The sequence below is a fragment of the Photobacterium damselae subsp. damselae genome, from assembly GCF_038086725.1.
Lineage (GTDB): Bacteria > Pseudomonadota > Gammaproteobacteria > Enterobacterales > Vibrionaceae > Photobacterium > Photobacterium damselae.
Map to the genome: position 1 here is coordinate 1,441,788 of NZ_CP146970.1, position 57,671 is coordinate 1,499,458.

Below are 57,671 nucleotides of genomic sequence, written 5' to 3' on the forward strand. Positions count from 1 at the left end.
CTTCACAAGCTTCATTAATTGTGACGGCAGCAGTAAACCAACGAGATGCAACCCAATCGGGTGGTGTGCAGGCTACGTCCCGTAATATTGGCCAAACCATTGGTATTGCGGTATTAGGCAGTGTATTGATGTTCTCTTTAACTAATATGGTTAAATCCGATGCTGCTAATAGCGATTTGATCAGTGTCCAAACCAAGCAGCAAGTAGAGCAAATTGCATCAATTCCATTTTTAAGTGATAAAGATTTTACTCAATTGGTTGAAACAAATATCACCGAAAAACAAGACTATCCTGTATTAATTGATATTAATCGTGAAGCTCGTAAATCTGCTGCGCAATTATCATGGTTAGTATTAGCTGCAATGTGTTTTATTAGTATCTTCACTTTAACAAAAAACATTCCTAATTATTCATTATCCAAAAAGTCATAACAGAGGGATTTACTATGTGTACTCAAATTTCAATTAAAACATTAAAAAATGATATTATTACTGGTCGTACTAATGAGTTTGGGCAATATTATCGTAACAATGTGAGTTTTTTCCCGCGTAACTATGATGTGCCAAACTTTGCTATTGGTAAAAGTACTAAATTAAGAAAAGCCAAATATGCCGTCATCGGATGTAACATTGGTGAGCTATTTGGTGAAGCGGCATCTGGCCTTGAATTTTTAAGTGATGGTTTTAATGAAGAGGGGTTATCGGTTGGTGTTTTATATTATCCAAATATGGCAACCTATGAGGTAGTAACAAAAGCATCTGAAGAAATGATTGATGTATTGGCAACGCCTTATTTAATTTTGTCTCACTGTAAAACGGTTGCTGAAGCCCGTGAATATGTTGAAGCGCACCAAGGTAAATTTGTTGTACTAGCAGGTGCAGATCAACCAGGACATTTCCTATTTATTGATAGAACGGGTGATGCTGCGGTATTTGAACCGGATCAAAAGGGCCGTATTGAAATTAAACCATCAAATGGCATCATGACCAACAGTCCTCAATATGAATGGCACTTAAAGAATCTTGGTGTTTACTCAAATATCCAACAATTTGATACAGCAGATTCTGTGCTTCGTAATCTTGATGGTAGTTCTGCTCATTCTCATGGTACATGTGGTGCATTTGGCTTACCAGGCGATACATCACCAACATCTCGTTTCGTGAAAGCGAACTATTTAGCGAATGCAAGTACAAAATCGAATGTTGTCACTGCAGAAGATGGGGTATTGCGTCTACTTCGAATCTTTAATAACTTCGATATCATTCCTGGCATGGCTCTAAAACGCATACCAACAACTGCTGATGGTGAAACAGCAGCGAGTGGTGAAGTGCCTACAACAATGGTTGATAATGCGGTTGAGACTGATTTTGAAAATACGGTAGCAGCTCATACAGACCACACTATTGTAAAAGATCTAACAAATCTTAAGTTCTACTATAAAGATTGGACGAATCAGTCTATCCGTTATGTTGCATTTGAAGATTATAATCTTGATGGCAGTGAAGTGGTGACAGTAAAAATGGTAGAAGATAACGCACTTAAAGCTCAGCGTATTGTAATGAAATAGAACACCAACAATAAAGCGGTATAATTCGAATTTATACCGCTTTAAATTCCATTACAGCATAAAAAAATGTAGTTTTCCGCTCAAAATCGACTCTATGTCGATTGTTGATATCATAGATTTCGAAATTCAATCATTCTGCTTAATAATAAGCAAAATACTCAAATTCATATTTCACTTGTTGCTTATCAGCGTTAAAATACCAGCCATTCATTGGATGTCTGTGACAAACTTTTGTCGCATTGTAGTGTGGTTGGATACTAAATTGGTTCGCTTTACTAAACTTTCTCTTGCTATTGAAGTTCTTCATCATGGTCTAGCATATATCGACGATAACTTGCGCCAAGGTGTTCTGGTTTATATCGAAAGTGAAAGAGTCAATTATGACATTCCTCGCGTTAATATGCTTACTTTAGAGGGATTATCCAGTGCTTATCCATTTGTTCGCATGACCTCTCGTGTCGCTATTGATTTTTTTGGAATGACAGAGCCTGAAAAAACGAATGTTGATCATCTTCTGCCAATAGAGATACAAGTATGTACGTCAAGTGCAGATTCTGTTACTGGTTATCAGTGGCAGACGGTAGCTCGTTTTCATGAAGCGCATATTTTTGAAGCAATGGATAAATTAATCGATTGTTTAGCATCGCCTCAATATTTTGTGCAATGTGAGGAATGTAAAAGGGTTTCTCCAGTCGGTTTTGCTGCTTGTTCGTGCCAGCAGCATCTTATTCACGCCGCCTAAACTGTAGGATACCCAACTGTTTTAAGGCTTGGGTATCATAACTAATTATTTTTATTATAGTTTCTTTGTGACATCCCAATAAACGATAGCCCAGTCACGGGATGGCTTTTTGATAACTTCTCCAAGCGCTTTCTTTTTAGCAAAGTACTCCTGCAATAAAGATTGTTCAGCATCAGTCAATGAACCTAACCCTAATTTAACTTGTTGTTCTAACTCTTCATAGGTTTCGACCGTTTTCTGACTGTTTGGGTTTGTTATATAGTTCAGTTTAGGATTAATACCTAATTCATGAAGAATATTAACGGCGTAGATATAATTAGGACCTGATTTCACTTCACGTTTCAAAGCTCGAATGATCTCTGGGTCAATAAAAGAATCGTTCACTGTATGAGTGGTATAAACACGAAGTTTGGCCTGATTGTTTAGCTTAATAAGAGCCGCTTCTAAGTCTTGAACCAATGTTGATCGTGAAGCAATGGCAATATCACATTGTGGTATCTCTTGCCAAGAATCTTCCCAAGCTTTATTGATTAAGTGGATATTATCAATATGTTGTTTATCAGCACGGCTTTGACAAATTTCTAGCATTTTCGAACTGTAGTCCACGGCATAAACATCATCAAACCAATCTGCGACAGAGAGCGCAATCGATCCTGTACCACATCCCATATCAAATAATGTCTTAGCATCTGAAAAATCCATAAAATCAATAAATTGTTCGACATAATGATCTTTGGAATTTACGGCTTTCTGAGGAAGTTGTTCGGCTTTTTTATCCCAGTGTTCTGGCGGTCTTGGGGTTGGGCGAACTTGTTTGATGTGATTTTTGTATAGCGTGGAAAAGCAAATGTTATTAATACCCATAATCAGACCTTAGATGTTTAACCGATTGATATTATATCTTTTTGGAATGCTTTGTTGGTGATGAAATATGCAATCAATATACTCAATAGTGTTATCTATCTCATTTGTACATTCTGTGACGGTAAAGGCATTTTTAGGAACTTATGGTATAAACTAAACAGATAACGGGTTCATGAACAAAGGAAAGATTATGAAGATAAGAACATCTATAGTGAAAGCATCGTACTGTTCAGCATTCATCGTGTTGTTATTGTCGGGTTGTGATTCAGCAGAAAAAGCAGAACAAGCCAATTCTGGATTACCGAGTTCAATCGAAGCCCAAGATGCATTTGTTGCCGATATTGTGGCTAAACATATTTATAAAGCTGGAGAAACGCTTCCTGAAAATCCCAATGGTTATCCACCATATATTTATGGCACTGCCGATCTTAATAACAATGGCGAAGATGAAATTTTAATATTAATGCAGAATCAAGATTATTGTGGGAGTGGTGGATGTACAGGATTTGTCTTTGATAATAAAAAACAGCAGGTTGCAAAATTTACTGTTATGGATCGCCCGATACTATTAGGTAATGAGACACATTTGGGATGGCACGATATTATTGCTTACAGTAATGGAGCAATGCATACCTTACGTTATTCTGAAGATGGGTATCCACTTAATACTTCAACTGCACCTATTTTTGATTATGAAACAAAGCAAAAAGAAGCAGTGGGTTTGGCGATGAATAGTGAATATTACAAGGATAATGGTACTAATTTAGTTCCCGCTTACCAGCAGAAGATTTTTGATTGTCAGAGTTGTTATCTCTTTAGTTATGATCATCAAGATGGCAGCGATAAAATTTCATATCTTGAAGTTAACGTTGACAGTAAAAAAGTCACGCCTATAGAGGCAATAAAATAATATTTCGCTTCTTTATTAAAGTGGCATGATTGACCATTTTACCACCACTATTCTGACCTTCATTCTAGTTTCAATTTACAGAGAGAGGATTGCTCAAACTTACCGTTATACCTGGCTAAACGCTGAGCCAAAATTTAGAGTAAGTCGTCTCTTATTTGAACAACTGATGCGGTAATAAATTGTTTTATTATAAATTATAGCCTCAGCAGACGTAGGTTTTCCTGAGGCTATATTATTGATTGTTATTTACGATTTGTCCATTTACGGCTTGGTTGATCACCAATGGTGGTTTTACCAGGACAAACACGTTTTACCGGGCATTTTTTACATCCCCATATTGCTGCATAGGGACACACCGCCAGTTTCTGGTTTTGATTCTTCATGGTTAGCTCTCACATTACTTAGCAACAAGCAGCATTGCTTTTTAAATCATAATCACCCCAGTAACTATAGGTCGAAAAAATAGACAGTTCGTTCTAATTTTATGAATGTTATTAAAGAGAGAAAATGAAAGAATTGCGTGATCTCTGTCGATTTTAGAAAGAGAGATCTAATTTTGCTTGCTACTCTCAAAGCAGAGTCACTTTTTATGAACTCATTTGGATAATAAATCTGGATTTTGTTTTGCTACAGGAATGTACCCATGCCGAGTGTTTCACTACTGGATTTTAGTTTTTTGTTTTTTGAGTCACAGCAAACACCAATGCATGTTATTGGTCTGGTTGTTCTTGATCCACCTAAAGAGCATAAACATCACTATGCGCAAGATCTCTATGCTGCTTTATTGCAAGAGACCGAAGTGAGCGCCCCTTTTAATTGGCGACTACAATGGTCTATAACAGGAAAACCAAGTTGGCAGCAATTAAAGTCGGTGAATTTAGATGATCATCTGCGTATTACCATGTTGCCATCGCCCGGAACAGAAGAACAATTACAAAAAGTGGTAGGGCGCATTCATGGTCAAACTTTAGATCGTAGCAAGCCGATGTGGGAAGTATGGATTATTGGCGGTTTGCAAGATGATAAAGTCGCTTTAGTTTTAAAGATCCATCACTCTATGGCTGATGGGATAAAAGCAAGTTCTATTTTTAACCGTAGTTGTGGTCTAACACCGGAAGAGTCGTTTAATAAACCGATGTGGCAGTTTGATTTAACAAAAACGGCGAAGGAAAGAGCACAAGAAAAACATTTAGCTGATCTAGTAACAAAAGCGGCGACTCAAGCCACAAGACAATTATCGCTCATTCCATCTATGTTTCGATTAGGCAGTAAATTGGCATTAAAAGCACTTAATATTGCCGATTGTGATCTAAAACTGCCATTTACTGCGCCTAAAACCATACTTAATCTTAGCCCTAAACGCAGTCGAGCAGTGAGTACTGGTAAGTTTTCATTTGCTCAGCTCAATCATATTCGCAGTATCACAGGGGCATCGGTAAATGATGTGCTGTTTGCAATTAGTGATCAGGCATTAAACCGCTACCTAAATGATAGAGCGGTTCCACTTCGTAAGCCGTTGGTGGCGATGATGCCTATTAACTTACGTAAAGAAGGGGACGGCAGCAAAAGTAATCGTATGTCGATTGGTCATGTTGAGCTAGGTAAACGTGATTTAACGGTATTAGAGCGGCTTGAAACGATTCAACGTGCAACCGTCGATTTGAAAAATGAAGCGTTGAATATCTCACCAGATGCTTATGTGAACTACTCATTTTTGGTTAATGGTGTCTCACTAATTAGCGGTAAATTTGGTTTAAACAGCTTTGTACCACCTGCAAGTAATTTATTGATTTCAAATGTGCCAGGGCAAAAAGAAACGGCTTATTTTATGGGAGCAAAAGTGGATGCTCAATATCCTGTTTCACTGTTAATGCCTGGGCAGACTCTTAATATAACGTTTTACAGCTACGCAGGGACATTACATTACTCTTTGGTTGCATGTAATCAATCATTACCTGGCTTTGAAGATATTGGTTCATACATGCAAGAAGCATTAGGCGATCTTGAAGCGGAAGTGATGGATGTCGCAATCGATGCTGTTGGTGAGCAGGTAAGTTTTCATGATGAAGAATCCCTTGCTTTAGAAATGGCTGTCGTGGCGGCAAGAGAGTCATTAAGGCCGACTGACAGTGCTTTTGATGTTATTTATCAGCAGAAGATGCAACGAGTTGAAGAGTTAGAGCGTCAATTAGTTCAACTGACAGCTGCTTTGGAAAATACCATTAAGCTCGATCCTAAATTGGTCGCGGTTAATGATGAAGAGGTGAAAGAGAAAGTGGCGAAACCTCGTAAGCAGACTAAGAAGAAGGTTGAGTTAAGCGCTTAAATTTGAATGAGTAAAATTGGTGGCAATAAAAAAGGCTCTTAATGACAAACTTAAGAGCCTTATACCTAAGTAACTAGCACCTTAAACCATTTGGATATATAAGGAAAAGTTGGGTATATAAGGGAAAGGTATTATGCGTAAACTTGGCTTAGTTGACTGACTTTATCAACATATTGGGTTTGGGCATCTTCTTGGCTCATTCCTTTTAGCTCTTCCCAAGCCGCATATTTTGCACCACCTTTAAGGTCAAAAAGACCTGGGCGTTTACCATGAACATCGCCTTCGGTTGCTTGTTTAAATAAGGCATACAGGTTAAGCAGTTCATCATTAGTAGGACGTTGAGTCAGTTGTTTAACATCTGCTTGTGCTTGTTCAAATTGGGCTTGTAAATTAGACATATTAAAGTTCCTTTTTATGCTTTTTGTTTCTTATGTTTTACTTTAACGCAATAATCTTTTTTGTCTGTAATTAATCTATAAAAATAATGCATGGATCACTTATTTTTCTATAGTTAAATTTATAAAAGTGAATATATTATCCTTATTTATCATTGGGTTGTTATAGAAGTTGTTGTAAATATTGAATTTTGTTGCTCATGGAGGGCGTATGTTCGATTATATTATTGTCGGGGCTGGATCTGCTGGGTGCGTTCTTGCTAATCGTCTATCAGCAAATTCTCATAACAAGGTGTGTTTAATTGAAGCCGGACCTCAAGATAAACACCCAATGATTCATGTCCCTCTAGGACTTATTGGTATGATGCACTCCAAGGTAATGAATTGGCGTTATTATACCGAGCCAGAACCTGCCCTTAATGAACGAAAACTATTTTGGCCACGAGGTAAAACGTTAGGTGGGAGCAGTTCATCAAACGCGATGTGTTATATTCGAGGCCACGCATCCGATTATGATCATTGGGCATCATTAGGTAACGCAGGTTGGAGTTACCAAGATGTTTTGCCTTATTTTCGTAAAGCTGAGCATCAAGAATTTGGTGAAGATATTTATCATGGCAGCAATGGTCCGTTGCATGTTTCAGAATTGCGTATTAAAAACCCACTTTCTCAAGCCTTTATCAAAGCCGCCAAACAAGCCGGTTTACGCTATAATGATGACTTTAATGGCCAGCAACAAGAAGGGATTGGTTTTTATCAAGTGACACAAAAAAATGGTCAACGCTGTAGCAGTGCTGTTGCCTATTTACGAGAAGCTGAGACCAGAGATAATTTAACCATAATAACAAATGCTATGGTGAATAAGGTCTTAATCGATAATGGTGTTGCTGTTGGTGTCGAGTATCAACAAGGTGGTGAAATAAAAGCGGTTCATGCTCGTAAAGAAGTCATTTTAAGTGGTGGGGCAATAAACAGTCCTCAACTTCTAATGTTGTCTGGTATTGGTGGGAAAGAACATCTTAATGCTCATGGCATCGAATGTGTGGCTGATCTTCCCGGAGTGGGACAAAATCTGCAAGATCATCTCGATATTTTAGTGGTTACCCGTGAAAGAACATTCCATTCTGTCGGCTTTTCTCCTATTGCCATGCTGCGTGCTATTAAAGGGGCGTTTGACTATTGGCTATTTAGGCAAGGTAATTTCACCACTAATGTTGCAGAAGCGGGAGGTTTTTTAAAAACTGATGACGAGCTCGATAAACCCGATGTTCAGTTTCATTTTTCACCTTGTTTTTTAGATAATCATGGTTTGGATTTATTACAAACTGTCAAACATGGTTATTCTCTTCATGCTTGTTGTTTACGTCCAAAAAGCCGTGGTGTGTTGATGCTCCGAGACAGCAATCCGCAGAGCCCACCGATTCTACAACCCAATTATTTAAGTCATCCTGATGATATTGAAGTCATGCTAAAAGGCCTTAAAGTATCGCGCCAAATATTGGCTCAGAAAGCGTTTGACCATTATCGAGGCAAAGAAGCTTTTCCAGGAAAAGAGGTGGCGACAGATGATGAATTAAGATCCTTTATTCGTCAAAAAGCAGAGTCAATTTACCACCCAGTTGGCACTTGTAAAATGGGAAATGATAAAGCAGCGGTAGTAGACAGTTGCTTACGTGTTCGGGGAGTCGAGCAGTTAAGAGTCGTTGATGCTTCTATTATGCCAACCTTAATCGGGGGTAATACAAATGCTCCGACTATTATGATTGCAGAAAAAGCATCGGATCTTATTTTACAAGATAATATTTTTGAGGCATCGGATGAAATCACCTCAGTCGCTGTTTAATCAATGGCGCACTCATTGGCAAAACCAGAGCCAAGAGTGGAAAGATAAAATTGATATGCTTTTACCATCGGTTAGTAACGATATTGTATTGGCTGCTTTTAATGGCATGATGGGGGATAAGTTAGCGGCTCGTAATAGTCCTTATGCCATCACAATGACACTAACCGATCAGATCCAAGTATTAAGCGATCAAACAAATGTGCTTAGCAAACAGTACCCGAATTTAAGTAATAAAGTTGTAATCTGTGTCCATGGTTGGTGCATGTCAGATAAACAGTGGCTTTATCAGCAGCATGATCATGGACAAGCATTGAAGGCCTACGGTTATTATCCGATTTATTTAAATTACAACACAGGTAAACATATCTCTTTAAACGGTGAAGAGTTTGCGTTTCGATTAGAGAAGTTATTACAAGCTTGGCCTGTCGCGATTGAAGAGTTGGTTATTATTGGTCACAGTATGGGTGGATTAGTGACCCGCAGTGCCTGTTATTATGCGAAAGAGCATCAATTAAACTGGCTTTCACAGCTAACCTCATTCATTACTCTTGGTACTCCGCATAATGGTGCGCCACTGGCTGAAATGGCAAATTGGATTGATGATAATGTTAAGCAAAAAGCGACTTTTAAGCTATTGAATCAATTAGCCGATATTCGTAGTGACGGTACTCGTGATCTGAGCTGCGGTTATACTATTCATCAAGATTGGACCCAAGATAGAGATCCCAAGCTAGATAAATATTTACCGCCCAATCCGCCCAAAAAGAGAGCAGAACTGCCTGAACATGTCCAGTGTTATGCGGTTGCCTCATGCGTCACAAGTCGCCGAGTTGATCAACAGTTGCATCTTATTGGGGATGGGTTAGTTCCTGTCACAAGTGCTTGGGGGATGAGTGAAAGTGGTTTGGTTAGTTTAGGATACGAGGAATCACATCGATTTCTGGCTGAAAAAGTGACGCATTTAGGACTTCTAAGTAGCCCTTTGGTATTAAATCAAATCGTTAATTGGTTAAACATAGCTCAGCAAAAGGATAAAAAATAAGATAGGATGTTAGTCCCAGCACAGGGGATAACTATTACAGTCCATTAGAGATTGATTGTGAAACGTATTTTATTTTTATGTACCGGTAATTCCGCACGCTCTCAGTTAGCTGAAGGCTTAATGCGACATATGTGTCGAGAGCAAAATATCACTTATCAAGTGGCCAGCGCAGGTGTAAAACCCGAGGGTGTAGATCATCGGGTCGCTATAGTATTGGCTGAAAACGGTATTGATAGTGATGATCTTATCAGTCAATCGGTTGATGAGTATCGAGGCCAACATTTTGATGTCGTGATTACACTCTGTGATAAAGCCAATAACGAGTGTGCTTTATTTGACAACTCAGAAGCGTTTATTCACTGGGATTTTAAAGACCCCAAATCTGAAGAAGGCATTGATGGTTTTCGACGAGTATTCAATGAGCTAAAAGGGCGTATCGCACTTTTCTTATTATTAAACGGTGAAGACTCAAGTGATGTTTTGGGGCCTGTTGAACTGTTTAAAGTCATGAGTGATCCACTTCGTTTACGAATTTTAATGTTACTGGTTGATGAGAAAGCGCTTTCCGTTTCTGATTTAACCTCGGTATTAGAAGTAAGTCAGCCTAAAGTTTCTCGTCATCTTGCTCTGTTAAGAGATAGCGGTATTTTGCAGATAGAACGCCAAGGTTTATGGATTTTCTATCAATTATCTAATCAGCTACCAATATGGATTAAACATACGTTAGACACAGTAAGAACGGGTAATCCAGATATTATCAATCACGAGAAAAAACTGCTGCGTCATTTAGGTATAAAGAAAAAAAACTAAAAATAGGTTCTTTAATGTTGCGAAAAGGCTTGTTAGTGCTATGTCATTAACAAGCCTTTTTTATTTATACGTTAATAAAAATGATGACAAATCAGCCTAAAAAAAGTATATATACGTTATTCCATATATATGGTTTGTCGAATATTTAGTGATTAAGTGACAAGTGGAGAACATAAGATGGCGATAAAAGTAGGTATTAATGGTTTTGGGCGTATTGGTCGTTTAGCAATGCGAGCTGTATTCGATTGGCCTGAGATCGAAGTTGTTCAAATTAACGATGTAGCCGGCGATACAGCAACCTTAGCTCATTTGTTAGAGTTTGATTCAGTTCAAGGTCGATGGAATAAGACCGTTACTGTTGATGGTCAGACAATACTGATTAACGGTAAAGCCATCACTTGTCACCAAGAAAAAGAGATTGCGGCTGTCGATTGGTCTGGTTGTGATGTCGTGTTAGAAGCAACTGGTGTTCATCGTGATAAAGCATTACTCGATCAATATATTGCGCAGGGTGTAAAGCGAGTTGTCGTCTCAGCTCCTGTTAAACATCCTGATGTGCAAAATATTGTGGTTGGTGTTAATGACAACTTATTTGAGCCGGAGAAACACACTATAGTGACTGCGGCATCATGCACAACCAACTGTATTGCTCCAATCGTGAAAGTGATCAATGAGCATTTTACCATTGAGCAATCTTCTTTTACGACGATTCATGATTTAACTAATACTCAAACTATTTTAGATGCACCGCATAAAGATCTTCGTCGTGCTCGCGCTTGTGGCATGAGCTTAATTCCAACTACAACGGGCTCTGCAAAAGCCATTATTGATATTTTTCCTGAACTTGATGGCAAAATTGATGGCCATGCTGTTCGTGTACCGCTTGCCAATGCTTCCATGACCGACATTATTTTTAATCTGGCTGAAAAGACGAGTGTTGATGAGATCAACTCATTGCTACAACAAGCTGCTAACAATGAGCTATCGGGTATTTTAGGTTTTGAAGCTCGTCCCTTAGTCTCGATTGATTATAAAGGGGAGCAGCGTTCTACCGTTGTTGATGCACTTTCAACCATGGTGGTGAATGGTCGTATGGTAAAAATCTATGCTTGGTACGATAATGAAATGGGATACGCAACGCGTACAGCTGAATTGGTTCGCAAAGTAGGGTTGGCAGACAAAGTACAATAATAAACAAGAGCATAAAAATAGTGTGCAACTCGATAAAATTAAGATCTTAGGAGAGAGATAATGGAACATCCTGTATGGTTTTTACCAGTAGATAATGCAAAAGGGCAATTGGTTCTTACTCCATGTCCAGGTACAAAAGGGGTATCCCTTGATGCGTCTTTACAACAATTAAAGCAGCAAGGTGTGAAAGCCATTGTGACAGCATTAAGTCAAGCTGAGTTAGAGAGCAAAGGGGTTGGCCTGTTGGGGGAGAAAGCCCAAGAACTCGGTATAAAATGGTTTTCTTTACCTATTGATGATGATGCAGTGCCAGATGAGCATTTTGCTACTCAATGGCAAGCTATATCCTCTCAATTGCACCAGATTATTGAGAATCAAGATAATGTTATGTTGCACTGTATGGGTGGTTCGGGTCGTACAGGTTTGCTGGCTGCTCACTTGTTATTGGAATATGGATGGAATATCGACACGATTATTGAACAAGTTCAAGCATTAAGGCCAAATGCATTTACCCATGCCGATCAACAACACTATGTTCAACAATTGGCAAATGTGAAGCAATAATCACGCGTAGAATCCAGCATTTGAAATATCATAATTAGGTTTTTTGACTATGTTCTCAACCATTCCTGCTAATGTTCGTCAATATATGTTGGTGACATTTAACTATTGGAATTTTACTGTTACCGATGGCGCTTTACGTATGCTGGTGGTGCTGTATTTTCACCAGCTAGGTTATTCGCCATTAGAAATTGCTTCGTTGTTCTTGTTTTATGAATTCTTTGGTGTGGTAACTAACTTGATAGGTGGTTGGTTGGGAGCCAAACTTGGCCTAAATCGCACTATGAATATCGGCTTGGCGCTACAAATAATTGCATTGAGTATGCTTGCAGTACCCACTGATATGTTAACGGTGATTTGGGTCATGTTAGCGCAAGCAATCTCAGGTATTGCTAAAGATCTCAATAAAATGAGTGCCAAAAGCGCCATTAAAACATTGGTACCGAGTGGCGAACAGGGCGCGCTCTATAAATGGATTGCCATTCTGACAGGCTCTAAAAATGCTTTGAAAGGCGCGGGTTTCTTTTTAGGTGGTTTCCTTTTGTCATGGCTGGGTTTTTCTGGTGCGGTTATAGCGATGGCAATCGTGTTACTTGCGGTATTTATCCTTAGTCTCTGCTATTTAAAAGGAGATTTAGGCAAAGCTAAGCAAAAAGTGAAATTCAGTCAGATTTTTTCAAAAAGCCCAAGTGTGAATATTTTATCTGCGGCTCGAATGTTTCTATTTGGCGCTCGTGACGTTTGGTTTGTTATTGCTCTACCTATTTATCTTGGTCAAGTATTTGGTTGGGATCATCTCTGGGTTGGTGGCTTTCTTGCTCTTTGGATCATTGGATATGGTATTGTTCAAACCCTTGCTCCTAAGGTTACTGGAAAAGCACAAGGTAAAACACCCGATGGTCGAGCTGCAATGGGCTGGGCTGGCTTACTAGCAACCGTAACTGCTCTGATTGCGCTTCTTGTCACCTTTAACCTTTCTCCTCAAATCACTATTGCATTGGGCCTTATGATTTTTGGTGCCATTTTCGCGGTTAACTCATCATTACATTCGTATTTGATTGTTAGCTATGCCAAAGAAGATGGCGTCAGCTTAGATGTGGGCTTCTATTATATGGCCAATGCAATGGGTCGTTTAATTGGTACCCTTTTATCTGGTTGGGTCTATCAAACTCAGGGATTTGTTGCTTGCTTATGGGTATCGGTAGCATTTTTGGTATTAACAACAATTATTTCTGTTTGGCTACCAAAACACAGTGTTTCTACATCTCACTCTTCTATCTCTTAGTAATCTATAGTGTGTCATGTTATAAAGATAAGAAAATTACTAAGTGGAATAATAGTGCATGCAAGCAATCTGTTTTGATTTTGATGGAACCTTAGTCGACTCCGAAGTTTTTCACGCGGCAAATTGGTCGCTTTATATGGCAAGCCATGATGTTGAGTTATCGGCAGATGTTTTCATGCATAAGTACGCAGGCGTAACATGGCCAAATATTGCTAAGATCCTGATTGAAAAATTTCAGCTTAACGTTGAGCCACAACAGATTGTGGATGATATGGAAGCGCTAACTGAAGAGCAAATTCGAGCGAAAGGTATCCCTGCGAAAGAGGGTGCTGAGACTTTGTTAAAGCAGCTAACTGGTAAAGTACCATTGGCTGTTGTTACAGGGGCTCCGCGCATCTATGTTGAAGGAATTCTAGCGCAAAAAGGTTGGTTAGAGTGGTTTGATGTTATCTTTACAGGGGACGATGTCGAACACAATAAGCCTGCTCCAGATATCTATCAGCTAGCATGTCAGCACTTTGAACTACCTACGGAATCTGTAATTGCGGTGGAAGATAGTACAACAGGGGCGACATCTGCATTAACTGCAGGGCTTAAGACAATTTTTGTAAATACGATTAATTTGCCAATAAGTGGGCAAGCTGCTCGACATTTTTCTGATTTAATTGAAGCTCAACCAACAATTTGTGCCATGCTAAGTCTTGATTGTGACAAAAATAACAAGCAACATGTAGCCTAATGAACGACTAACCTTTGGGTTATAACTCTCTTAGCGGTAAGAACAGGATAAAAATGGAAAACCAAGACGAAATCATGACAGGCGATATGCTGGTTGAAACAGTAGAAAACCAACTAGCAGATAGTAATCCTATTGTTGTGAAAGAGACTTTAATGCGTCTTATGATGACAGGTACATCTCGCGAAGACGCTATCGAAATGATGGCTTGTGCGCTATCAATTGAAGTGTTTGACGTAATGAAAAATGAAGGTAAATTTGACCTAAAACGTTACAGTGAAAATCTGTCAGCACTACCAGATATGCCATGGACAGATGACGAGTAATCATTAATCCTGATTAAAATTTATCGAGACAATACGATAGGTTTAAATAAGGCGAGTGAGTGGTTTAGTACTCTCTATGGGTATTAAATTACTCGCTCGCTTTTTGTTTTGTGGAAAATATCTTAAGTACATCCTCCTGTTATTTCTGTCATCTGCAATGTGTTTATCTGTATTTCAATATGTAACTAGATGCTAACTCTTATTTTGTGGGTTTACATGGCTTTATATCATGTGATCTTAATCAAGTTTGGTTTAATCAACTAGGTTCTAAACTATACTTAGATTGATTTGTTAATTATTGTTTAAATTATGGTTACACATTCTGCTTTAATTCCATTATCGTATTTTTAGCGGTTTGCTAATGCTGGTAGACGAGACTGCGAGGATAGAACAATGATTATCGGTGTACCTAAAGAGATTAAAGTTCATGAGTATCGAGTAGGGATGATCCCTGCATCGGTAGTTGAAGCGGTTGCACATGGCCATAAAGTATATGTAGAAACACTGGCTGGACAAGGTATTGGTTTTAGCGATCAAGATTATATTGATGCTGGGGCCCTTATTTTACCAAGCGCTGCTGCCGTATTCGCTGAAGCAGACATGATCGTAAAAGTAAAAGAGCCTCAAGCTATTGAACGGGCGATGTTGCGAGAAGGGCAGATTCTTTTCACCTATCTACATTTAGCTCCCGATCCTGAGCAAACTCATGACTTAATCAATAGTAAGGCGATTTGTATTGCTTATGAAACGGTAACCGATGATAAAGGTCGCCTTCCTTTGCTTGCACCTATGTCTGAGGTTGCAGGGCGGATGTCAATTCAAGCTGGCGCTTTAGCACTTGAAAAATCTCATGGAGGTAAAGGTCTATTACTGGCAGGTGTTCCTGGAGTAGAGCCGGCAAAGGTAGTTATTTTAGGCGGTGGTGTTGTTGGAGCTAATGCTGCACAAATGGCTATTGGTTTACGTGCCAATGTCGTAATTCTTGACCGAAATTTGGATGTATTACGCCAATTAGATCAACAGTTTTCGGGACAGGTACAATGTATTTATTCGACTAAAGAATCTGTCGAAAAGCATGTTTTAGATGCAGATCTTGTCGTTGGGTGTGTGCTAGTTGCTGGCGCTGCGGCACCAAAACTGGTTACCGCCGATATGATCAAAAAGATGCAACCGGGTTCGGCCATTGTGGACGTAGCGATTGATCAAGGTGGGTGTGTCGAAACGTCACATCCAACAACACATAATGATCCTACTTATCTGGTGGATGATGTGGTTCACTATTGTGTTGCGAATATGCCAGGGGCGGTGGCAAGAACATCAACCTTTGCCCTTAATAATGCAACCTTGCCATATATACTCAAGCTTGCGAATATGGGTTATAAGAAAGCGCTTCAACACGATAAACATCTGCTTAATGGGTTAAATGTTTATCGTGGAAAAGTAACCTGCGAAAGTGTATCTACGGCTCTAGATTTACCTTATTATCCTGCAGATAAAGCAATAAATTAACTAACGACTAAAAAAATAACGCCCAAATTACATGATAGATTTGGGCGTTATTGTCTCGGCCAAAGATGTTTAGTCTCGGGCTTATTAAAGCTCTTCTGCTAAATGAGGCGTAACTAATCGCTCTAACATTGCCAAAGAGGCTTGATGATCTTCATAGCTATGTGAAGCACACGCATCTGTGATCAGATGAACTTGATAGTCTCTATCGTGGGCATCACGTACCGCACTTTGAATTGCCCAACTGGTGCTAACACCACAAAAGTATAGCTGTTCGATTTTATTTGCCCGCAACATAGCATCAAGAGAAGTATTGTAGAATGGATTTACTCTTGGCTTAATCACAACAGAGTCATGAGGTTGAACATCAAGATCACAATGGAATTCAGTTCCCCATCCTGACAGATTTAAAGCGCCAAACTGATCCGCTTTGCCAAATATAGGAGAGTGCTTTGGTTGGGCAAAATAATTGTCTTGAAAACCAACTTTTACAAAAATGATTGGAATGTGTTGGTTTCTTGCCCATGAAATCGCAAGATTGGCTTTATCAATGACATGATGAGTTTTTACTTGTTCTGCACAACTTGGGATTCTTCCTTTTGCATCAACAATATCGTTAATAAAATCAATGGCAATTAATGCTTTATTCATTATAGGCTCTTTATCAAATTAAATGCTGTCTTGATTATAGATGGATTTTATTGATGGATTATAAGTTTGAAATGAAAAGTGATTTTGCAATAAAAAAGCCCTAATACTGAGTAAGTAATTAGGGCTTATTTTTAAAATAACAGATTAACCATAAGCAAAGATGACACTACCACCTTTAATGGTATCGATAATTTTCCTAGCTAATTGTGGAGGAAGAGCAGGGCATCCCCAACTGCGACCTAAATAACCATTATGTTTAATAAAAGCTTCAGTTGCGTATTTTGCACCATGAATCACAATATAGCGTTTTAAAGCATTGGTATTTTTCCCTCTTGTAAGACCTTGTAACTTAAGAGAATAACCATTGCTTCCATTATATGTGGTGGCTGTTAGATAAGTTCCTAATGAGGTTTTATGCGAATCTACCGTATTAGAAAAATTCTTAGCCATTAATAAACCACTATTAACACCATGGGCAACATAGGTTTTGTATAGTAGTTTGTTTCTTTTTAAATCAATAACATAAAATCGTTTTTCGTTAGACGGTTTACTGTAGTCAATAATTGTCAGTAACGATTTTTTCTTTCCTTTGATTTTGTTATATGCGTTAAAGCCTTTCTTAAATGCTTCGTAGTCTACAATGCCGTTGAGCTTTGCTTTTTCATAAACATACTCAACCACAATGTCTGAATTCTTTCGCTCAGTATATGAGTGGTGGTGTACTACATTACTTGCATAGGCTTGAAGAGGCATATAACTAAACATCAAAAGGAATAGAGCAAGTGCTTTTTTCATATCCTTTTAAATCTCTCTTCAATACAACCAAATTTGAAAATGAGTGCCGACTCTAGCATAAAAAATAATAAAATTAAGTCCTAGGTATGTAAAAATTAGTGCATTTTTTTGTGGACATATTTGCTATAAAATAATGAACAATGTTCTTCTATTTAAATAACATAGAGTTATTTTTTTGAACATAGTATTTAATGCTAATACTGATAGTTTTAATTGTCTTAAGTAAATGTGATGCAGGGCAGGCTTTATATTCTGTTTTATTGATAAGTGCTCTTGTTTATTGGTAGCTGAGAGTTGTTCTGAAAAGTACTGATGTTTATTGAATGTGGGGTTCTAGCTCAAATTCAGCAGTGTATACCCAAGTAACCTCGCACCTTGAAGTCACTTGAGTATATCTGTTGATAGAGTAAAAAAGCGCGAGACTTAATACTCGCGCTTAAAGTAAGTGTTGGTAGAGGGTAATAAATTAAATCTTACACACTTTTGACCAACTGCCATCGCTACCAGGAACTGAACTTGTCCACCAGTTAGCTTCATAGATGACGCCGTTATAAATTAGTTGATCACCTGTATTGGCATGGGATGGGTTGCCAGCCCAATCTGCTTGAGGCCAATCGGGATAAGTGTTGACACCTGCTGTATCGCAAGTACCACCATCACCGCCGCCTCCTTCGCCACCACCAGTGGTTAGATCACCAAGAGGTAAATCTGGTTGTTCAAACTTAAAGGCGTACTCTTTACCATTAACAATCACCGCATAGTTAGCTGGCCCAGTAATTGGTAAGTAGTAAACCATATCCAGCTCATAGCTTTCACCGGCAGGTAGAGACTTCCATTTTGGTAGTGTAAAGGCAACGCGATGCATGACACCTTCAAGACCGCCAATGTTATTCGCTTTTGTATGGCCAGAAGCAATGACTTTCAATCCACCACCAGACTGATCTTTTGCGTTATCAGGTGCTGAAGTTGGGATATCAAATTGGAACTCAGTACCACCAGGTAGATCAACGCCTGTATTATTAGTAAATGTGATCTTAGGATTAATTGGATAGTTCTGATCGCCTACTTTAAAGCCTCCAACGGATACTGCGATATCAGCTGCCTCAGTTGGAATAGCACCAGTTGCAACAGTATTGCCATAAGGAGAGGCAGACTTAAACTTCTCATAGATGGCTTTCGTCATGGTGTTACCCATGTGGTATTCACCGTTACCTGATGCACAAGCTTTTTCTGTTGCATCAATGGTTGCCGTACGCTTGCCATTGTCATCAAGTAGGTAACAGCTGTAGTCACCAGCCAGTTCCCAGAACATGATACCGCCAATCTCTTTATCGATAATGTAGTCTGCTTTTACACTGACAGAGGCTTTATCTTCGGTTGATAGGAATACGCTTTTCTCTGCGTTCCATAACCAAGGAGCAACGGCAACAGAGTCGTAGTTACGAGAGTATGTTCCAACCAATTTATCATCAGGATCATTTGTTGGATCCAACCCGTAGGCCGCAGCATATGATCCAAATACGCCATGCTCTAAGTTTTTAGCATGCCACATAGGGTTAGAGCCTGCACCCATCTCTTTTCCTTGAGGGTCGAGGTCATGCCACATGTTATCAATACCGATGGCACCATAACCGCAGTTATTTTTCTCGCCTTCGCCTGTACCTGGTGCACATTCCGACTGATTTGGTAGTGGTGCTTTACCCCAAAGACCATTTTCTCCGCCTGTAACACCTTGCCAACCACGAGTATAGTATGGAACACCAATATTAATTCGTCCTGCTGGCATTGAACCGCGGAAATAATGATAAGCCCAGTCAGTATTTAGGTAGCCAATACCGCCATATGCCGCCGTGCCATAAACATTCCATGCCGCCAGTTCTGAGTCTTTTCCGGTATCAAATAGAGCAGCATTGTGACCTACGTGATCATTCCATGCGCCGTGGAGATCGTAAGACATGATGTTAACGTAGTCGAGGTACTGAGTAACATCGAATGTTTCCATTCCGCGTAATAGATAACCAGAAGATGGTGCTGCGATAGTGAGCATGTAGTGGATGCCATCTTGAGCGGAAGCCGCATCTAGTTTCTCTCGCAGAACTTTCATTAATTCTTGGTACGAAGCCCATAGATATGGACGGCGCGGCTCCATGAACTCTTTATCGTATGGGTTACCAGCACCTGCCATTGAGGTCGGATATTCGTAGTCAATGTCGAGACCGTCGAATTTGTATTTACGCATCATTTCAACAGCTGATGCAGCAAACTTCTCGATACCCGCATGATTAATCGAGCCATCAGCATTGGTGGTCATTGTATAGAAGCCGCCATCAGCAACACGATCGCCGTTGGTATCAAAGTGTCCGCCAGTTTCTGCCCAACCACCGATAGAGATGAGCGTCTTAACATCATGTTTTACTTTAGCGGTAGCAAGTGCCCCAAAGTGACCTTTAAAGCCAAGAGCTGGGTCGATTTCAACACCGTCCCACTCCATGCCAACGGCCGCATTTTTGGGGTCGTTAACATCACCAATATTCACTTTCCCATCTGCGCCAATGCTGACGAAAGCGTAGTTAATATGGGTAAGCTGCTCCCATGGAATATCACTAACAAGATAGCTACTTTGTGGGTCATTACCGGCACGCCAACTTGTGAAATAACCGATAACACGTCGAGGGTGATCGGCTCCCATCATTTCTCGGCCATCTTCATCATAAATAGAACAGTAAGGAACGTTAACTCCCTCCGTTTGATAAAGTCCATCTGGGCGACAGCTCTTAACCATTGGTGCGCCAATAACTGTGAGTGTTTGTGCCGAAGAAACGGCTACCGCACCTTGGTTATCAATGGCTTTTGCGGTGATTGAAAGCTGGCCTGATGTATTGGCTGTGTAATCTAAAGTATAAGGTTCTGTGGCGGCAGTTCCGATTAATTTGTTGTTAGCATAAAAATCGACTTTTTCAACGGTACCATCACTGTCGATGGCAGTTGCTGTAAGTGTAACAACTTGTCCTTGATCTACTTCAGTTGCTGATAATGTGAAATCAATACTTGGTGGTACATTCGCCGTATCCTGAGCGCTAAAGGATACTTGTGATTCTGTAGTTGCACCTTGGTCATCGAAAACTTTTGCAACTAGAGTGTGTTGTCCTGCAGTTGCCGTCCATTGTGAAGTGTATGGAGCCGCTGCTGATGTTGCATGTAATTGCCCATTAATAAAGAATTCAACTTTAGTAACGGCGCCATCACTGTCGGTGGCGTTGGCTGATAAGGTAACAATATCACCCGTGGTAAATACTTGGTTAGAGGTTGGGGCAGTAATATCAATAGAAGGCAATACATTATCTGTAGGGGGGGTATCAGTATTGCAGCTATCGATTAGGTTCCATTCATCATGAGGACCGGTATTTTTATCTGGACTATTATTTTGTGTCCAATAATTTGCTTTATAAGCTTTACTATTTTGTTGGACTTGATCACCGCCAACGTAAACTTTACCCGCTTCCCATTCTGCAAGATTGGTACAATCTACAGCAGCTTGGGCATTAAATGCCAGTAAGCACGATGCTGTTAGAGTGCTGAGGGTGAAAATACGTTTGGTTATCGTTCCTTGCTTTTGGTGAACCATGTATTCATCCTTTTATTGAGGTTAATTGTTCTAATAACTTCTGCTTCTTCGAAAAAAAACTATAGGTGAATACCATAAATATGCATTAAGAAATCGTTCGTTTTTCACTCGATATCGCATATTCATGCTTATTTTGTGTAACAAGTATGTTCTTATTTTGTATCAATAACTAATATTTTATAGAGATGGTTCTCAGCTGATAAGAGCGATTTATTTATGCTAAATAATAAGAACGTTCACTTTAGATGTGGTTCGATACCTAGTGGAAAATAGCAAAGGAAGGGGGATAAATTGGTTTTTAATAGGCTCATAGGCCCGATTTGTCGAGCCCTGAGGTTAATATTACGTTGAGATTATTGAATTTTCTTTTTAAATGCTTCACGGGTGGTAGCGTCTGCTTGGCTCCACCAGTAATTTAGCATCTTCGCTGCGGTCTCTTGAGCTTTGCCTTTTTGAGTCGCTGGATAATCTGCTGGATTTATTGTCGCTGGAAGCACAACTACGCTTGGTAGGCTTGCTAGAGCCGCAGGTCCATTTGTTTGATTGTATTTTGCTATTTCAACTTCGTAGTTACGGCCAATTTGAAACCCTTTTTTCATTAGCTTATCCTGCTCAAAGCTAATGTTATTACCTTGAGCATTCTTTAATGAAATTTGTGGATTTTCATTGAAGTTATCCGCTTGTTGCTCATTGCGAATTTGCGGCATAGTCAGGGTATATGTTGCATTATCACCAGCAAATTTCATGATAACAACATCAGACTCAAATGCTTGGAAATCGCCACCTTGACGGAAATTGCCGTTATAGCGCAGAGCAATCTGGTTTTCGCCATTAGGAAGTGTAATTGGGTCATTTCCTTTTGCTGACGCGCCATTAACCAGTACCAGTTCAGCATTATTTGGCAAATTTACTGTTACATCTGCAAGCGTTGAACAGCTAAAACCTGCCGCAGCAAGTACTAGGAAAAGAGAGTGCAGTTTCATATTAAGTCCTTGAAAATTATTAGCTCAAACCAAATTGATTAATAGAATAGTTACAAAGTAAATTGGTTATAGCAGCAATAACAATATTGTGCTTATTCTGGCTGAATTTAAGCTGAATGTTTAAGGAGTATATGCTTGATGAGAATAGAAACCAAGTGATGAGTTTCATATTTTTACTCAATAACTTAGTAATCAGTTGTGACAGAATATTCTTCTATAAATAAAAAACCTATTAACTCGAAAGCCAATAGGTTTTAGAAACTTGTAATATCAAACTGGCAAATTACTTAACGTAACAAGCAAAGCCTTTTAGATAGAAACCTTCAGGGTAAGCGCTATCTAATGGGTGATCAGCTGCTTGAGCAAAGCGTTCAATAAACTGAACATCACGTTTAGCATCTAATGCTGCATCTGCAATAATTTTCTGGAATAGGTTACCATCCATCAAACCAGAGCAAGAGTAGGTAAGTAGCATACCGCCTGGCTTGGTAATTTGCATTGCAAGCATGTTGATATCTTTGTAACCGCGACACGCACCAACAAGCTGAGACTTAGACTCTGCAAATTTAGGTGGATCCATAATGACAACATCAAACTGCTCACCACGATCACGGTATTCACGAAGTAGCTTAAACACATCAGCATTTAAGAATTCAGCATTCTCAAGTGGATAGCCGTTCATTTCTGCGTTCATCTTCGCAGTATCAAGTGCAGGTTGAGAAACATCTACGTTTACAACTTGGCTTGCTCCGCCTTTAAGAGCGTACAGACCAAAGCCACCTGTGTAACAGAAGCAGTTAAGTACGCGCTTACCATTAACGTATTTAACGGCTGCTTCACGGCTATCACGTTGATCAAGGTAGAAGCCAGTTTTATGACCGCCTTTGATATCAACGTTAATTTTGACGCCATTTTCTTCAATAGTAACGAACTTAGGTGGCTCATTGCCTACTAAAACACCAGTACGCTGTGCTAAACCTTCTTTCTTACGAACCGCAACATCTGAGCGTTCGTATACATTACAAAGAGGGTAACAAATCTGAAGCGCTTCTACTAAGGCCTCTTTTTGGGCTTCTGCACCAGCACTTAATAGCTGACATACTAAGTAATCTTGATATTTATCGATGGTAATACCAGGAAGACCATCAGATTCAGCTGCAATTAGACGATAACCTGTTAGACCATCGCGAGCTGCAAGAACATCACGTAGTGCTTGAGCGGTTTGCAGACGGTTAACAAAAAATTCAACATCAATCTTTTCGTTTTTATTAAATGTCCAAACACGAACACGGATTTGTGATTGAGGTGAGTAAGCACCACGTGCAAGCCATTGGCCCTTGTTATCAAAAATTTCGACGGTATCACCTAGTTGTGGATCGCCTTCAACTCGCGCAATACCACGTGAAAATACCCAAGGGTGGCGACGAAGAAGAGATTTCTCGCGGCCTTTAACCAAATAAATAGAAGCTGTCATGACATACCCAGAATGGATTCGAATGGGGGCGTATTATACCGAAAAGTGTAAAAGATGCTACGGAGATCAAGTATCTGGATGATATTAAAAGCAAGGGAAGTAAACATAACAGACTGTGACGTGAGTATTGAGGGATATAAATACTTGGGTATAAACTAAAACCAGTGCATTTTAAATTTAAGGTGATGAGTATGTCTCAAATCTGCATGAAAGCGAATGTGAAAGGCGTAGTCCAAGGCGTGGGATTTCGTTTTCATACTGCTCACGAAGGATTGAAACTGGGGTTAACTGGATACGCCAAAAATCTCTTTGATGGCAGTGTTGAAGTAATCGCATGTGGTCATGAGGAGAACGTACTGAAACTGATTAAATGGTTAGAGACAGGACCAAGGTCGGGACGGGTTGATTATCTTAATGCAGATGAAGTTGAGTGGCGTCGTATGGATGGTTTTCAAATTCTATAGTGAAACCTATAAACAAAAGAGTACTACATTGTAATAAGGTCGATTGCAATGCAGTACTCATCAATTATTCTATTTGCTAAGTCGTATACCAATGATGATCAACGAATGTACGCCTTAGAGGACCAATAGTTAGATACACTTAACTGGTTTTGGTAGGCCTGCAAGTTTAGTTGCTTGCTTTGCTGGGCCTTTAGGAAAGAGTTTATAGAGATAGCGCGAGCTACCTTTTTCTTCTCCATACTTTTTCGCCATAGCCTTAACCAGCATACGAATAGCAGGAGATGTATTAAACTCAAGATAAAACTCACGGACAAAGTGAATAACTTCCCAATGAGCTTCCGTCAGTTCAATTCCTTCTTCTTCGGCTAGTAGTGGTACTAGCTCTTTTGACCAATCATCAACATTTTTAAGATACCCTTGAGCATCTGTTTCGATTTGGTTGCCTTCAAACTCAAGCATAATAAGCCTCGATATAATTAATGGACGAAAGGATAAAATGAGCGTGGCATCGCTGCAAGTACAAATTATTGTCCATAAATAAAAAACGCCCACTCCAAGAGCAGGCGCTTTAATTTTATACGGTAATACCGAATTAGTCGTTACTATTCACCACACCTAAGATTTGAAGCAAGCTTAGGAATAGGTTGTAGATAGAAACGTATAGCGTCACAGTTGCTGAAATGTAGTTTGTCTCACCACCACGAACGATTGATTGCGTTGTAAGCAAAATCGCAGCAGATGAAAATAGAACAAACATACCACTAATCACAAGTGATAGAACAGACATCTGTAGGAAGATGTTAGCAATCACAGCAACAATAATCGCGATGAAACCAGCAAGCATCACGCCATTTAAGAATGACAAATCACGCTTTGTAGTTAGGGCATAAGCAGAACACGCTAAGAATGTTAGCGCTGTACCACCTAGAGCAGGGATAATAGCGCTGCCTAGACCTGCACCTACGTACATATTTAGGATAGGACCTAGGGTGTAGCCCATAAAGCCTGTTAGTGCAAAGACGCACACCAAACCCACACTGCTATCGCGGTTACGCTCAGTTAAGAATAGAAGGCCGTAAAAACCAACAAGGGTAACAATCCAGTGAACAGGTGGAAGGTTCATAGCCATTGCCACACCTGCAACAACTGCTGACCACAGTAGCGTCATGGATAGTAGGAAATAGGTATTTCGTAAAACCTTGTTTGTTGAAAGTACGCCTTCGTAGGAATTACGACTGACAATACGTTCGTTCATATGATAGTCCCCTTGGGATGTAAGAAATATTCTCGTTAACACATATATGAGGGTTTCAACCAATAAATGCAAGCTTTATATGTGCTTCATGACTGATTTTTTTGCATTAGCCCACAAGCTAACCCCTTGAACAACAGTATATTTCCATTTGTGTTTTTTATGTGAGTAAAGTTGTAAATGGATGTTTCAACTGTCTAACATCTATCGTTATCGAATCGGCGGAGCATACTGAATACCGCCATCAATCCATAACGCATTGAGCCCTCGTTCCATCTTAAGTTTAGATGAATGACCTAAGGTGCGTTCATATATTTGGCCATAGTTCCCAACTTGCTTAATGACCTGGTAACGCCAATCAAGAGGAAGTTGAAGCCCTTCACTTAAGTTGTCTTTGGTTGAGAGAAAACGAGCTATATGGGGGGTAGATGAGTCTTTTAAATCATCAATATTTTCAGAGCTAATACGATTTTCTTCGGCATTAAGTAATGTAAACAGCGTCCATTTTACGATGTTAAACCACTGGCTATCGTTGTCACGTACAACTGGACTTAAAGGTTCTTTAGAAATAACGCTAACTAATATATGAGCTGATAGGGGATCTTTTAATGATTGTTTAATGGAATATAAGCCTGCCTTATCACTGCTGATAACATCACATCGATTATCTTCAAAGGCAGTCACTAGTTGTGGTTTCGCATCAAAGGGGATGGATTGAAACGGCTGTTTTATTTGAGCAAAATATTCAGAGAGATTAAGTTCTGTTGTCGTGCCCGTTTGAAAACAGATTCTTGGATTTGATAACTCCGTAATTTTATTAATGTTAGCTGAGGTTTTGACTAAGAAACCTTGCCCATCGTAATAACTAACGCCTGTGAATAATACATTTAATGAGGTGTCACGATGAAGCGTCCAACTGGTATTTCGTGCCAATAAATCAACATCGTTGTTCTGTAATGCAAAGAAGCGCTCTTTAGCTGTGAGAGGGATAAATTTTACCAGACCTTTATCTTTTAATACTGCCGCAGCAACAGCTCGACAAAATTCAACATCAAATCCGTGCCAAATCCCTTTTTGATTGGGCTCAGAAAATCCTAATAATCCAGTACTCACACCACATTTGATGTAACCTCTTTTTTTTACTGTCTCTAATGTTGAGCTTGCTACCGATGCATAACTGAACAGTAGAGCAACTAATACAAGCCCTAGCTGTTGTATTGATAATCGATGATTAACCATGGCTTTCATCCTTGCTAAGCATTATGCATTGAGTATAGAAAGCTCTTTGGAAAAAAGCGAAAATGAAATTGGCTAGGTCTATGTTTTTCAATACGAAAAAAGCCTAGATAGGAACATCTAGGCTTTTCGTGACAGATCTATTTTTTTACAATGTTTAAGCAGATGCTAGTTTTTTCTCAAGGGCTTCTGCATCAACTTTTTTCGTAATAAATGATAGTACAACAGCAACAGCAATCATGACAGAACATACTGTATAAGCTAATGTGTAAGTGCCTGTTGTATCAACTGCGAATGCGGCAACGACTGGACCAATAAAACCACTTACACCCCATGCTGTATATAGCACACCGTAGTTAGCACCGTAGTTTTTAAGACCATAGAAGTCGGCAATAATTGAAGGGAATACTGCCAGTAGAGTACCGTAACCCACGCCAGCAACTGCAGCGCCAATAATTAGAGTGAAATCTGTTTTAAAGCTTGCAAACATAACCATATTGATACCTTGCATAATAAAAGCAAGCATCAGTGTTTTTACGCCACCTATTTTATCAGACAGAATACCTGCAACAACACGACCACCTGAGTTGAAAATAGCCAAGATAACAACAAGGTATGCAGCATCTGTGATATTAGCTTGCGTTGCAGCAATCGACGTGATGTTACCGATGATCATTAAACCTGCCGCTGACGCAAAAGCGTACATTACCCATAGAGAGTAAAACTGAGGTGTTTTCAACATTCCACGCCAGTTAATATCAACGATCTTAGTTGACTTATTTGTTGCATCGTAACCTTTAGGAGCTTCTGGCACGTAGTCAGCTGGTGGATTATTGATAGTAAATGCTAATGGAACCGCAATAATAATAACGGCAATACCAAGAATTAAGAAGCTGGTGTTAATACCATAAGTTGAGATTAGCATTGATGTTAGTGGAGCAAGGTAAACCGCAGCTAAGCCAAAACCTGCAGCAATTAAGCCATTAACTAACCCTTTTTTCGATGGGTGGAACCACTTCATCGCTGACGGACTTAGGCAGGCATAGCCAAAACCAATACCACAACCAGTTAAAATACCAAAAGTAAGAACCAGCATCATAGGTGAATTAGCAAAACTCGATATAATCATGCCAAGACCAACCATCACAGTACCTAAAATAAGCACTTTGCGAGGGCCCATACGGTCTTGAAGAATACCAGCAACAAGAAGGGATAGAGAGAAGGTAATAATGGCAACTGTGTATGGTAGTGATGCGTCAGCGTTTGACCAGCCAAGATCAACGACTAGAGCTTTTTTGAAAACACTCCACGCATAAAGGATACCCATACAAAGGTTGATACAGAATCCTGCGAATAGGATCTGCATTGCTCTATCAAATTTCTTCATTGTTCTCTCAAAAAATAAAATGCTAACGACAACTAGCTGTGATAGGTATCACGCTAATCAGCAAAATGAGCGCGGATTCTATCAGTATTATTTTTTGAGAAAATAGGGGGAAAAGATTTGTTACAAATGAAAGGGGTTTGTCATATTTCAGCTTTTTTCTTCATAATCCTTATAGGGAATATGGTTCTGAAATATAACAAAAAGGGAAGGCATAAAACCTTCCCTTTCGAGTGATTTCGATACTAACTGTTAGTTTGGTGCGATAAACATCAAGTAACCTTGTAGCACAATTAGGTTGGCAATATCGATGAAGAATGCACCAACAATAGGAACAACCATAAAGGCTTGCGGCGATGGACCATAACGAGACACTAAAGAGCCCATGTTCATCACAGCTGTTGGGGTTGCACCCATACCAAAACCGCAGTGGCCACCGACAATAACCGCAGCATCGTAGTTACTACCCATAACACGGAATGTCACAAAGTAGGTAAATAGACCAAGAACGACCGTTTGAACTGCAAGAATAGCTAGCATTGGTAGTGCTAGATCCAGCAATTCCCATAGGTGCAAGCTCATTAAGGCCATAGCTAAGAATAGCGATAATGAAATGGTACCTAATGCATCCACTGTTTCATTGTTAATTTTGTATGCTTTAGTACTTTCACAAATATTAGTAATAAACACACCAATAAACAGAGAATAAACAAACTCTGGAATATTGAGCGAGCTAATACCAAAACCATCAATAAAGGTTTTTACATGTGAAGCACCAGCCACACAAACAAGAAGAATAAAGAGAACCTCAATAGTTGTTTTAGAGGTTATGCGATCTTCTTCATTTTCACTGTATGTCACCAATTCAGGGTGTTGGTCATGGTGGTTCTTACCTTCACCAAATGATGAAGTTAAGTTATGTTTCTTGATCAGTCTTTGTGCTATCGGACCACCAATAATACCACCCATTACTAGGCCAAACGTTGCCGCTGCCATCGAAAGTTCAAGTGTATTGGTTAAGCCGTATTGTTGGGCAAAAGTTTGAGACCAAGCGGCACCTGTACCGTGTCCACCAGATAAGGTAATCGAGCCAACAATTAAGCCAAGTAGTGGATCAAGTCCAAGTACTTTCGCTAAGCTAACACCAACAGCATCCTGAATAATAATAAATACTGTAGCTAAGCCTAAAAATAGTAATACACGTGAACCACCTTGTAGAAGTAGCTTATAACTCGCTGCTAGGCCTACCGTGGCAAAAAACATTTGCATTAATGTGTCTTTCATTGAGAGTTTGAAAACAACATCAATACCTTCTAAATGAAGTAATGTAATTAAGATAGCAACGATCAAACCACCAACAATAGGTTCTGGAATATTGTATTTTTGCAGAACCTTGATTTTAGAGTTAATAAATGAGCCAAGAAAAAGCACAATGATTGCGATAAGCAATGACTCAAGTTCATTAATATGAATTGTTGTGTTCATCATTAATCTTCTTCGTTCTTTCTTATGAGGGCTAATTTTAACCCCTAAAAAGCCTTCTGCATATATTGCATTAATTTATTATTTAGTGTAGGCGATGAGAAAAAACTTTGAGTGATATTTGTTGTTTATGTTAAAAATGACAAATCCAAAATATAATTGTTTCCTATATGTTTATTTATTGTTTTGTTTATTGTTGTTCATTCTAATCTTATGGTAGTTGCATTTTTATTTGTTAACCTTTCCATTTTTGGGATTATTATTGGAGTGTTAATTTTATTTTCTTTTATTTCATGTATTTATGTTTTATATGAGGGTGTGTGTTTAGCAAGTTTCCTTATGTTCATATCATATGGTGTGTAATCAATAAGTTAATATGAAATATGATTTGCCAAAACTGAAATAAAAAATAAATTTAATATTCTCATTTGATGAGATTGCGGGAAAAATAATCTAAATTTCATTGATTATTTTTCCTTCATATTTATAAAAACGCCATTCAATTGTTAAATTAAGACATTTTTCTGGTTAATGAAACGGCGTTCGAAAGATTGTTTCTGATAATAATAAAAAAAATCCTCTCATAGAGTGAGAAGAACCAGTAGAAAAGATCCCTTAATTCATTAGTTGTAATTCTCAATAGGCGAGATATAGCGAAATTTTTACTCTCTATAAGGTTGTTTATTCTATATATGAGAAGACGCATGGTTAATTTTGATAAATAGGAGAAAGTTAAAAAGAGGAAATTTTTATAGGTGGTGTAGTGATAAACTATGAATGAGGTAAAGTATGCAGAGTAAGGATAATAGAAATCGGACTTCTTGTAGGATAAAAAGAGGAAATTAACCCCAAACAGTAACGTTAAAAATAATCGATTACTGTTTGGTCTATCTAATTTATTTTAACGCTTCACCAATTTTAGCTCTTTACGTAATTGCTGAATGTATGCAATTCGATTTGGATCTGCAGGTCGAGTTGGTTTTTGTTGTTTTTGCTGAGAAACGGCCTCATTTTCTAATACGTACCGACCACTAATACGATAATGCTGCATTTTCGTTTCTTCTTCGGCCTTTCTTGAAGCAAGCTCCTGCTCTTTAGCCAGTGCTTCTCTTGCTTTACTTTGATCGGTTGGGTCTACCACAACATGAGTACGCTGAGGATAGGCTTGTGGTTTACCTTGTATTTGTGCGTTCTGTTTTTGTTTATTAAGATCATCAAGGTAATCACTGAAACTTTGATAATTGTTAAAATTCATTTTTTGCACCGTGAGCATCAACCATAGGTTTATTGTATACCTAAATGAACCGAATAATCGAGTAGGGATTATCAATACACAGGCTCTACACCCAAGTAATTCTCAAGTTTAGGCTTCAATAAGAAAGACTTGGTAAAGTGAGGGTTACACAACAGGGCCTGTATCAAATTTGCACCAGCACAAGGTATCTGAATTGGTTTTATCAAGTGGTTTGGGTATATGCTGATTAAGAATTATACTCTAGTAGACGCCATTTGGGAGTACGACCTATGATAACCATTGCACGTTTTCTTTTTCCTCACGAAGCACATATTGCGAAAGCCAGTCTAAATTCGGCAGGAATTCATGCTTTTCTTGCCGATGAACATACGGTGAATATGCAGTGGTTATATTCTAATGCGATGGGTGGCGTAAGACTTATGGTCGAGGAAGATCAAGCAGAAGTCGCGGCCGATTTACTTGCGAGCGATTTTTCTCATTGTTTAGCTGATTCTGAACATGGCGAATGATTCTCATTGTTTAGCTGATTCTGAACATGGCGAATGATTCTTACTGTTACACAAAAAATGTGTTTCAAAATCTTGAATTGGCATTGGTTTTCCAAAGTAAAACCCCTGTAACTCATCGACGTTAATTGAGTTCAAGAAAGCGGCTTGATGTTTATCTTCTACACCTTCGGCAACAACTTGAAGATTCAAGCTATGAGCCAGTTCAACAATGGCTTTGGATATTGTGATGCTGTCGGCACAGAAAGGTAAGTCTGTAACAAAAGAACGATCTACTTTCAGAATGTGGATTGGAAACTTATGAAGATAGGCTAGGGATGAATAGCCTGTACCAAAATCATCAATGGCAATCTTGACTCCAAGCGTCTGGAGACGAGTTAATGTATCCAGGGCCAGCTTAACATCCGTCATTAACATACTTTCTGTGAGCTCTACTTGCAGCAAACTAGGATCACATCCTGTAAGAATAATATTACGCTCAAATGTCTCGACGATATCTGAGTCTTGCAATTGTTTTGCCGATAGGTTCAATGCTAGATGTATCTGTAAACCTTTATCCTGCCATCTTTTTAAAGTCATACAGGCTTGGGTAATGAGTTGTTCACCAACGGGAATGATTAACCCTGACAATTCCAATATAGGGATAACATCAATAGGGGATGCTAATTTTCCATATGGATCTCGCCATCTTAGCAAAGCCTCTGCGCCAACTAATTTATGAGTACATGTATCTACTTTAGGCTGATAAAATAATTCGTATCTATCTGTACCAATTGATTCTCGCAATTGCATTTCAAGTTCTAACCGTTTAGTTGATCGCTCTGCCATTTCCATCTCAAAGTAACAATCTCTATTACGTCCACGATCTTTAGCTTCATATAGTGCAATATTCGCATATTTAATTAAACTGTCGGTTGTAATCGCATCTTGAGGGTATCGAGCGATACCAATACTGATGTTGATTGAAATATTTTTATGTCGAATTTGTATTGGTTGGCTTACATATTCATGAATTTGTTGACAAAAGCGTTGGAAATCTGGAATTAAAGATAGATTAGTTAAAAAGATAGTGAATTCATCACCGCTAACTCTTGCTATAACGCCTAATTGTGCAAAAATTTGTAGTCGTTGTGCAATAACAAGTAATATCTCATCTCCGCATTCCATGCCTAATGTTTCATTTACTGTTTTAAAATTATCTAAATCTATATCTAATAAAATAGCTGGATTTTCTGAAGATTGAATATAGTTGGCTATTTTATTTACAAGATGAATACGGTTCGGTAAATTAGTTCTTTCATCATAATGAGCTAATTTTTTCAGTTTATTCTCTGCAATAATTTGTTCTGTAATATTTCTTGTAATTGAAACATAATGAGTGATATCGCCATTGCTATTTTTAATCGGTGATATTTTTTTATGTTCGTAGATGGTTTTATTATTATCAATATAATCTACGACATATTGGACTGTTTCTCCTCGTTGTATTTTTTTGTGCAATTGTTCTAGCTCTAAATCTGAAATATTATAAGGTTCCAATAATACTTCAGCTTTGGTTCCAACCAATTCATAGGATCTCTTGTTTTTTGATAGCTCAAACGATTTATTAACATATTCAATGAGCCCTCCAATGGTAATAATTACAATGCCATCATCACTTTGCTCGATAACCTGGGATAAGTTCCTGATTTTATTTTCTCTTTGTACCCAGTAAGTTATATCTTTTATATTGAATAGAAACTCATCTTGATTAGTAGAGTCAATTTTAGATACCATCAGCTCAATATGACGAGTTGATATTGTGTTTAGAATTGTTTTTGATTTAAAAATAGTATGCTTAGAATTTGGCTGCTCTTTATTTACAAGGTCAAATAGTCGTAGTATCTCAGCTATTACAGTTTTGTCAGTTGTTATAGATAAGATAGATTGGCCAACACTGTTTGTGGTGATGTTAAAGATACTACATGCTGCATAGTTTAATGATTTTATTTGTTTCTTACCGTTGATTAAAATTAATCCATCTGCCGTATTCCTTATTACTGATGAGTATCTGTCTAAAATATTATCACGCTCTTTTCTCAATTTTTTTTCATAAAAGAGTTGTTGAGAAAAGTGCCAAGCAAGAACGATACAAGCTGAAAAAAGTGACATAATAAAGAAAATAAAAGCAATGATTTTTATAATTCTTTGCTGTGAATATAAAAGATGATTAACCTCTTGATTAATATTGTTTTTTGTTACAATTATCCAAGGTAAATTCACTGATGGGATATTACTATTTGATGCTGTTATATTGCTTAATGAAAAGTTTGTAAATGTAAAAAGTTGGTCTTCTATAATAAATTGACCTTGATTATTGTTTTTTATTGAATTCCATTCTTTTCTATGTGACGTACTGAATCTATCATTTGTCATCGAGTAGGGCCAAAGTTCGCTTTCGGCTCTCATTAGAAGGATACCATTTTCATCAAGAATAAAATTTTGGCCATTAGTCCAAGAATAATCTCTAGAAAAATCATTTAAAAAGGTATTAAGGCGATAAGAGAGTAGAATTGAAGTGTGCTCTTTTGCGTTAATCGTCGTGATGAAGTTATATAAGATCTCATCTTGATAGTATAAAAAGGGAGTCACGAGAATTGAGAATTTAGGTATGGAATTTTTCGTTGTTTGATAATGACGATAGACATCTTGGGGCGGAAGATTTTCTTGAGAGTTAGGCGAGTTTGCTTGAATTATGGGATAACCATTTTCATCTAGTAATGCAATAGAAAAATATTCAGGCGTATTGATCATCAGTTGTTTGAATGTTTTTCGGATCTCATCAATTGATAATTTATCGTCATATTGTTGCTGAATTTTTCCTGAAAGGTAAGTTAAATCATGAATAGTCGATTTAAAATGCAATTTATGAATTTGCATTAAAGATGAATGGTAGTTGCGCTCTTTCTCTTTCACTCGCTCTTGTAATTGGGCAACATCTTGTTGATAGAAATACCACGAAGCGGTTGCAACGACAGCAATCAAAGGTAGCAAAATTCCAATAAAGCGAATTAGAACTTGTTTCATATTAGACTTATATCCCTATATTCATCTATACATGAGTATAGCGATATAAGTCTAAAGTTGCATATATTTATGTCTACTTTGTTGGATAGAGCTTAGGCTGCAGCACTACGGGCATTGGCATATAGTGCGTTAAGTTGCTGAATGATAAATTCTGACCCTTCATTGTTTTCAATAGTATGAGAAAAATGGTTAGGCGTCTCAAATACATGCTTAATCGCAGCAGCGCTCTGATTTGATATACCGTTATGGCGATGCTCTAATCTTTTATGGATAAGAGAGTCAGATGCTGAAACCATAATAAGTTCTAAATTTTCAATACTTTGCAGTAAATAATGGCGATGTTTGTTCTTGTATGCACCTTGTGTAACGACAATTTTTTTGTGTTGTTTTTGTAATTGTTTGATACGAGAGACAATTTTAACAAAAAAATCGTCACGCATTTGTTCCGTAAAAGGCTTCTGTTCGCTAATGACTCGACGCATTTCTTGAGTTAAATCTTCATCTGCATGATATACATGCCAGCCACTGTGTTGACCGATTACGTCTCCAACATAAGATTTCCCAGCCCCTGATAGGCCAAAAAGAAATAAAACATTTGGTGCGTAGGTTAGATTCAAACTTGGTGTCATCAGCCGCCTCTCTGAGAGCTGGAAGTAAATTGGAAATAGTAACAATCTGCATGACGATAGCAAGCAGGTGCGTACTTTGCCAAATTATGTCTATAGATCATAGGATAATCTTATGAAATCCTAACTTATGTTTAATTTTTACACATAAATTTGAGTAGAAACAGGAAATGCTCAAATAATTTGTATTATATATGGTAGTGAATGAATTTATTAAATCTCTAGTGTTAAAGGAATACGCAATCATGCAATCCATTCTTATTATAATTAATGATGCTCCATATGGGAGTGAACGCCCATTTAATGCGCTACGTTTAGCGATTAAACTCAATGAGCAAGAATTAGGGGCGGCTCAAGTTCGAATTTTCTTAATGTCTGATGCGGTAACCTGCGCTATTGCTAAGCAGAATCCAGCCGAAGGTTATGATATTCAGCAAATGTTAGAGATTGCTTTAGCTCAGGGAAGCGAGATCAAAATGTGTAAAACGTGTATTCAAGCGAGAGGGCTTAGTGATATCGCTCTTGTAGAGGGGTGTTCTGTTGCAACCTTGGATGATTTGGCACAGTGGACTCTTGAGGCTGATAAAGTGTTTACCTTTTAAAGGTTGATGCCTCTTACGCACATAAAGAAGCGAACAAAGGAAAATGAGGCTCTGGTGTAATATGACCAGAGCCTTATTTAGTTAGAAGTTAAATTGTGACGATACTTTTTTAGCGACTTCTTCAGCAAGAATATGGTGGGTGTGAGTCGTTGGATGGGTGACACCCCAAAACATATAACTGTCTGAACCATAGCTTGCACAATCGTTGGTTAAAGCATGACTCATTAAATAGTCTTTAGATGAACTTCGGTTGATATTTAAACAGGCATCTTTAATGTTATGGAAACCATATTTAGCAGGTGTTGTTGTCATATCATTAAATAAAGCCATTGAGTCAAATAATGCAACATTGTGGCCTTCCATACGAAAACGCATCGCCTCAGCTGTGACATACTGATTAAATTGCTTAATTTTAGCGCTCACTTCTTGTGCATGTTCAGGTGTTGAGTATTTAAATTGAGGGGCAATAGAAGCATCTGGTAGCGTTAAAACAACAATATTTTCGGCACCATTTTGGAATAGCGTTGTGAGTGCTGTTGTGAAATCCTTTGAGACTTCAGCAACAGTGCGGTTGTAATTGATAAAATCATTTAAACCAAATTCAATCGTAAACAATGTATTTTGAGGATTATAGTTTTTCGCCATCGTCATATATTGAAGATAGGAGTTCACTTGGTCATGAATACCCGATAAGAATCCATATTCAGTCTCACCCGCAGCTCCACCGACAGCCCAAGTATAAAGCGGTAAGTGTTTTTCCTGCGCTAGGTATTCAGTCCAGACAAATCCATTACTGAAGTGGCCTAAGAACCAAGAGTTTGGGTTTGGGAAGCGCCATTGAAACGCATTAAAGATATTTCCGGTATCAGAGATACTGTCACCAAAACTTACGATTTTATTAATTTTACCTGCCTGGTTTGATTTATCGTTTGTCCAAAATGAGTGATTAAATGAATAACGCATATCAGAGGCAAAATAGGTAATATCAGCAGCGTTATGATCAATACCTAAAGTTTGTTTACACTGCTGTTTAATAGTCTCTTGGCCTACATCGGTAAAAAACATATTCATCGGTGATACTGAAGAATACCAGTATCCTGGAACTGTATAATAACTACCATCACTGTTTTTGGCCCATTTCCACTCTGTGCTTGCCTCGTCATGAGTTGCACCAGAACGATACCAACAGCGCACATAAGTATAAGTGGATTTACCTGGATCGAGAGTTGGTTGATCCTGTGCAAATACATTTTGTGAACACAGTAAAGCAAGCGTCAATGTAAGTACTGACTTTTTCATAATTGATTTAACCTAGCATGAGTTGAAAGTGTTGCTGACGATAACTCTCTTATTTTTATTCTTATTTGGAATATTTCTCTTTTGATACAAGTTAGCAAGTAGATTACTGCTATTATGAGAGGGGGATCCAACGATTAACTAATAACTCAATGTTTTTTATATAATTAACTATAATTTACAAATAACACGCAATAAAAATATGCGTATAATTTATTTTAAGTTTTTTGCTGCTATGGAAACACAATGCCTATCTGTTGTATTAATACTTAGTTTAAAGCTTCTTAGGTATTTCCCATCTTAAGAGGGTGAGAACTGATGAGATTATTTGGTATTTAGTTATAGGTTTACTACTTTTATAGAAGTGTTTTCTGTCGCTATCATTTTGCAAGTTATTGACAGTTGTTACATTATAACCTGATACAGTGTTCGAAATTCCATGAGTTATGATCACTGGATATTACAATTAAAACAATTATTCTGTTTTGTGTTGCAGTAAGAAGGATTTAGATATGTATAAAAAATTATTAGTTGTCGCATTAGGTTCAATGACATTAATGGCTTGTGATGCTAAAGATCCACAGCCAAAGCAAGACACTCAAGTAGAAGCGCAAGCTGAGCTACAGCAAAAAGCGGCTGATTTACAAGAGTCGGCAAAAGATCTACTAAATACCGCATCAGAAAAAGCGGGTGAGCTAGGCGATTCTGCGAAAGCTGCGGCAGATGATGCTTCACAAAAAGTAAAAGAGTTAAGTGATTCAGCGAAGGTTGCTGCAAGCGATATGTCAGATAAAACAGCTGAGCAAGTCAATGAGGCTGCAGATAAGATCTCTGCTGCTGTTGCATCTGGTGCTGATGAAGTTCGTAAAGCAACCTCTCCTGAGTGTGCTGAATCTCACCACAGTTTGCCTGGTGGCTGGTCTAAAGGCGAGATTACCCCTGAAGTTATCGATGCAGCAAATGCCGCAGTGAAGAGCCTTGGTGCAGATCAAAAACTAAAACAAGTTGATTCTGTGAGCCAGCAAGTTGTTGCAGGTCTTAACTACTATGTTAAGTTTACAACTGAAGATGGTAAAGAGTACGCAGCGAAAGTATTCCGTAGCCTAAAAGGTGAGTACGACGTAAAAGAAGTAAAACTTGCTGAAGAGACTGAACATCACTGCGGATCTCATCACGAATAAGAAAATACGCAAGTAAACGATACTTAACCTATTGAGTATCAAGTATAATGACCATCAAGGTTCTATTCTAACTTTGGTTAGAGTTTAAGAGTCTTGGTGGTTTTTTTATTGAAAGGAATAGAATATTGGAACAGATGCATTTTGAGCGAGAAGATTTTAGTCAACAAGATTTAGCAGGACAAATATATCGCCACTGTCGTTTTATTCTGTGTGACTTTTCAAGAGCTAACCTTACTGATACTCAGTTTATTGATTGTTCCTTTATCGAATCTGGCGATAGTCAAGGTTGTGACTTTGCATACGCCCAGTTAAAAGATGCCAGTTTTAAAGGGTGTAATCTAAGTTTTGCTAACTTTCGCGGAGCACAGTGTTTTGGCCTTGAATTGAGAGAAACTAATTTGCAAGGGGCCGATTTTCAGCAGGCTTCATTTACTAATTATATCTCTCATAATACGTATTTTTGCTCAGCTTATATTTCGGCATGCAACCTTTCATACTGTAACTTTGAAGATGTGAAATTCGAAGAGTGCGAGTTATTTGAAAACCGGTGGAATGGCGCCAATTTATTAGGGGTCTCGTTTGTCGGTTCTGATTTAAGTCGAGGAGAGTTTTCTCAAGAGCAGTGGCGGCAGTGTGTTTGGCATAAAGCAAATTTGACTCATGTAGATCTTGATGGTGTTGATATTCGCTATGTTGATTTTACTGGAGTACAAATTTGTGATTGGCAGCAAGAGCAGTTACTCAATCAATTGGGTATTGTGGTTCTGAGCTAAGCAGAAACGTTCACCATATTCATGGTATTTAATACGGTGAACGCATGAATCGGTAATTACCAACTCCCGGTATTTTCCATAGAAAGCCACGGTTCTGCTGGTGGTAATGGCTCACCTTTTTGTAGTAGTTCAATCGAGATATCATCGGGTGATTTTACAAATGCCATATGACCATCGCGTGGTGGTCGATTAATGATAACACCCGCTTGTTGCATGTGTTCGCATAGCGCATAGATATCATCGACACGAAATGCTAAATGACCAAAATTACGACCGCCAGTATATGTTTCTGAATCCCAGTTATAGGTAAGTTCTAATAATGGACTTTTTGTCTGCTCAGCTTGTTTAGCATCACCGGGAGCAGCAAGAAAGACTAGGGTGAAACGACCCTTTTCACTCTCTTTTCGATGTGTTTCCACTAACCCTAATTGATTGCAATAAAAGTCGAGAGATTGGTTCAGATCCGCCACTCGAACCATAGTATGTAAATATTCCATTGATAACCTTTCTTATGTACTGACTGCTTATATCCAAGTAACTTGATAATAGCGAAACTAGAATCAGTTCGCTACTTCAAACGCGAGCGCTCTTTTTTCTACTTGACGGAAAATTAAGGTTAAAATTCCATTAACTAATAAGTACATAGCACCTGCAATACCAAACACTGTTAAGGTATCGTATGTTTGCCCATTAATACGTTGTGCATAGCCCATTAAATCCATAATGGTGATCGTACTGGCTAACGATGTCCCTTTAAATACTAAAATAACTTCATTTGAGTATGCGGGTACTGCACGGCGGATGGCAAAAGGTAATAAGACCCCGAGAGACTGGCGGGTATTCATTCCTAAAGCTCGACAAGCTAACCATTGGCCTGACGGTATTGCATTAAACGCCCCTTTGAACAGCTGTGTACTATAGGCGGCTGTGTTTAGAGCTAGCGCGAGCATGGCACAAAACCAAGGTTGACTTAACCAGTGCCACACAAAACTGTTCCTTACTGCTTCAAATTGTCCTGGTCCGTAATAAACAAGAAATATTTGAACCAGCAATGGTGTGCCAGTAAATAGGATAATGATCCCTTTGTTAAGTTGAGAGATAACGGGGGTTTTTAGGATCAAACTTAATGTCATGAGTAAGGCTAGGGTACAGCCGACAGCTAAAGAAACAACGGTGAGTTGTAAGCTGGTACCTAATCCTTCAACGAGTTGCCAAAAATAGTGCTCATTCATTATGAAACTCCTTGAGCAATAGGTTTCTTGCTAATTTTCTTTTTACTTTTTATATCGTAACTTTGGGTATCTTGAATCTGATATTTCTTTTCTACTACTTTGATAAGCTGTTGAGTTAATAACGTAATGACTAAATAAATAGCAGCCGCTGTTGCATACCAAGTAAAACTCTCATGAGTTGCTGCTGAGGTTAATTGTGCTTGTTTTAATAGATCCGTGACTCCAATGAGCGAGACAAGCGCAGTATCTTTTAGCAGCACTAACCATTGATTGGTTAAACCTGGCAAAGCATGGCGTACAGTTTGTGGCAAAATAATTTTGAAAAAAGTACGCCCCGAACTTAGCCCCAATGCGGATGCGGCTTCTCTTTGCCCCTTTGATACGGCTTTAAGAGCACCTCGGATGGTTTGAGAGGCGTAAGCTGAAAAAATAAGGGAGAGAGCAATGACTCCTGAGAGAAAAGGGCTGACTTCAATGTAGTCGCCAGTGATATAAAACAAAATCTGAGATGAGCCAAAGAAAATAAATAATACAACCAGTATTTCAGGTAACCCACGAAGTAGAGTAACCCATCCTGTTGTTGTCCAAGCTAATAATTTATGCCGCGACATCTCACCTGCTGCAAAAATCACTGCTAATACCAAACCGACAGCAAGGCTGGTAAAAGCGAGCTGAATAGTCATCCAACTCGCTTCTAGCAGGGATAAAGAGTAACCTGTTAATCCCATTTTTTTACCGTATCTTATTTATTACTAAAGTATTTATCGTAAATAACTTGGTACTGACCGTTTGCTTTCACTGTTTTAAGCGCGGTATTTAGCTTATTGATCAACTCTTGGTTTGATTTATTGACTGCAATACCAAAACCGTTGCCGAAATACTTTTGGTTGGTAATAGGTTTACCAACATAAGCTAAATTAGGATCTTTTTTGAACCATTCCGCAACCACTGCTGTATCACCAAAGACAGCATCAATACGTCCATTTTGCATATCAATAAATGCATCTTGATAGCTTGAATACGGTACTGCGGTCACTCCAGACATATTATCAAGCAAGTAACTTTGGTGTGTGGAGCCATTTTGCACCCCGATACGCTTACCGTTTAAAGCTGCTTGATCGGCAACTTTATCTTTTAGGCTGACAAAGGCGGCTGCATTGTCATAGTAGGGTTCTGAAAAACTCACTTGTTGCTGACGAGCTTCAGTAATATCGATACCAGAAATGGCGGCATCGTAGCGTTTAAACTTTAGAGCGGGGATTAGGCTATCAAAAGCTTGATTATGGAACGTACATTTTACGTCCATCTGTTGACAAAGGGCGTTAGCCAAATCCACGTCGAAACCTTGAATCTGATTATTCTCATCAATGTACTCAAATGGGGCATAAGTTGCTTCCATTGCGAACTTTAGTTCTTGCTCGGCTGCTAGAGCGTGAGTTGATGCCAGGCCAATCAGGGTTGCTAAAACAATCTTTTTCATCGCGTTACTCCATGCGAACTTATCGCTGCTTTATATGTTGTGTTTAATTAATGTTTTAAGTAATCAGAAAATGCTTGCGTTTTGGGTGATGTAAATGAACTGCTATCGCCATGCTCAACGACTTTTCCTTGTTCCAAATACAAAATATGACTGGCTACTTTTTTGGCAAAATCGACTTCGTGTGTCACGATAATTTGAGTAATACCCGTCGCACTTAATTGTTTGATGATATTGACTACTTGTGCGGTAATTTCAGGATCAAGTGCCGCAGTCGGTTCATCAAATAGGAGGACTTCAGGCTTCATCATTAATGCTCTTGCAATCGCCACCCTTTGTTGTTGCCCACCAGATAGGTGTAAAGGCCAAGCATCCGCTTTATCTTCTAAATGAAGTGTTTTCAAAATATCTTTTGCCTCTTTTATTGCTTGGTCTTTGTTAAGTCCTGCAACTTTTATTGGCGCTTCAATTAGATTCTCTAAAACCGTCATATGAGGCCATAGATTATATTGCTGAAATACCATGCCTACTTTTCGTCGTAGTGCTAAGCCCTCTTTTTCACAGATACCAGCATCGAAGTTATACCGACCATTGGCGATATTGAGTTGCCCACTGTTTGCATCTTCAAGAAGGTTTAGCACTCTTAGAAGAGAGCTTTTTCCTGCACCACTAGGACCGAGCAAAACCAAAGTGTCACCTTGATCACATTCAAAGTTGATATCGTGAAGCACTTGGGTGGCCCCATAGGATTTATTTACATTACTAACTTGAATACCCATGTTAAAAATCTGCATTATTTCTCACCTGTGATTTATACTATCCCAATTGTTTTTTTATGCAATAAAAATGTATAAAAATTTTTATTGCTGTGTTTTCTTATTAATTAATGGGTTTTTGCTAGTTTTTTAGTCTGCTTGTGTTGGTTTTTAGTCCGCTTCTACTACTTGTGATAAAAGAGTACCGTGATGGATTCTTATTTGTTGGTTGGTGTGGTTTGCATAATTATTTCTTCTTTATTTAATATTGGCGACTTTGAATGCAAATAACTAGCAAAAGTCTGCTTAAAAAAGACTGTTATCGCTAGAAATATGCATAAGAAGGAATAAACAGACAAATAGGGGAGAAGAAAAGAGATGGGTGTGTATCTATAAAGAAAAAGCCACCGCATAAGACTCTTTATTAAAAGCAGACTTAAGCGAGTGGCTTGGTTGTTACATTAGCGATATAAATAGAGCGCTAACTTTTCAGTATTAAGCTTCGGCAGGTTTCATTGACTGCTGATGGTGCGCACTTTTTACAAATGAGTAGCCAATTAACGTTACGAATCCAGCAATGAACATACCTGTAGTCACTGTAATTAAGCCATAACCTGCAAATGTTGATACAAGGCCACTTGCCGCAAAACATACCATTGTTTGCAAGAAGTTCAGTAAGCCCGCCGCAGTTGCACTACAGTGTTTAAAGTCGCCTAATGCTGAGTTAATCACGATTGGGTAAATTGCACCATTTGCTACAGCAAGTAGACAGAATGGGATAAGAATTGGCCAAATCGTTGTAACTTCCATGCTGATAGAAATAACAAACATGATAAGCACACTAGCGAAAAACAGAACCAATAACCAAGGTAGAATCTGACGACCTTCGTAACGGTTAAGTAAAGTACGACAACCATAACCACCAACGATAAACGCTACGGTTTGAGGTGCGTAACTTAAGCCGATATCTGCGCCAGAGTAACCCATCGCTGACATGACAAATGGTGAACCTGTTAAGTAGGCAAAGAAGGCTGCTGAACACGCGGCAAAGATAAGCATGTTACCAACAAATTTCTTTGAACTTAAAATATCACGGTAGTCACGGCGTAACTGAATCGATACTTTTTCATGTTCTTTATCGATTGGCGCACTTTCTTTTTCGCTTAGTGTCATAACACACATGATGACACCAAAAGCGACAAGTGTAATAAAGATACTACGCCAGCCTAGTTGATGCTCCAGCATAGCACCTGCAAGTGGCGCCAGCGCAGGAGATAAAGCAACAAGAGGCATGATGGTCGCAAAGATACGCTCTGAAGTTTTACCGTGGTAGCGATCAACAACAACGGCTTGCCAAATAACAGTTGCAGAGCAGGCACCTAGAGCTTGAACAAAACGGGCAATTAAGAAAGTTTCAATGTTCGGAGCAATAGAGCAAAGTAGTGTAGCGACACTGAATAATGCCATACCGCCTAAAAGAACCTTTTTACGACCGATGCGATCAGATAAAGGTCCATAGACAAGTTGACCTAGTGCCATTCCAAGTAAGAATACACTAAGAGTTAAGCCGATTAATGATTGCGTTGTACCAAATGCAACACGAATCGTTTCAAATGCTGGTAGATACATGTCGGTTGCTAGGAAACCAAGCATACTTAAACATGCAAACCAGATTAGAGTCATTTTGGATGGTTGTTGATTCATTATTATAGTCTTTTATTGGTGTTTCGTTATTGTGTAGTGTACCCATAGCCAAATGCGCTGTGAAACGGTAAAATTTAAACATTGCTTTCAAAAAATTTGATGTGAAATGTTCTCTTATCATGATCTCCTTGTTATCGACGTTGTCGCCCGTCGTGGCAGCTTTTCCGCCGCTGCTGAAGAATTACACAAAGTTCCAAGTGCGATAAGTTATACAGTTCGTTTAATAGAAGAGCGATTAGCTGTCGATTTATTTGTTCGCATGCATCGGCAGGTGAAATTAACGCCTGCAGGTGAGTATTTTGTCGAAGAAGCCCGCAAGTTGATTAAACAAATGGAGCAGATCAAATTTCGTACTCAACAAGTCGCTAATGGTTGGTCAGAGAGTGTCTCGGTTGCGTTAGATACCGTGGTTCGAGAACGTCAGGCCAATATGCTGGTAAGAGATTTTTATCGTGAATTTCCCGATGTTGAGTTGCATCTTACAATGGAAGTGTTTAATGGTGTTTGGGATGCTCTTGCTGATGGTCGCGCTGATATCGCCATTGGTGCGACAGCTGCGGTTCCTGTGGGAGGAAATTTTGACTATCGAGACATGGGAATGCTGACTTGGACTTTTGTACTCGCGCCAGATCACCCATTAGCCGATGCTAAAGAACCATTAACCTCAGATGAGTTAGCCAAATACCCTGCAATCTGTTTGGAAGATACATCAAGAACTCTGCCCAAACGAGTTACTTGGTTAATGGATAACCAGCGACGAATTATGGTTCCTAATTGGCACAGTGCGCTGCAGTGTTTAAAAGCGGGGTTGGGAATTTCTGTGGTACCCACTCATATGGCCATACCATTATTAGAGAAAGGGGAGTTGGTTGAACGTGAGTTGGCGGTTAAACCTGCTGTCAGTCCATGTTGTTTGGCTTGGAATAAAGAACGATTAAGCCCTGCGGTAACATGGATTTTAGATTATCTCGGTGACAGCGACAAACTGCACCGAGATTGGATGCGTTAAGGCTGCTGTTTTAATGTTTGGTAACCAGCCCAAATACGAGTCGCTGTTGTCACCCAGCAAAGGGCTCCAAATATCCACGCAATTATCGAAAAGTATGAGGGAAATAGACAGAACAAAATAAAGCAAGCAATGGTTTCTGTTCCCTCGGTTAACCCACCAATGTAATAGAGTGATTTTTGTTTATACACTGGGCTTTCGATATTACGCTTACCTGCCATAATCGCAAATGCCAGAAAGCTCGAACCTGTGCCAATAAATGAGTAAATTAAGAAAGCGCCAGCAATTGCATTATTATTTGGATCGGCTAACACAAATCCAAATGGCACTAAAGAGTAAAAGATAAAATCCAACGTAATATCTAAAAAACCGCCGCAATCGGTAATACCTTGGCGGCGTGCAATCGCACCGTCTAATCCATCTAATAGGCGATTAATAACAATAAAGACTAACGCCAAGTCATAACGTTGAAAAGCAAGGGCCGGTAGAGTAAATAGACCAATAATAAATCCTGTGATAGTTACTTGATTGGCGCTAATACCCAATTTATCAGGTAAAGCAGCTAGCGTTTTAAGTGGCCATTTTATAATTTTTATTGCGTAGCGATCTAACATTCGAGTTCCTATTCATAGACTCTAACGGTCTTAAGTGCGGGCTATAACCCAGTATTTAGCTGTTATTGAGAGATGATTAATTCAATATTACCAAGGCCAAGTTAATACTTTACCATTTAATGGAATGTCTCCGCTGTTATGTGTCACCATCAAAGTTGGAATATTACAGTCAGTTATGTGATTAAATACAAATTGTCGAAAACCTTGGCGTAAATCGGGATCTAATTTACTAAATGGTTCATCAAGTAATATGGCTTTGGGCTTTGCTAATAATGTTCTCATCAGACTTATTCTTGCTCTCTGCCCACCAGATACTTGACTTGGATGATGATTGGCTAATGTTATCAGGCCAATAGATTCTAATGCCTCAAGGGCTTGCTGATGACGTTTTGTGCCTTTTATTTCTGCTGGTAAAGCGAACGCGAGATTCTCCCAAATATTTAGATGAGGAAACAGTAAATCATCTTGAAATAGTAGTCCTATTTCTCTTTGATATGCTGGGATTTTATCGAGCAGCTTATGACCAAGATAAAGGTCTCCAGTATAGGTAAATGGCGCATTATTGTGTCCTGCAACAATATTGAGAAGTGTGGACTTACCACAACCACTAGGCCCCATAAGAGATAAAATTTCTCCTGGTTTCACGGTAAAGCTAATAGGACCGAATACTGGGGTATGGTGATTTTTGACCGTAAGATCTTTGATAATAAGAGACGTCATACTATGAGGTTACCCGGTATTTTTTGCTAAAAATTAAAGCAAGAGTAAAGCTAACTAAAGGTAAGAGACCTTGGAGCAAACCATAAATTGCAGTTACTCGACGATCTTGTCCGCTGGCTAGAGCAACGGCTTCTGTTGTGAGTGTCGTTATTCGCCCAGCCCCTAACATTTGTGTCGGTAAGTATTGGGCAAAACTAACACTTAAGCCCATAGCAAAAGCAAATATGATTCCAGTCATTAACTGTGGGCGTTTTACTTGCCACCAAACTCGTACTGGCGATATTCCTAAGCTTGCAGCAGTGTAAGAATACCTAGGATCATAACTGCGCCATGTGCCATCGAGGGCTAAATACATATAGGGAAAAACATAAAAAATGTGGCCCCATAATACCCATAAAAAATAAGTATTGGTCGGAAAATATAACGTAGTGATTTGAATACCAAATAATAGAGATAGCTGTGGAACGATTAAAGGTATCGCAATAACGACAACTGGAATATTCAGTTGGTACTTATCTCTAAATTCTAAACTTCCTATGACTAAAACAAGACAAATCAAAGCACTCAGGCCGGCGAATAAAGTGCTGGTAGTTAATAGCTGAGTGATATGTTCAATCTCTTGTTGCCAAAAACGTTCTGACCAGCGAGAGGGTAAAATATCGGGAAAACGCCAACGTAGCGCAAAAGACCATATGCCCAGCAAAGGTAGAGTCACAATAGGCAAACTAAGAAATATCAATAGACTCACTTTGCGTAATGGAGCTGTGCTAACAAACCAACCATTGGCTGGTGGATAATCGCTATTTGCACTTTTGCTATTTGTCCCTTTAATCAGCCAGTGTCGTCTGTGATGGAGAATAACCCACTCCAGACTACGGACAACACATAACACGATACCGGCAATAAGCAGTAAAACGAGTGCCCCCGCCGTTGCTCTGGGTAGTAAAGATAAATCGCTGTCGTTAAACCACTGCCAAACCAATACCGAAAATGAACTTGGTTGACTTGGTCCAATGATTAGATTTAAGTCGACCACAGATAAACCATAGGCAATAACCGCATAAAGGGGGAGTCTAATTTTTGGTAGCCATTGCGGAAAAATCACTTTTTGCCATGCTTGTTGGGGTGAATAACCGAGACTGGCACTAATTCGAACTAATTGCGGCGTATTAAGTTGTTGTAATACAGCAATGCTCATCAAAATAAGAAAAGGTGTCTCTTTGATTGTTAGAACCAAAATCAACCCAAGAGCATAAGGGTCTTGAGCCAGATTAATGATCGCCAGTTTCGAGCTGATTAAATCCAATAAACGATTAAGCCATCCTGTTGGACTGACTAAAAAAACTAAACCAATAGCAAAAGCAACATGGGGGATGGCAAGCAGCGGTGATAGCCATGCTTCCAGTTTTTTCCATTGAACTGTATGCCAAAATAGTCTTAAAAAAGAATAGGTTAAATAGAGTGAAATAGCGGTACTAATCAGCCCACTCCAAACGGTAATGACAATGGAATCTGTAACATGAGGCCATTGAAATACCTGATAAAAGCCTTGAAGTGAAATATGGTGTAACCCCAAGGTTGGGATATAAGAAAATGCAGGTAAGATGACGCCAAATAACCCAGGTATTATAGGCAGAAAAACAATAATGATTGTTAGTATGAATAAGCTTCGACGCATAAAAGGTTCTTGACGATTTTGATAAAAATCTAACCCAGTATTTTATGAGTATCTACTGGGTTAGATTGGGTGAGATATCCGTTATGATTTAGTTACCGTAACGCTGTTGCCACTCGTGTTCAATAGCGGTTAGCCAGCTCGGATCTGGTTCAGAAATGGCTTTATAAAGTTGGAATGTTGATTGGCCTTTAGCTTGATCTTTCTGCAATGCTTGAGTGGTTAGCACCGTTGGATCGCCCCAAATTGTTGTATCAGCTTTTCTTGCCTGAGCTTGTGGGCTCATTAAGAAGTTGATTGCAACCATCGCTCCCTCTTTGGCCTGCGCATTCCAAGGTATAGCAAGAAAATGCACATTGGTTAATGCTCCTTGGTCAAAAGCATAAGTTTTAGCCGTTTCAGTTAAATTACCATTTTCAATAGCGGCTTTTGCGGCATTTGGGTTAAAGGTAACGGCTAATAGAAGTTGCTGATCATCGAGTAGTTGCATGATCTCAGCCGATCCTGAAGGGAACTTTTTACCTTGCTGCCATGCGACCTTGTGTAACTGATCTAAATAGTGCCAAAGTGGAGCTGTAACACGATCAAACTTTGCTTGATCCTGTGGCAATACTAAAGGTTGATATAAGGCCTTTTTATCAGGCGTTAATTCAAGCAATGCTGCTTTTAAGAAACTGCTGCCATGAAATTCTGGCGGCTTAGGATAGCTTACTTTTCCTGGGTGTTGCTGAGCAAAAGTTAATAGCTGAGCAAAACTCCTAGGTGGGTTACTCAACTTAGCGCTGTCATAGATAAAGACTAGCTGACCAACTCCCCATGGCGCTTCGTAACCTTCTGTTGCTTGTGTAAAATCTTGTTCGACGGGAAGCTTCTTGTTCACTAATGCCCAATTAGGTAACTGATGAACAAAAGGACCAAAAAGAAGATTATTTTGTTTCATGGTTCGGAAGTTTTCGCCGTTAATCCAGACCATATCAACACTGCCATCATGGTTTTTTCCAGCCGCTTTCTCTGCTACTAGCCGCTGTACCGTTTCGGAGATATCGGCAACTTTAACTTGCTTTAGCGTGACACCATATTGTTGTTGCAACTCTTGGTCAGCCCAGCGTAGATATTCATTGATCTCTTGGCTGCCTCCCCAAGCATTAAAATAGACTGTTTGTCCTTTAGCTTTTGCGACAATATGTTGCCAGTTGTCATGTAACGGCGAAGTGAGGTCCTGCTTGGAATCATTTCCTTGTGCGTAAGAAAGTAGAGAAAAGCTGGCTAATAATGCGCAGGCTATGTGTTTAAATGATTTTGTTAACATAAAGCATCCAATCCTTATTTACGCATCCAGCGATGATATTTTGCGACCCATTCTAATAATTTTTCGGGAGCATTGTTGCGTTTCCAAACACCGGCAGTATATTTTACCGCTTCACTCATAGTTGGGTAGGGGTGTACGGTGGCTAATATTTTGTTTAATCGAAGATTATGGCGCATCGCTAAGGTAAATTCAGCTAGAAGATCGCCTGCATTTGCACCAACTATGGTCGCCCCCAAGATGGTATCTTTACCTTTTGGGGTAATAACTTTGATAAAACCATGATCTTCTCCATCTGTAATCGCTCGATCAAGATCATCAATGCCATAGGTGACAACATCAAACTCAATACCTTGTGCGGTTGCCTCTTTCTCATTAAGGCCAACCCGAGCAACTTCTGGAGATGTGTAGGTTGCTGCAGGCATAACAGAATAGTCGGCTTTAAAGCGTTTAAATTGCCCGAATAGTCCATTAACAGCGGCATACCACGCTTGATGACTTGCTGCGTGTGTAAGTTGATATGGACCGACAACATCACCAACAGCATATATATTAGGGTATTGGGTTTGGAGGTAGTCATTAACTTCAACAGTACCTCTTGCTGTTGTTGTAATCCCTAACTCTTCTAAGCCAAAGCCTTGAACATTCGCAACTCGACCTAGAGCAAGTAATACGGCATCAAATTCAACGGTTACCTGCTGCTCATTATGAAAATCAAGATACACTTTCCCCATTGTTTTTCCATTTGCATCGACAATGGATTCAAAACGCATAGCTTTGTGCTCCAGTTTAATCTCAACCCCATCTGCAATAAGGCTATCTTGGACTAATTTTGCCGCATCACTGTCTTCACGAATCAATAATTGTGGAGCCATTTCAACTAATGTGACATTTGTGCCAAGGCGAGCAAAACTTTGAGCTAATTCACACCCAATTGGTCCACCGCCTAATACCAAAAGTTTTTGTGGCTGTTCTTGCAGCGACCATACGGTATCAGAGGTCAAATAGTTTACTGATTGTAAGCCCGGAATATTAGGAACTAATGGACGAGCACCTGTAGCAATAACAATATTTTTTGTGGTAATGATTTTACCATTGACTTCAACTTCCCAAGGAGAACGAATGGATGCTTCACCCGTAATACAATTAACGCCAAGAGAACGATATCGCTCGATAGAGTCATGTGGCTCAATCTTACTGATAACATTTTGTACTCGCGTCATAACCTGTTTAAAATCAACGGTGATAGGACCAGTTGAAACCCCAAACTCAGCGGCACGTTGGATTTCGGCCATATTGTGAGCAGCGCGAATCAGTGCTTTTGAAGGGACACAACCCGTATTAAGACAATCGCCACCCATTTTATGCTTTTCAATCAGAGTAACTTCTGCCTTTACTGCCGCAGCAATATAAGCACTCACCAAACCACCGGAACCAGCACCAATTACTACCATATTTTGGTCAAACGAAGCCGGTTTTTGCCATTTTTGATAGATCTTACGCGCTTGAATTTGATTCATCACCGCTTTTGCTATGAGAGGGAATAGACCCAGCAACGCCAGTGAAATCAGTACTGGCAAAGAGATAATCCCAGAAAGAGTGTTAATTTCTCCGAGCTGTGTTCCTGCGTTAACATAAACAGCCGTTCCGGGTAGCATGCCCAATTGACTAACAAAGAAAAACTGTTTAGCCCTTATTGGTGTTAGTCCCATCAATAAGTTGATTAGGAAAAAAGGAAACACTGGAATTAAGCGAAGGCTGAGTAAGTAAAAGCTACCTTGCTTTTTGATTCCCTCATTGATTGCCGATAAGCGTGAACCAAATTTAGTTTGTACCCAATCGCGTAAAATAAAGCGACTGAATAAGAACGCAAGGGTTGCTCCAATAGTACTGGCAAAGGAAACCAGTATTAGGCTCCACCAAAATCCAAATAAAGCCGCCCCAAGCAGAGTCATGATCGCCGCTCCTGGCAGAGAGAGGGCCGTGACTGCAACATAAGCAAAGAAGAAAACCATACTTGCCCAAACAGGATGTGTATGTATCGTATCTTGAAGTGCTAATTGCTGTGCTTTTGCTTGCTCTAGCGTGAAGTACTGGCTTAAATCAAAATATAGCCATACTCCGATCACAGCAGCGACTATTCCAAATAAAAAGAGTTTTCTTTTGTCCATAAACAGACCTCAATTAAACGTTTAAATATCGCTATTATCCTGACTCTTTTTTTGCTCTGCTTTTGGTTGAATTGGTAACGAGCAAAAACCTTGAGCAGGAACATCAAGTGCTGTATTGAACTTGGCAGATAAATTCTGAAACGCAATAAGAGCCGTTAACTCTACAAGCGAATCTTCATTAAACCATTGACTTAATGTTGCGATCATATCTTCTGTCACTTTCGAACCCGTAATGGTCATGGCTTCGGTGTATTCGAGAACAGCACGTTCCTGATCCGAAAATAGTTCACTCTCTTGCCAATGTGCAAGTTGTTTGATTTTATCAACAGAATTACAGCGTTCAGCAAGCTTCATTCCATTAGCATCAACACAAAAGGCACAATCATTTAGCTGTGATACACGAACACAGACTAATGAACGTAAGACAGGAGATAGTGGGGATTTCGAGCGGTCTAAGTATCCAAAAAATCCTGCAACAAGCCAAAATAGTGTTGGCTTACGTCCCCATAACTTGGCTGGATTTAAAACGCTACCATAGTGTCGTTCTTGTAACCAAAGTAATGGGCGGATAAAGATGGAATATTTTTTCTTAGCTTGAATGCGCACGGACAACCCTTACTGTCAAAGTGTACTGAATTAGCAACAAAGACCGAGGGTAGCGCGTTTTTATTTCAGCAAAAGCAAAAAATCTTTAAAAATCGATTAGTTGATGGAAAATTCTACAACTTTAGAGGTTTCTTGCTGCACGGTACGATTATCAGGAAGATCGTTGATGAGGATATAACCACTCAAAAAAACCGGAAGAACCGCAACCAATAGGCTTTTCCCTATGTGGTAATTACGATACCAATGTTTGCGAGCCTTAAAAAATAGGATCAAACCCCAAACAAGAAGAAAGATATTTAAAAAACCCATCACGACAATGGTATCAGAGAGTGATTGTAATGAGGCTATATTTTGCTTTACTGCAATGAGAACGGCAAAAATAGGTAGAAAAGAGAGAACGATACTAATTTGAAGTAGTCTTGGCCATTTACAAAACTTGTCTTTAAAAATATTTGTAGTTTGTCCTGGAAATGGGTTGGAACAACTCATAATCGCCTCATACAACATTAGCATCTCTAAGTATTTAATTATTTGAGTGCCCGTATTCCTATATAAGCCTCAAACTATAACTATATTATCGGAAAAATGAGTGAAGGGTAGTTTTGATGTAAGGTGGGTGTAAACTTTGTGACTTTGTTCAATAAACTTTAGTTGTATTTATTTTTTGTATGTCTGTATATGATTATTTTTTAAAAACTGTGTTTTATATTTAATGGGTGGTTTTAACCTAGATATATAAGATTATTAATATATTAATCAGTTGTTATGTAACTTGTTTGATAAAAAAAGAGGCTGATAATAGCCTCTCTACTTAAGTGTTAATTTAGCCAACGTATTGTGAGTATTGTTTTTAATTTAATGACGAAAGTAGCTCATGGCGACGCTGTTCAGTAATTACTGACCAATGCTGACCACTGATAGCTCCTTCAAGTGCCCACAATAGTTCAAGATTTAAAGAGTCTCCTTGAGATGACTGTAGTGCTTTAAATGCATCAAGAGCACCAACAGCAAATAATTGCTCAACGGTTTCAATTCCTGCTTTTTTTAACATGCGTTCATTGGTTAAGCGTAGATTAGGTAGATCTTTAATTCGATTAGGTGTTGCTTTTGATTTGGATTCCTTATCCTTTTCTGCCGCTTGGAGAGAGAGTTCACCTTGCTTGATTAAGCATTGAGTATCATCCCACCAATAGTCAGGAATGGCATAATGTTTTGTGACAACTGGAAATCCTTTTTTGTAATATATATAGGGTTTTAGTCCCAGTGCTTTAAATTCCCCTTCATTATGGCAATTGGCCCGTAGATGTAGCGTATTGTTTACTACCAGAGCAAACATAGTATCACCCGCGAATATACCAAAACCTCCAAACATAGAGCGTGATTTGATACGCCCAAAACATTCAAATAATTTTAACGTGTTTTTTAATACTGGTTTGTCCATGCTTCTTCTCGGTGAAAATAATCATGAGTCACCTAACATCAGAGCGGGGATTTAGATTATCAGAATAACTAAATATTCTGTCAGAAACCCTAAGATTCATGACATTGATATTTTGATTATCGGCAACCCCGCTACCATGAGTTTATGTATATAAACTTTTAGGCCGGAAGCTTTGCGTCCTATCTCTTTCAAGATAGTTTGCCCTGTTCGTAACTGATAAAGGTTAACGTAGATAGCTTAATATTTTTTATATGAAGTTGCAAAATTTGTGATGTTGATTCAGTTAATAATTTAAAATGAGTAATATAGATGCATAAGAAATGTTTAATTATCAGCCAAAAAAGCGCTTTAAGAATAAAGTGTTACGAACATATCCTATTATTAACCTTTTTTTAAATCGTAATTTGGTTAAGGTAAAATGAATACAGAATAAATTTTAATTCATTAAACTGATTAGACCTGTTTAGTCTTTCTTTTTATATAAAAAAAGCCAATATTGAATATTGGCTTCATATTTGGAATAGATTCCCAATTAATTAAGATTCTTTACCGACTTACGAATAACGAGCTCAGGCGCCATTTCAAAAGTTTGACGCTCATGATTCTTATCTTTGACGCGATCCATTAAAATTTCAACAGCCGTTTTACCTAAACGACGTTTTGGCTGATGGATTGTTGTCAATGGCGGTGAAAAATATGGCGCTAAATCGATATTGTCATAGCCAATAATTGAAATATCATCAGGAACTCGTAATCCTGCTTGTTCAAATGTGCTGATCATCGCCATAGCCATAATGTCATTAAAACAGAAAATAGCCGTTGGACGTTCAGTCATCGCGATAAAGTCTTGCGCCGCTTTTACTGCCGTATCACACTCAAAATCACCTTCAAGAATCCAATCTTCATTTACAGATAGATTGCTTTCTGCCATCGCTTTACGGAAGCCTTTAAGACGCTCGCGACAGGTTGACTTGTCTTCATGACCAGACAAACAACCAATTTTGGTATGGCCATTTTCAATAAAGTGTTTAGTTGCAATATAGCCGCCATGCTCTGCATTATCTTGGATTTTATCTGTATGTGGTGACTCTGGGCCCCAATCCATGATAACCATAGGCAGATCTTTTTTGCGTTCTAGCAACTCAAGCAGTTTCTCATCCAGATCGGAACACATAACAAGCAGACCATCGACACGCTTTTCTGCTAGCATGCGAAGGTAATCTTGTTGTTTCGATAGGTTACCTTCTGTATTACACAGAATAAGCGTATAACCTTCTTTATAACAGTACTCTTCAACACCGTGAACAACTTCAGCAAAGAATGGGTTGGTTGATTTAGTTACCAACATACCGATTGTACGGGTTGTATTGCATTTTAAACTGCGAGCAACAGCACTTGGAGCGTAATTAAGCTCATCAACCGCTGCCATAACTTTCTTTTGTGTTGCTTCTGCGACAAAGCGCGTTTTATTGATCACGTGAGAGACTGTCGTCGTTGAAACACCAGCCATACGTGCAACATCTTTAATCGTTGCCATAGTTATTCTTCTAATAATGGGGGTCTAGAGTCAGACCGCAATTCTTTCGATATCAAATTGGTTAGCCAGCTCTACGTTGAGTCTCTCTGGCTATTCAGTTTGTTATCACCACACAGTTAATCTTGCTTTTAATCTCTAATAATTAGCTAAAGTTTAGATGATTAAGCAAGTAATCGGGTTTGTATTGTGAAACCCGCTAAAAGCTAAAAAGCCGCACCATAAAGAGCGGCTTTTTGATAACAAGTGCTATAAGTGAATATTATACGATTCTATTACATTGTGTAATCGCTTGCGATCACATTTTACCTAGAGTCTGCGCGAGTGCAATGTTTCTGTGCTTGAAGCGGAAAATACTTGATAGGCATCAATAAATTTGAATGTAATTAAACGTAAATATTCATTGGTTTTATCGATTAATGGCACAATTTCTGCTCATAACAGAGACATTAAGCCAAAATAACCGGGTAGTTATGTTCTGGATGAGCGATAACTTGAACTGGCCAGCCGTAAACATTTTCGACTGCGGTTGGGGTTAGTACTTGCCATGGCGTACCATCAGCTTGAATTTTGCCTTGGTTCAAAATGATCAAACGATCCGCGTATTGAGCGGCTAAGTTCAGATCATGAATAACAATGATAACGGCAGCACCCTGTTGTGAAAGCGCTTGTGCAATCTCTAAAGTATGATGTTGATGAGCAAGATCAAGAGCAGATGTGGGTTCATCAAGCATTAAAATACATTGTTCGCCAGAGTGCGATAACTGGGTTAATACTCTGGCAAAATGAACGCGCTGTTTTTCCCCGCCAGATAGCGTTGGATAAAGCCTGTTTGCGAGATGATCCACACCAACTTTAACCATATTCTTAGCCGCTAGTTGTTGCGCTTGATGATTTGATATTGCTAAAGGCATCGCACCAAGCTCTGCAACTTCATGAGCAAGAAATGAGAACGATAGGGTACTGTGCTGCGGCAATATACCCATGTGTTTTGCCAATAATTCAGATGGCCAATGATCTTTGGGTCTTGAAAAGATCTCAATCGATCCTGAATTTGGCGTTATTTCACCGTTTAATACCTTCAGTAGACTACTTTTACCGGCACCATTTGGACCTAACAGCGCGGTTATTTGCCCAGACCTTATTTCTAAATCAACATTATCTAGTAAGGTCTTTCTGCCCAGCTGCAAATGAAGGTTAGAAGCTTTTAGTGCTATTGCGTGATGAGAGGATAGTGTGCTGCTCATGCCATACGTCCTTTTTGCTGGATCAATAACATAATAAAGAAGGGAGCACCGATGATGGCAGTGATAATACCAACTGGTAACTCTTGAGGAGCAAAAGCGGTACGAGCAATCATATCTGCAAGTAACAAAATGAAGGCGCCTAATAGGGCTGATACCGGAATTAAGTTTTTATGGTTTGGTCCAATTAGCATTCGTCCCAGATGAGGAATAATAAGGCCAATAAACCCTATCGGACCTGTTAGTGACACGGTAACGCCAACACCTGCGGCACAAGTAATGATTAACTGTTTTTTAAGGCGTTGGACATTTACGCCCATATGCTTGGCTTCTGATTCGCCCAATAAAAAAGCATTGAGTGCATTGGCTTTACGATAGAAAAAGAAAAACAGTGCAACAAAAGATACGGTTGCTAGAGCGATCCCTGACCACGTTGCGCCAGCTAATGAACCCATTGACCATAAAGAGAAATCACGAAGCGCTTGATCGTCGGCAACATAATTAAGTAAGCCTAAGCCCGCGCCTGATATTGCTGAGATTGCCACCCCCGCTAACAGCATCACAGTCACCGATGTTCCATTAGTTCCAGTACCTAAACGATAAACAAAGAAAGTACTGATAACACCGCCAATAAAGGCAAACAGAGGGATTGCGCCTAAGTTTAAAATGGTGGGAAATTGCGCTGCAATAGGTGCAAATACAATGATCGCTAACGCAGCCCCAAGCCCTGCACCACCTGTTACCCCAATGATGGCGGGATCAGCAAGTGGATTACGAAATAGCCCCTGCATTACCGCACCACAAATGGCGAGAATTGCTCCAATCATAATACAGAGCAGAGTTCTCGGTAGACGAATCTGATTGATAACTAAGCTGATATGATTTGGCAGTTCGGTATGCCAAGGCAGTAAGGCTTTAATGCTATCACTATAGCTAATAGACATTGGGCCAATAACAATAGAACTGACGATGGCGAGTAGTAAAAGGCCAAAGCCAATAGGGTAGAGGGAGCGGATGGATAAACGTTGATTTCCCATAAAAACTCAAACTATAAATAGGAGAAAAGAGAGGGAATCAGATGCTCCCTCTGATGATAATTATTTTACTGAAATTTCGTTATCTGTTACTGATTCACAGTTGGATAGAAAACATTTGATAATCGAGCCGCTTCGTTGAGGCTATGGATACCGAGACCACCAATAAGCGCTGTACCATCTATCACAGCTAATGCATTATTTTGCGCTGCGGGTGTTTGGGCTAGTACTGGAATCTTCTTAATTAGATCTGGCATCGTTTTGATGGTTGCCGCGGTTCTAGAGCTCAATAAAATGATATCAGGCTGCATTTGAAGCATGGCTTCTGTTGAAATAGGTTTATAGTTTTCAACAAATGCAGCAGCCGGGTTTATGGCTCCAGCAAGGTTGATAACGG

The 57,671-nt window shown here is 39.1% G+C and carries 54 protein-coding genes, 1 pseudogene and 1 riboswitch (2 of these 56 cut by a window edge); of the genes and pseudogenes, 20 read left to right on the top strand and 35 right to left on the bottom strand.

Annotated elements, in window-relative coordinates:
- The 3 genes from WAX86_RS06560 to WAX86_RS06570 form a co-directional block, all read left to right on the top strand.
- Positions 1 to 431: the 3' end of an MFS transporter gene (locus tag WAX86_RS06560; RefSeq protein ID WP_341489300.1), read on the top strand. Its footprint begins 1,204 nt before the window's first position; the window shows 431 of its 1,635 coding nt (coding positions 1,205-1,635); the start codon falls outside the window, past its left edge; its stop codon occupies positions 429 to 431.
- Positions 432 to 445: 14 nt separating this feature from the next.
- The gene (locus WAX86_RS06565) at positions 446 to 1,567 is read left to right on the top strand and encodes a linear amide C-N hydrolase (RefSeq protein WP_341489301.1); all 1,122 of its coding nucleotides are present in this window, start codon (positions 446 to 448) and stop codon (positions 1,565 to 1,567) included.
- A 220-nt stretch (positions 1,568 to 1,787) separates the two neighbouring features.
- Positions 1,788 to 2,309: a hypothetical protein gene (locus WAX86_RS06570; RefSeq protein ID WP_341489302.1), complete on the top strand. Its 522-nt coding sequence runs from the start codon at positions 1,788 to 1,790 to the stop codon at positions 2,307 to 2,309.
- Between the two features lie 54 nt (positions 2,310 to 2,363).
- Here the strand turns inward: WAX86_RS06570 and WAX86_RS06575 are convergent, their stop codons facing one another.
- Positions 2,364 to 3,173, bottom strand: coding sequence for a class I SAM-dependent methyltransferase (locus WAX86_RS06575; protein WP_068969240.1), 810 nt, complete (start codon positions 3,171 to 3,173; stop codon positions 2,364 to 2,366).
- Positions 3,174 to 3,363: 190 nt separating this feature from the next.
- Between WAX86_RS06575 and WAX86_RS06580 the strand changes: the two genes are divergently transcribed.
- Positions 3,364 to 4,083 (top strand): hypothetical protein, encoded by a 720-nt coding sequence (locus WAX86_RS06580; protein WP_341489303.1) that lies wholly within the window; start codon positions 3,364 to 3,366, stop codon positions 4,081 to 4,083.
- A gap of 242 nt (positions 4,084 to 4,325) precedes the next feature.
- Here the strand turns inward: WAX86_RS06580 and WAX86_RS06585 are convergent, their stop codons facing one another.
- Positions 4,326 to 4,466, bottom strand: coding sequence for a hypothetical protein (locus WAX86_RS06585; protein WP_165001252.1), 141 nt, complete (start codon positions 4,464 to 4,466; stop codon positions 4,326 to 4,328).
- Between the two features lie 260 nt (positions 4,467 to 4,726).
- Here WAX86_RS06585 and WAX86_RS06590 point away from each other — a divergent pair, with 260 nt between their 5' ends.
- Complete coding sequence (locus WAX86_RS06590) at positions 4,727 to 6,409, top strand: wax ester/triacylglycerol synthase family O-acyltransferase (RefSeq protein WP_238070685.1); 1,683 nt, start codon at positions 4,727 to 4,729, stop codon at positions 6,407 to 6,409.
- A 131-nt stretch (positions 6,410 to 6,540) separates the two neighbouring features.
- Here WAX86_RS06590 and WAX86_RS06595 read toward each other — a convergent pair whose 3' ends face one another.
- The gene (locus WAX86_RS06595; RefSeq protein ID WP_044175524.1) at positions 6,541 to 6,807 is read right to left on the bottom strand and encodes an acyl-CoA-binding protein; all 267 of its coding nucleotides are present in this window, start codon (positions 6,805 to 6,807) and stop codon (positions 6,541 to 6,543) included.
- Positions 6,808 to 7,015: 208 nt separating this feature from the next.
- Between WAX86_RS06595 and WAX86_RS06600 the strand changes: the two genes are divergently transcribed.
- From WAX86_RS06600 to ald, 9 genes are all read left to right on the top strand, one after another.
- Positions 7,016 to 8,647: a choline dehydrogenase gene (locus WAX86_RS06600; RefSeq protein WP_341489304.1), complete on the top strand. Its 1,632-nt coding sequence runs from the start codon at positions 7,016 to 7,018 to the stop codon at positions 8,645 to 8,647.
- Positions 8,622 to 9,689: an alpha/beta hydrolase gene (locus WAX86_RS06605; RefSeq protein ID WP_341489305.1), complete on the top strand. Its 1,068-nt coding sequence runs from the start codon at positions 8,622 to 8,624 to the stop codon at positions 9,687 to 9,689. The genes WAX86_RS06600 and WAX86_RS06605 overlap by 26 nt, the downstream gene beginning before the upstream one ends.
- A gap of 51 nt (positions 9,690 to 9,740) precedes the next feature.
- Complete coding sequence (locus tag WAX86_RS06610; protein ID WP_065172174.1) at positions 9,741 to 10,499, top strand: metalloregulator ArsR/SmtB family transcription factor; 759 nt, start codon at positions 9,741 to 9,743, stop codon at positions 10,497 to 10,499.
- Positions 10,500 to 10,676: 177 nt separating this feature from the next.
- Positions 10,677 to 11,690 carry an ArsJ-associated glyceraldehyde-3-phosphate dehydrogenase gene (locus WAX86_RS06615; protein ID WP_341489306.1) on the top strand — a complete coding sequence of 338 codons (1,014 nt, stop codon included), beginning with the start codon at positions 10,677 to 10,679 and terminating at the stop codon, positions 11,688 to 11,690.
- A gap of 60 nt (positions 11,691 to 11,750) precedes the next feature.
- Positions 11,751 to 12,254 carry a cyclin-dependent kinase inhibitor 3 family protein gene (locus WAX86_RS06620; RefSeq protein WP_065172172.1) on the top strand — a complete coding sequence of 168 codons (504 nt, stop codon included), beginning with the start codon at positions 11,751 to 11,753 and terminating at the stop codon, positions 12,252 to 12,254.
- Between the two features lie 49 nt (positions 12,255 to 12,303).
- Positions 12,304 to 13,536, top strand: coding sequence for an organoarsenical effux MFS transporter ArsJ (arsJ, locus tag WAX86_RS06625; protein ID WP_341489307.1), 1,233 nt, complete (start codon positions 12,304 to 12,306; stop codon positions 13,534 to 13,536).
- A gap of 58 nt (positions 13,537 to 13,594) precedes the next feature.
- Positions 13,595 to 14,275, top strand: coding sequence for an HAD family phosphatase (locus WAX86_RS06630; RefSeq protein WP_065172170.1), 681 nt, complete (start codon positions 13,595 to 13,597; stop codon positions 14,273 to 14,275).
- Between the two features lie 53 nt (positions 14,276 to 14,328).
- A complete protein-coding gene (locus tag WAX86_RS06635; RefSeq protein WP_005299743.1) occupies positions 14,329 to 14,598 on the top strand; it encodes a hypothetical protein in 270 nt (89 codons plus the stop codon).
- A gap of 393 nt (positions 14,599 to 14,991) precedes the next feature.
- The gene (ald, locus tag WAX86_RS06640) at positions 14,992 to 16,107 is read left to right on the top strand and encodes an alanine dehydrogenase (RefSeq protein WP_065172169.1); all 1,116 of its coding nucleotides are present in this window, start codon (positions 14,992 to 14,994) and stop codon (positions 16,105 to 16,107) included.
- Positions 16,108 to 16,191: 84 nt separating this feature from the next.
- Here the strand turns inward: ald and WAX86_RS06645 are convergent, their stop codons facing one another.
- The 5 genes from WAX86_RS06645 to WAX86_RS06665 all read right to left on the bottom strand — a co-directional run bounded on the left by WAX86_RS06645 (position 16,192) and on the right by WAX86_RS06665 (position 23,632).
- A complete protein-coding gene (locus WAX86_RS06645) occupies positions 16,192 to 16,755 on the bottom strand; it encodes an isochorismatase family cysteine hydrolase (protein WP_044175533.1) in 564 nt (187 codons plus the stop codon).
- Positions 16,756 to 16,899: 144 nt separating this feature from the next.
- On the bottom strand, positions 16,900 to 17,520 hold the full coding sequence (locus WAX86_RS06650; RefSeq protein ID WP_370466070.1) for a murein L,D-transpeptidase catalytic domain family protein: 621 nt from the start codon (positions 17,518 to 17,520) through the stop codon (positions 16,900 to 16,902).
- Between the two features lie 496 nt (positions 17,521 to 18,016).
- The gene (locus WAX86_RS06655) at positions 18,017 to 21,175 is read right to left on the bottom strand and encodes a chitinase C-terminal domain-containing protein (protein WP_341489308.1); all 3,159 of its coding nucleotides are present in this window, start codon (positions 21,173 to 21,175) and stop codon (positions 18,017 to 18,019) included.
- Between the two features lie 353 nt (positions 21,176 to 21,528).
- Positions 21,529 to 22,158, bottom strand: coding sequence for a DUF2057 domain-containing protein (locus tag WAX86_RS06660; protein ID WP_068946773.1), 630 nt, complete (start codon positions 22,156 to 22,158; stop codon positions 21,529 to 21,531).
- A gap of 283 nt (positions 22,159 to 22,441) precedes the next feature.
- Positions 22,442 to 23,632 (bottom strand): class I SAM-dependent methyltransferase, encoded by a 1,191-nt coding sequence (locus tag WAX86_RS06665; RefSeq protein ID WP_005299736.1) that lies wholly within the window; start codon positions 23,630 to 23,632, stop codon positions 22,442 to 22,444.
- 191 nt (positions 23,633 to 23,823) lie between these two features.
- On the opposite strand from WAX86_RS06665, the gene yccX reads away from it, so the two are divergent.
- The gene (gene yccX / locus WAX86_RS06670) at positions 23,824 to 24,096 is read left to right on the top strand and encodes an acylphosphatase (protein WP_341489309.1); all 273 of its coding nucleotides are present in this window, start codon (positions 23,824 to 23,826) and stop codon (positions 24,094 to 24,096) included.
- Between the two features lie 129 nt (positions 24,097 to 24,225).
- Here yccX and tusE read toward each other — a convergent pair whose 3' ends face one another.
- From tusE to WAX86_RS06700, 6 genes are all read right to left on the bottom strand, one after another.
- Positions 24,226 to 24,555 carry a sulfurtransferase TusE gene (tusE, locus tag WAX86_RS06675; protein WP_044175537.1) on the bottom strand — a complete coding sequence of 110 codons (330 nt, stop codon included), beginning with the start codon at positions 24,553 to 24,555 and terminating at the stop codon, positions 24,226 to 24,228.
- A 133-nt stretch (positions 24,556 to 24,688) separates the two neighbouring features.
- Positions 24,689 to 25,351 (bottom strand): Bax inhibitor-1/YccA family protein, encoded by a 663-nt coding sequence (locus WAX86_RS06680; protein WP_065172165.1) that lies wholly within the window; start codon positions 25,349 to 25,351, stop codon positions 24,689 to 24,691.
- A gap of 207 nt (positions 25,352 to 25,558) precedes the next feature.
- Positions 25,559 to 26,587, bottom strand: coding sequence for an amino acid ABC transporter substrate-binding protein (locus WAX86_RS06685; protein WP_341489310.1), 1,029 nt, complete (start codon positions 26,585 to 26,587; stop codon positions 25,559 to 25,561).
- A gap of 154 nt (positions 26,588 to 26,741) precedes the next feature.
- Entirely contained in the window at positions 26,742 to 27,971 is a 1,230-nt protein-coding gene (locus tag WAX86_RS06690) for an OFA family MFS transporter (RefSeq protein WP_341489311.1), read from the bottom strand.
- Positions 27,972 to 28,220: 249 nt separating this feature from the next.
- Complete coding sequence (gltS, locus tag WAX86_RS06695) at positions 28,221 to 29,453, bottom strand: sodium/glutamate symporter (RefSeq protein ID WP_065172193.1); 1,233 nt, start codon at positions 29,451 to 29,453, stop codon at positions 28,221 to 28,223.
- Positions 29,454 to 30,351: 898 nt separating this feature from the next.
- Positions 30,352 to 30,705 carry a hypothetical protein gene (locus WAX86_RS06700; RefSeq protein ID WP_044175542.1) on the bottom strand — a complete coding sequence of 118 codons (354 nt, stop codon included), beginning with the start codon at positions 30,703 to 30,705 and terminating at the stop codon, positions 30,352 to 30,354.
- A gap of 269 nt (positions 30,706 to 30,974) precedes the next feature.
- Here WAX86_RS06700 and WAX86_RS06705 point away from each other — a divergent pair.
- Positions 30,975 to 31,190: pseudogene (locus WAX86_RS06705) on the top strand (DUF2007 domain-containing protein); the annotation flags it as partial.
- Positions 31,191 to 31,217: 27 nt separating this feature from the next.
- Here WAX86_RS06705 and WAX86_RS06710 read toward each other — a convergent pair.
- Complete coding sequence (locus tag WAX86_RS06710; protein ID WP_341489312.1) at positions 31,218 to 34,277, bottom strand: EAL domain-containing protein; 3,060 nt, start codon at positions 34,275 to 34,277, stop codon at positions 31,218 to 31,220.
- Positions 34,278 to 34,369: 92 nt separating this feature from the next.
- Positions 34,370 to 34,906 (bottom strand): shikimate kinase, encoded by a 537-nt coding sequence (locus tag WAX86_RS06715; protein ID WP_341489313.1) that lies wholly within the window; start codon positions 34,904 to 34,906, stop codon positions 34,370 to 34,372.
- 242 nt (positions 34,907 to 35,148) lie between these two features.
- Here WAX86_RS06715 and WAX86_RS06720 point away from each other — a divergent pair, with 242 nt between their 5' ends.
- Positions 35,149 to 35,505 carry a DsrE family protein gene (locus WAX86_RS06720; RefSeq protein WP_341489314.1) on the top strand — a complete coding sequence of 119 codons (357 nt, stop codon included), beginning with the start codon at positions 35,149 to 35,151 and terminating at the stop codon, positions 35,503 to 35,505.
- A gap of 81 nt (positions 35,506 to 35,586) precedes the next feature.
- Here the strand turns inward: WAX86_RS06720 and WAX86_RS06725 are convergent, their stop codons facing one another.
- The gene (locus tag WAX86_RS06725; RefSeq protein WP_341489315.1) at positions 35,587 to 36,804 is read right to left on the bottom strand and encodes an SGNH/GDSL hydrolase family protein; all 1,218 of its coding nucleotides are present in this window, start codon (positions 36,802 to 36,804) and stop codon (positions 35,587 to 35,589) included.
- Between the two features lie 509 nt (positions 36,805 to 37,313).
- Between WAX86_RS06725 and WAX86_RS06730 the strand changes: the two genes are divergently transcribed.
- Both WAX86_RS06730 and WAX86_RS06735 read left to right on the top strand, forming a co-directional pair.
- Entirely contained in the window at positions 37,314 to 37,982 is a 669-nt protein-coding gene (locus WAX86_RS06730) for a cystatin domain-containing protein (protein WP_050787765.1), read from the top strand.
- Positions 37,983 to 38,116: 134 nt separating this feature from the next.
- The gene (locus tag WAX86_RS06735) at positions 38,117 to 38,755 is read left to right on the top strand and encodes a Qnr family pentapeptide repeat protein (protein WP_044177240.1); all 639 of its coding nucleotides are present in this window, start codon (positions 38,117 to 38,119) and stop codon (positions 38,753 to 38,755) included.
- Between the two features lie 56 nt (positions 38,756 to 38,811).
- On the opposite strand, the gene WAX86_RS06740 is transcribed toward WAX86_RS06735, so the two are convergent.
- From WAX86_RS06740 to punC, 6 genes are all read right to left on the bottom strand, one after another.
- The gene (locus tag WAX86_RS06740) at positions 38,812 to 39,252 is read right to left on the bottom strand and encodes a VOC family protein (RefSeq protein WP_341489316.1); all 441 of its coding nucleotides are present in this window, start codon (positions 39,250 to 39,252) and stop codon (positions 38,812 to 38,814) included.
- 63 nt (positions 39,253 to 39,315) lie between these two features.
- Positions 39,316 to 39,987 (bottom strand): arginine ABC transporter permease ArtM, encoded by a 672-nt coding sequence (gene artM / locus WAX86_RS06745; protein WP_065172157.1) that lies wholly within the window; start codon positions 39,985 to 39,987, stop codon positions 39,316 to 39,318.
- A complete protein-coding gene (gene artQ, locus WAX86_RS06750; protein ID WP_005299714.1) occupies positions 39,987 to 40,715 on the bottom strand; it encodes an arginine ABC transporter permease ArtQ in 729 nt (242 codons plus the stop codon). The genes artM and artQ overlap by 1 nt, the downstream gene beginning before the upstream one ends.
- Before the next feature lie 14 nt (positions 40,716 to 40,729).
- Positions 40,730 to 41,467 (bottom strand): arginine ABC transporter substrate-binding protein, encoded by a 738-nt coding sequence (locus tag WAX86_RS06755; RefSeq protein WP_341489317.1) that lies wholly within the window; start codon positions 41,465 to 41,467, stop codon positions 40,730 to 40,732.
- 47 nt (positions 41,468 to 41,514) lie between these two features.
- Entirely contained in the window at positions 41,515 to 42,243 is a 729-nt protein-coding gene (gene artP, locus WAX86_RS06760; RefSeq protein WP_068969348.1) for an arginine ABC transporter ATP-binding protein ArtP, read from the bottom strand.
- Positions 42,244 to 42,714: 471 nt separating this feature from the next.
- Positions 42,715 to 43,923, bottom strand: coding sequence for a purine nucleoside transporter PunC (gene punC / locus WAX86_RS06765; protein ID WP_005299707.1), 1,209 nt, complete (start codon positions 43,921 to 43,923; stop codon positions 42,715 to 42,717).
- A gap of 106 nt (positions 43,924 to 44,029) precedes the next feature.
- Between punC and punR the strand changes: the two genes are divergently transcribed.
- A complete protein-coding gene (gene punR, locus WAX86_RS06770) occupies positions 44,030 to 44,932 on the top strand; it encodes a DNA-binding transcriptional activator PunR (protein ID WP_065172153.1) in 903 nt (300 codons plus the stop codon).
- Here the strand turns inward: punR and WAX86_RS06775 are convergent.
- From WAX86_RS06775 to WAX86_RS06830, 12 genes are all read right to left on the bottom strand, one after another.
- Positions 44,929 to 45,543, bottom strand: coding sequence for a CDP-alcohol phosphatidyltransferase family protein (locus WAX86_RS06775; RefSeq protein ID WP_044175552.1), 615 nt, complete (start codon positions 45,541 to 45,543; stop codon positions 44,929 to 44,931). The two genes, punR and WAX86_RS06775, sit on opposite strands and share 4 nt — an antisense overlap.
- Before the next feature lie 87 nt (positions 45,544 to 45,630).
- Positions 45,631 to 46,263 carry an ATP-binding cassette domain-containing protein gene (locus WAX86_RS06780; RefSeq protein ID WP_341489318.1) on the bottom strand — a complete coding sequence of 211 codons (633 nt, stop codon included), beginning with the start codon at positions 46,261 to 46,263 and terminating at the stop codon, positions 45,631 to 45,633.
- A 1-nt stretch (position 46,264) separates the two neighbouring features.
- Positions 46,265 to 47,941, bottom strand: coding sequence for a thiamine ABC transporter permease (locus WAX86_RS06785; RefSeq protein WP_341489319.1), 1,677 nt, complete (start codon positions 47,939 to 47,941; stop codon positions 46,265 to 46,267).
- A gap of 88 nt (positions 47,942 to 48,029) precedes the next feature.
- A complete protein-coding gene (locus WAX86_RS06790) occupies positions 48,030 to 49,247 on the bottom strand; it encodes an ABC transporter substrate-binding protein (protein WP_341489320.1) in 1,218 nt (405 codons plus the stop codon).
- 14 nt (positions 49,248 to 49,261) lie between these two features.
- On the bottom strand, positions 49,262 to 51,415 hold the full coding sequence (lpdA, locus tag WAX86_RS06795; protein WP_341489321.1) for a dihydrolipoyl dehydrogenase: 2,154 nt from the start codon (positions 51,413 to 51,415) through the stop codon (positions 49,262 to 49,264).
- Positions 51,416 to 51,436: 21 nt separating this feature from the next.
- On the bottom strand, positions 51,437 to 52,021 hold the full coding sequence (locus tag WAX86_RS06800) for a carboxymuconolactone decarboxylase family protein (protein WP_065172148.1): 585 nt from the start codon (positions 52,019 to 52,021) through the stop codon (positions 51,437 to 51,439).
- Positions 52,022 to 52,117: 96 nt separating this feature from the next.
- A complete protein-coding gene (locus tag WAX86_RS06805) occupies positions 52,118 to 52,510 on the bottom strand; it encodes a hypothetical protein (RefSeq protein ID WP_341489322.1) in 393 nt (130 codons plus the stop codon).
- A 361-nt stretch (positions 52,511 to 52,871) separates the two neighbouring features.
- Positions 52,872 to 53,462, bottom strand: a complete 591-nt coding sequence (locus tag WAX86_RS06810) for a TfoX/Sxy family DNA transformation protein (RefSeq protein WP_065172147.1) — start codon at positions 53,460 to 53,462, stop codon at positions 52,872 to 52,874.
- A gap of 118 nt (positions 53,463 to 53,580) precedes the next feature.
- Positions 53,581 to 53,675: riboswitch (cyclic di-GMP riboswitch) on the bottom strand.
- 319 nt (positions 53,676 to 53,994) lie between these two features.
- On the bottom strand, positions 53,995 to 54,999 hold the full coding sequence (purR, locus tag WAX86_RS06815) for an HTH-type transcriptional repressor PurR (protein ID WP_065172146.1): 1,005 nt from the start codon (positions 54,997 to 54,999) through the stop codon (positions 53,995 to 53,997).
- Between the two features lie 446 nt (positions 55,000 to 55,445).
- Entirely contained in the window at positions 55,446 to 56,243 is a 798-nt protein-coding gene (locus WAX86_RS06820; RefSeq protein WP_341489323.1) for a heme ABC transporter ATP-binding protein, read from the bottom strand.
- The gene (locus tag WAX86_RS06825) at positions 56,240 to 57,277 is read right to left on the bottom strand and encodes an iron ABC transporter permease (protein WP_005299685.1); all 1,038 of its coding nucleotides are present in this window, start codon (positions 57,275 to 57,277) and stop codon (positions 56,240 to 56,242) included. The genes WAX86_RS06820 and WAX86_RS06825 overlap by 4 nt, the downstream gene beginning before the upstream one ends.
- Before the next feature lie 86 nt (positions 57,278 to 57,363).
- On the bottom strand, positions 57,364 to 57,671 hold the 3' portion of the coding sequence (locus WAX86_RS06830; RefSeq protein WP_171027358.1) for a hemin ABC transporter substrate-binding protein. 589 nt of this gene lie beyond the right edge of the window; 308 of the gene's 897 nt are visible here — the last part of the coding sequence; the start codon falls outside the window, past its right edge; its stop codon occupies positions 57,364 to 57,366.

What these genes read in the sequence shown, in the direction of transcription:
- WAX86_RS06565 (WP_341489301.1), top strand. Translation starts at nt 446, where the DNA reads ATGTGTACTCAAATTTCAATTAAAACATTAAAAAATGATATTATTACT.
- WAX86_RS06575 (WP_068969240.1), bottom strand. Translation starts at nt 3,173, where the DNA reads ATGGGTATTAATAACATTTGCTTTTCCACGCTATACAAAAATCACATC.
- WAX86_RS06580 (WP_341489303.1), top strand. Translation starts at nt 3,364, where the DNA reads ATGAAGATAAGAACATCTATAGTGAAAGCATCGTACTGTTCAGCATTC.
- WAX86_RS06585 (WP_165001252.1), bottom strand. Translation starts at nt 4,466, where the DNA reads ATGAAGAATCAAAACCAGAAACTGGCGGTGTGTCCCTATGCAGCAATA.
- WAX86_RS06590 (WP_238070685.1), top strand. Translation starts at nt 4,727, where the DNA reads ATGCCGAGTGTTTCACTACTGGATTTTAGTTTTTTGTTTTTTGAGTCA.
- WAX86_RS06595 (WP_044175524.1), bottom strand. Translation starts at nt 6,807, where the DNA reads ATGTCTAATTTACAAGCCCAATTTGAACAAGCACAAGCAGATGTTAAA.
- WAX86_RS06600 (WP_341489304.1), top strand. Translation starts at nt 7,016, where the DNA reads ATGTTCGATTATATTATTGTCGGGGCTGGATCTGCTGGGTGCGTTCTT.
- WAX86_RS06605 (WP_341489305.1), top strand. Translation starts at nt 8,622, where the DNA reads ATGAAATCACCTCAGTCGCTGTTTAATCAATGGCGCACTCATTGGCAA.
- WAX86_RS06615 (WP_341489306.1), top strand. Translation starts at nt 10,677, where the DNA reads ATGGCGATAAAAGTAGGTATTAATGGTTTTGGGCGTATTGGTCGTTTA.
- WAX86_RS06620 (WP_065172172.1), top strand. Translation starts at nt 11,751, where the DNA reads ATGGAACATCCTGTATGGTTTTTACCAGTAGATAATGCAAAAGGGCAA.
- arsJ (WP_341489307.1), top strand. Translation starts at nt 12,304, where the DNA reads ATGTTCTCAACCATTCCTGCTAATGTTCGTCAATATATGTTGGTGACA.
- WAX86_RS06630 (WP_065172170.1), top strand. Translation starts at nt 13,595, where the DNA reads ATGCAAGCAATCTGTTTTGATTTTGATGGAACCTTAGTCGACTCCGAA.
- WAX86_RS06635 (WP_005299743.1), top strand. Translation starts at nt 14,329, where the DNA reads ATGGAAAACCAAGACGAAATCATGACAGGCGATATGCTGGTTGAAACA.
- ald (WP_065172169.1), top strand. Translation starts at nt 14,992, where the DNA reads ATGATTATCGGTGTACCTAAAGAGATTAAAGTTCATGAGTATCGAGTA.
- WAX86_RS06645 (WP_044175533.1), bottom strand. Translation starts at nt 16,755, where the DNA reads ATGAATAAAGCATTAATTGCCATTGATTTTATTAACGATATTGTTGAT.
- WAX86_RS06650 (WP_370466070.1), bottom strand. Translation starts at nt 17,520, where the DNA reads ATGTTTAGTTATATGCCTCTTCAAGCCTATGCAAGTAATGTAGTACAC.
- WAX86_RS06655 (WP_341489308.1), bottom strand. Translation starts at nt 21,175, where the DNA reads ATGGTTCACCAAAAGCAAGGAACGATAACCAAACGTATTTTCACCCTC.
- WAX86_RS06660 (WP_068946773.1), bottom strand. Translation starts at nt 22,158, where the DNA reads ATGAAACTGCACTCTCTTTTCCTAGTACTTGCTGCGGCAGGTTTTAGC.
- WAX86_RS06665 (WP_005299736.1), bottom strand. Translation starts at nt 23,632, where the DNA reads ATGACAGCTTCTATTTATTTGGTTAAAGGCCGCGAGAAATCTCTTCTT.
- yccX (WP_341489309.1), top strand. Translation starts at nt 23,824, where the DNA reads ATGTCTCAAATCTGCATGAAAGCGAATGTGAAAGGCGTAGTCCAAGGC.
- tusE (WP_044175537.1), bottom strand. Translation starts at nt 24,555, where the DNA reads ATGCTTGAGTTTGAAGGCAACCAAATCGAAACAGATGCTCAAGGGTAT.
- WAX86_RS06680 (WP_065172165.1), bottom strand. Translation starts at nt 25,351, where the DNA reads ATGAACGAACGTATTGTCAGTCGTAATTCCTACGAAGGCGTACTTTCA.
- WAX86_RS06685 (WP_341489310.1), bottom strand. Translation starts at nt 26,587, where the DNA reads ATGGTTAATCATCGATTATCAATACAACAGCTAGGGCTTGTATTAGTT.
- WAX86_RS06690 (WP_341489311.1), bottom strand. Translation starts at nt 27,971, where the DNA reads ATGAAGAAATTTGATAGAGCAATGCAGATCCTATTCGCAGGATTCTGT.
- gltS (WP_065172193.1), bottom strand. Translation starts at nt 29,453, where the DNA reads ATGAACACAACAATTCATATTAATGAACTTGAGTCATTGCTTATCGCA.
- WAX86_RS06700 (WP_044175542.1), bottom strand. Translation starts at nt 30,705, where the DNA reads ATGAATTTTAACAATTATCAAAGTTTCAGTGATTACCTTGATGATCTT.
- WAX86_RS06710 (WP_341489312.1), bottom strand. Translation starts at nt 34,277, where the DNA reads ATGAAACAAGTTCTAATTCGCTTTATTGGAATTTTGCTACCTTTGATT.
- WAX86_RS06715 (WP_341489313.1), bottom strand. Translation starts at nt 34,906, where the DNA reads ATGACACCAAGTTTGAATCTAACCTACGCACCAAATGTTTTATTTCTT.
- WAX86_RS06720 (WP_341489314.1), top strand. Translation starts at nt 35,149, where the DNA reads ATGCAATCCATTCTTATTATAATTAATGATGCTCCATATGGGAGTGAA.
- WAX86_RS06725 (WP_341489315.1), bottom strand. Translation starts at nt 36,804, where the DNA reads ATGAAAAAGTCAGTACTTACATTGACGCTTGCTTTACTGTGTTCACAA.
- WAX86_RS06730 (WP_050787765.1), top strand. Translation starts at nt 37,314, where the DNA reads ATGTATAAAAAATTATTAGTTGTCGCATTAGGTTCAATGACATTAATG.
- WAX86_RS06735 (WP_044177240.1), top strand. Translation starts at nt 38,117, where the DNA reads ATGCATTTTGAGCGAGAAGATTTTAGTCAACAAGATTTAGCAGGACAA.
- WAX86_RS06740 (WP_341489316.1), bottom strand. Translation starts at nt 39,252, where the DNA reads ATGGAATATTTACATACTATGGTTCGAGTGGCGGATCTGAACCAATCT.
- artM (WP_065172157.1), bottom strand. Translation starts at nt 39,987, where the DNA reads ATGAATGAGCACTATTTTTGGCAACTCGTTGAAGGATTAGGTACCAGC.
- artQ (WP_005299714.1), bottom strand. Translation starts at nt 40,715, where the DNA reads ATGGGATTAACAGGTTACTCTTTATCCCTGCTAGAAGCGAGTTGGATG.
- WAX86_RS06755 (WP_341489317.1), bottom strand. Translation starts at nt 41,467, where the DNA reads ATGAAAAAGATTGTTTTAGCAACCCTGATTGGCCTGGCATCAACTCAC.
- artP (WP_068969348.1), bottom strand. Translation starts at nt 42,243, where the DNA reads ATGGGTATTCAAGTTAGTAATGTAAATAAATCCTATGGGGCCACCCAA.
- punC (WP_005299707.1), bottom strand. Translation starts at nt 43,923, where the DNA reads ATGAATCAACAACCATCCAAAATGACTCTAATCTGGTTTGCATGTTTA.
- punR (WP_065172153.1), top strand. Translation starts at nt 44,030, where the DNA reads ATGTTCTCTTATCATGATCTCCTTGTTATCGACGTTGTCGCCCGTCGT.
- WAX86_RS06775 (WP_044175552.1), bottom strand. Translation starts at nt 45,543, where the DNA reads ATGTTAGATCGCTACGCAATAAAAATTATAAAATGGCCACTTAAAACG.
- WAX86_RS06780 (WP_341489318.1), bottom strand. Translation starts at nt 46,263, where the DNA reads ATGACGTCTCTTATTATCAAAGATCTTACGGTCAAAAATCACCATACC.
- WAX86_RS06785 (WP_341489319.1), bottom strand. Translation starts at nt 47,941, where the DNA reads ATGCGTCGAAGCTTATTCATACTAACAATCATTATTGTTTTTCTGCCT.
- WAX86_RS06790 (WP_341489320.1), bottom strand. Translation starts at nt 49,247, where the DNA reads ATGTTAACAAAATCATTTAAACACATAGCCTGCGCATTATTAGCCAGC.
- lpdA (WP_341489321.1), bottom strand. Translation starts at nt 51,415, where the DNA reads ATGGACAAAAGAAAACTCTTTTTATTTGGAATAGTCGCTGCTGTGATC.
- WAX86_RS06805 (WP_341489322.1), bottom strand. Translation starts at nt 52,510, where the DNA reads ATGAGTTGTTCCAACCCATTTCCAGGACAAACTACAAATATTTTTAAA.
- WAX86_RS06810 (WP_065172147.1), bottom strand. Translation starts at nt 53,462, where the DNA reads ATGGACAAACCAGTATTAAAAAACACGTTAAAATTATTTGAATGTTTT.
- purR (WP_065172146.1), bottom strand. Translation starts at nt 54,999, where the DNA reads ATGGCAACGATTAAAGATGTTGCACGTATGGCTGGTGTTTCAACGACG.
- WAX86_RS06820 (WP_341489323.1), bottom strand. Translation starts at nt 56,243, where the DNA reads ATGAGCAGCACACTATCCTCTCATCACGCAATAGCACTAAAAGCTTCT.
- WAX86_RS06825 (WP_005299685.1), bottom strand. Translation starts at nt 57,277, where the DNA reads ATGGGAAATCAACGTTTATCCATCCGCTCCCTCTACCCTATTGGCTTT.